Genomic DNA, 57,671 nt, shown 5'->3' on the forward strand with positions numbered 1-57,671 from the left:
ATTTTCCCGAGCCACTCTCACCGACAATGGCCAGAACCTCACCAGGGTAAACCTCAAAACTAACATCTTTACAGCCAATGCGTGCACCGTAGTACTTGGTTGTTTGTGAGGCACGAAGCAAAGGTAAATCACGATTATTATCAAGTGGTTCCATTTTATGCCTCACTTAATTCGTTCGAGTGAACAGGGTCTGCGGCCATGTGGCCTTTGTGCCCTTGGGCGCGCCGTCCCTCGCAATAGTCACTATCGGAGCACACAAACATGCGGCTGCCTTTATCGTCGAGGATAACCTCATCAAGGTAGACATTTTCAGCAGCGCATAGAGCACAGGGTTCGCTGAATTCTTGAGGTGTGAAGGGGTGGTCTTCAAAGTCCAGTGAAACCACATCTGTATACGGGGGAATGGCATAGATTCTTTTTTCACGACCTGCGCCAAATAACTGCAATGCGGGCATTTGATGCATTTTCGGATTATCGAATTTAGGAATAGGCGAGGGGTCCATGACATAGCGGGAATTCACCATGACTGGATATGCATAAGTTGTTGAAATATGGCCGAAATGCGCGATGTCTTCGTATAGTTTCACGTGCATAAGCCCATACTCTTCCAGCGCATGCATTTTCCTTGTTTCGGTTTCGCGCGGCTCCAGAAAGCGCAGTGGCTCGGGGATTGGAACTTGATAAATAAGCACCTGATCCCCGTTTAAGGGGGCTTCGGGAATGCGGTGCCGCGTTTGAATCAAGGTTGCTTCTTTGGTGCTGGTTGTGGTGCTAACCCCTGTTGTTTGCTTGAAAAAATCGCGAAGAGCGACCGCATTGGTGGTGTCATCAGACCCTTGATCGATCACTTTTAAAATATCTTTATCCCCGATAACGGCAGCAGTGAGCTGGACGCCGCCTGTGCCCCAACCGTAAGGCATTGGCATTTCGCGAGATGCAAAGGGAACCTGATAACCCGGAATAGCAATGCCTTTTAATATGGCGCGGCGGATCATTCTTTTGGTTTGCTCATCTAAATAAGCGAAGTTGTAATGCTCATTGAATGACTGGGTGTTTTTTGGGCTTGTGCTCATGACGCCGCCTCCTGAGCTGCATCTTCTGCCGGTGTGTTCTGGTCGAACCAGTTTTCCCGCAGTTGACGAATGAGGTCTAATTCTGCTTGAAAATCAACGTAGTGTGGTAATTTTAGGTGCTCAACAAAACCGGTTGCCTGTACATTGTCAGAGTGAGAGAGTACGAACTCTTCATCTTGTGCCGGTGCACTGGCATCTTCGCCCAGCTCTTGCCAGCGTAAGGAGCGATCGACCAGCGCCATGGCCATGGCTTTGCGTTCTGCCTGCCCGGGGACAAGTCCATAACCACGGGTGAATTGTGGTGGGGCTTTGCTTGAGCCAGCAAACTGGTTGATCATTTGGCATTCTGTAAGGGTTATCTCGCCAAGCGGCACATCAAAGCCTAATTCTTCAACGTAGAGTTCGACTTCCACTTCTCCCAGCCGGATTTCACCGGCAAACGGGTGTGTTCGGCCATAACCGCGCTGTGTGGAGTAGCCAAGTGCCAGCAAGAAGCCCTCATCACCGCGTGCCAGATTTTGCAGTCGTAAATCGCGATTTGCCGGAAATTCCAGTGGCTCCCGGGTCAAGTCACCGACCTTGTGGTGTTCGTCGATGGTGGCGTCAGGCTCCATCAGGCCGTCATTTGCCAGCATTTCTGTGACACGCGGGGTGCTTTCCGGCTTGTCCTCATCATCTTCAATCTGGGCTGTTTGGATGTCTGGTTGTGATGGTTCTTCATTTGCCGCGAGTGTGAAGTCCAACAAGCGTTGGGTGTAATCGAATGTTGGGCCAAGCATTTGCCCGCCGGGCAGGTCTTTATAAATGGCGGAAATTCGCCGCCGCAGCTTCATTTTTGCTGTATCTAAGGGTTTGCTATAACCAAAGCGTGGTAGCGTGGTGCGGTAAGCACGCAGCAAAAAGATGGCTTCAATTAAATCGCCGCGCGACTGCTTAATTGCCAGTGCTGCTAAACTACTATCGTAGAGCGAGCCTTCCGCCATAACGCGTGAGATCGACAAATAGAGTTGTTCGGCTATTTGCTCGAGTGTTAAGGCGGGGAGAGCGGTATCGCCGCGGCGGTCTTTGGCGAGGAGTTTATGGGCGTTGGCAATTGCCTTTTCGCCCCCTTTTACGGCAACATACATTTATTATTGCTCCTCGATAATGACTTTTGTTGATCTTGGCAGGGCAGCAATTTGCTCATCTGCTGCAAACAAAACATCTATGCCTAAGGGATAGAACTGGTGGTTTTCTTGGATTTGTCGCCAGAAAAAAGCTGGCACACAGGAAGGCGCGAAGCTTTGCGAAGTTTGAATGCCGGGCCCTTGCAGCTGAACCGATTGGGCATGGTTCAAACTTTTTTGGCAAAGAACCACAGTTGTCGAGCGGTCGGGATACTCGCCTGTTCCAATCGCAAAGCCTTCCAGCGTTGCCAGTTTTTCAGGTTCGCTAATAAAAGCAAAGGCCGCTTCATGGCGGTGTTGCGTTATTGGCGCGTTGCAATGGAAACGGATGTAAGAAGCGACCTCTGGGCTGTTTGCAAGCTTATCATCAAGCCATATGGGCGTATCATAATCGCACAGACATAAGATTATAGCTGTTGCAGCTTTGTTGAGGGGAGCTGGAGGAGATAGCTTGATGTCCGCTAGGCTTTGCAATGTGCCTGGCTTTGCCTGCGCATTCATTAAAGCACGAAAAACGGCTTGTGCTTCTAAAACAGGGTTTTCAAATCCAGCCTTGGGGGCGGTTTTCAAAAGGGTGCTAACTGTCATTTATTCGCCCCGAACCATGGTGAAGAAATCAACTTTGGTGGCTTTTGTCTCGGCTTGTTTTTGCGCATCGTGCTGTTGTTGTTGCGTGCGCAAGGGGGCCATGATTTTTTCTTCAATCTCCTGCTGGTGGCTTTCCTGTTGCCAGTGCGCATCCAGTAAGGCGCAGAGCAAAGCTTTTTCTTTGTCTCTTCCTAAGCACTGGCCAAACCCTGTGGTGCCATCTGACAATGCAACCACACAGCGGGTCAGCGTTGCTTCACACAAATTGAACGGTGCGCCGGTGCCTCCAATTTGCCCGCGTACCATGACCAAACCAATTTCGGGGGGGCGAACGATACGGTGTTCCTGCACAGTAAATGAAGCCGCCTCAACAGCAGCTTGCAACGCTGCCTTTGATGCTTTGGCACAAGTTGCCATGGCGGCGCGTCTGTTTTGCATATCAGGTGATAATGCTCTGTTCGAGTTCATAGGGTTTAAGCCTCACAGGTGCCATTTTTGAAAACGGGGAGAGGTGAAAGCACGGTTGAGCGCAATTGGACGGGGTGGATAGGAACGGGCATAAACAGGAATTGAGCGGGCATAAGTGATGCTTTTCAACTTTTTGAATACCAAGGGTGGTGTAAATTTGTATAGTTGTCTATACAACTATTGGGCAGAAGATGAATTAATTGGTTTTCATGACAGGCAAATGACGGAAACAGCAGAAATTAAACTACGTAGGATTGAGCGGCGCTCTGGTTTGGCCATGTGGCGGCAAATTGCAGATGAAATTCGCAATCAACTGACAATGATGAACTGTTCTGTTGGAACGCAGCTTCCGACAGAGTCTGTTTTATCTGAGGGGTTTCAGGTGAACAGGCATACGGTAAGAAGGGCTATCGGCTCATTGGTTGAGGATGGTTTTTTGCGTGCTGACCAGGGACGGGGGACTTATCTTGCCCGAAAGCCTTTGGTTTATCCGATTGGCACGCGCACCAGATATAGCGATAACTTGAGCAAGCAAGATATTGAACCTTCAGGCAAACTCTTGGGAATAGAGGTGGAGCCTGCGGATATGCGACTGTGCGAGGCCTTTTCGTGCCCAACAGAAACACCAATGTACCGTGTTGAGACGCTGAACTATGGTGATGATGTACCGCTAATTTATGCGCAGCTTTGGTTCATAAAGTCTCATTTCCCCGAGCTACCCCGGATAATGAGCGAGGATACTTCTGTAACACACTTGCTTAAGCACTATGGTATTGAAGACTATACCCGGAAAAAGACCCTTGTTTCGGCAATGATAGCAACACCGGAATTGGCCGAGCATTTACAGTTACAAGAAGGTGCGCCAATTTTGGTTATGGAAAGCTTGAATATAGATGGAGCAGGTAATGCGGTACAGTTGGGCCTAAGCTATGTCGCATCAGAAAGAATGCACTTAACCCTTGAAAATTAAATGGTGTTAAATTCAGGTGTTACTACTGAAATGACGTGATCATTGATTTAAAAATACTAGAGCGTATTCCCGAAAAGTGGATACCGGTTTTCGGATACGAATACGCGTCAAAATAATAGGTTAAAGCAGTTTGACTGCTTCTATAAATCGCAAACTGCTTTAATTATCACTTTTTGAAGGGTTTGCCTGTACGCTTGCGGTGTTTTAGAAAGGAAACGCCGTGGACTATGCAGAGGCAGCAAAAGCATTTGGTTCGTTATTTGCCATTATGAACCCATTTGTAAACCTGCCAATTTTTATGAGTCTCACCTCGGATTTAACCCAGAGCCAGCAGCGTTTCTTAGCGGCCAAAATCGCCCTTTATTCTGCTGGTCTTGCCACGGTAATTCTATTTAGTGGTCGGGAATTGCTTGTCTTTTTCGGAATCACCGTAGAGGATTTTCGCATTGCCGGTGGGCTGGTGCTTGGCAATATTGCCTGGTCCATGCTGAATGGGCGGGAAGTGGCTTCACACATGGGCTCGGTGAAAGAGCAAAGCAGCTTGGCGGAGCTAACCCGCCTTGCATTCTACCCGATGACCTTCCCAATAATTGTGGGACCTGGTACATTAGCGACACTAATAATTTACACTGGATTTATTGATAGTGCGGCCAATGCACTGGGGCTTTTGTTTATTATCTATTTGATATTGGCCATTGTTTTTATTGTATTCTATTTTTCGAGCCATTTTTCGAAGGTTTTCTCCTCAAGCATGCGTGTCATTATAACCCGCCTGATGGGCATGGTATTGCTGGCGATTGCCGTGGATATGCTCACAACCGGTCTTACGGCCATGTTTCCAAACTTGGTGAACTAAGCCTCTGGCATAGCGGACTTTTCCCAAAATCTGGGCGTTGTGTCCAATGCTTGCCAGCGTGTTTGGGCGTCACACCAGGCTTGCTCGCAGCGCGCCTGATGCCAACCGGCAATAAAGCCAATGACCAGTGACAGCTTGGCGGTATCACTGGTTCTTGAAAGCTGGAGGGCCAGTAAGCGTTCTGCCATGGCAACATCGTTTAAATAACCGAAAATATCCTGAAGCTTTTTGAGTTGACCGCGAAAGGTCTGGGTACTTTGCTTGGGATATAGGCTTTGAAAAAATTCAAGGGAGTAGCGTAATTTTTTGAGGGCTTTTCGTAAATCGTGGCGTTGCTCTTCGGTGAGGCTTTGTAGTTCCTGCGCTTTTTTGCTCACGTTAGACCATGTTTTGCGTAGTGCGGCCGCGGCGAGTTTACTATTGCTTTTTGTGAGCTTTTTCAGTTGCTTATGGGTGAAATGATCAGATGTCTCCTGATGTGATACAAAACGTGTGCAAACCGGCTCAAGAACATAGCAAAAACGTGCCAAGTCGAGCAAAAAGTGGTTCACTTCGGTTGATTTGAGTAATGAGCGAACCTCGCGCCTTGTTTCTTCGCGGGCTTGCTCGATTGCGGTGAGCAGTGGTGCTGCTGTCAAATCCTCTGGAAGAGAAGGTTGGGCAGGGACGATAATATCTGCAATAAGCACATCTAAATCACGCAGATTACCAAGCGCTGTGGCAATGAGCTGGGCATCACGGTCAAAGCGTTGGCGTATCTCTTCAGGAAAATATGACTTGCCAGCCTGCAACAGCGAACGTAAGCGGCGTAAGCCGACCCGCATTTGATGCGGACCCGACGGGTCTTCGTGGGAAAGAACGGCCATGCGGTTGCTGCTGATTTGAGAGAGGCAGTTTTGCAGCATTTCTTGTAGGCTTATATAAGCGCGGTCTGTTTCATTTAGCTTTACCCCTATTGTTGTTTGGGGAGGATAACCTTGCTCGGGGGCGTTGCCCTGTGTCAACTGGTAACCAATGGCGGCTTTGTTAAGCGTTGAGAACATGAAAGGGTGCTGGCCAAGCAGTTCTTTTGCAATGTGATAGAGCGCTTCGGGCGGGCCTTTTTTCAGCTCCAGCTCCATTTCTACAATTGGTGTTTGTGCTGTATCGGTGCAGGCATGACCTTGATCGAGTGCGACTTCGACGGTGATTTCTTCCCCCGCCGTGGTGAGTAACCATTTACGGCGTGTGATGCGGGTTTCAAAAATAGGCCTCAGGGGCCCTTGATCGCCACCATCAACTTTTTCCAGAAAACTACGCAGTTCAATATCACTAATTAATGTGAAGTCGGGCAGGTTTTCGGTCAGCGCATGCTCTATCTCGGTTGTGTTGGAAAGGCCGGCACGCACCCCGCCTCCCTGTTTGATAGTTTGTAAAAAATCACCGTCTTTATCTCTCGTTCGCAATGTCATGGAAGCTTTGCGGAGCTGGTGATCTTGGCTATCATAATAGCGGGAGCATAATTGTTGTGTTGCCTGCTTGGTAACTTGAAAACCTTCGGGGGCTGGCGCACTATAAATTGCGTCGAGCGTTGCAGAGCTGAGAGAAAACTTCAATTCAATTTCTTGCATTGCACCATCTCTTGTTTTTGTTATGGCTTGATTGATGCATCGCGGTTTTGATAGGGGGCCTTTACAGCTGTAATTGCAACTGTGAGAACGGATTGTTAAAGGCGGCTCCTGCAAAACTCAAATTTCTGTGCGCTGCATCAATTAAACAGGCATATTCCAAAAGTAACGAATAATTGAATCTGTGTCTGTTTGAGGGGTAACCTGCGCTACATTACCTATAAATTCTTGGTTATATTGACGCTACGAACTGGCCACTGTCAACTTCTGCAATTTATGTGGGTTGATGGGTTAGGCCACTACTGGATCTTGATGGAAGAGGTAGGCATCAAAAGCCGGGTCTTCGCTATCGGAGAGAGTAAGCAGGCGCTTGCGAACGTTATCTAAATGCTGCCACATGGCTTGGCGCGCGGCTGCCGGGTCACGGCGCTGTAAAGCGTTGAGGATATTTTCATGATCTTGTAGCCATGCTTGGCGGTAGGTATCGTCGAAGATACGTTCGTGCAGCTTATTCCACATGTGGGAATTTTTACGCAAATTCCAAAGGGTTTGTACCATATCGGCCAAAACGGTGTTTTGGGTGGCTTTGGCAATGAGGATATGGAATTGCTCATCGGCATCGTAGTTATCGATACCGGCGGCCAGATCTTGTTTTTCCTGGTCAAGTGCAGTTCGCAGCCGGACAACGTCAGCCTTGGTTATGGTGGTGGCAGCAAAGCCGGCAACATTGCTCTCGAGCAATTGGCGGGCCTGTAAAAGCTCAAATGGGCCGATATCGGCTGTGGGATTGTTTGTTTGCTCATTGCTGGGCAGGGCAATCACATAACTGCCCGAACCCTTGCGCACATCCACAAGGCCTTCGATTTCCAGCATAATCATTGCTTCACGCACCAATGAGCGCGAAACTTCCATTTCTTCGGCTATTTGCCGTTCGGGGCGCATGCGGGTGCCAAGCTCATATTTACCCGAGGCGATTTCCTGGCGTAATAAGGCCGCGACATCCTGATAACGCCGCCGTTGCTCTGAATTCGACAAGGTTTCCTCCCACCTGTTCTCTAAGTGCAGCTTGTAGACCCTGAATTTTGCCGCTGGAGAAGTTTAATTATTTCAACTTTAGACCATTTATAGCAAAAAGTTAAAACCTCACGTGGGTAAATACACGATAAAAGTGTCTCAGGTATTTGTGCTTGTTACATTATTGGCCGTACTAGCTTGTTAACTTGGTGGGGTATTGTGCTGTGATTGGCGTTATCTCGCGGGGCTGTATCTCCGATACCGATTGCTTATCGGAGATACACTTTAATTAGGAGGTTGCTGTGTTGATTTAAAGCAGTTTGCGCTTTTATAGAAGCACTCAAACTGCTTTGAACTATTTTTTGACGCGTATTCTTACCCGAAAACCGGTGAGCACTTTTCGGGAATACGCTCTAGGTCTTCGGTTTCCAACGACGCAAGAGAGCAGCATTGGAGACAACCGAAACCGAACTCATGGCCATCGCAGCACCGGCGAACATAGGGGTGAGCAAACCAATTGCGGCCAGCGGTATGCCAATGATATTATAAATAAAGGCCCAGAACAGGTTCTGTTTGATTTTGCCGAGTGTGGCGGCAGAAACCTGAAGCGAAGCGGGCACCATGAGTGGGTCCGAACGCATGAGCGTGATACCAGCTGTTTCCATCGCCACATCAGAGCCTGAGCCCATGGCAATACCCAAATCAGCCTCAGCCAGAGCCGGGGCATCGTTGATACCATCGCCCACCATGGCAACCACATGACCGGATTGACGCAATTGCTTGACAATTTGCGATTTTCTTTCCGGTTGCACTTGAGAAAACACTTCATCAATACCAACAATTTCGGCAATTTTACGCGCTGTGAGCTCGGCATCGCCGGTAATCATTGCTGTCTTGATGCCCCGCTTTTTCAAAAGGGCCACGGCTTTTTTCGCTTCTGCCCGTGGTTGGTCGGCATAACCCAAAACACCAATGGCTGTATTGCCGAGTGCAACTGTAACGGCAGTTTGGCCTTCGCTTTCAAAGGACTTGACCAGTCCTTGCGCCATAAGGCTATCGACACCTAAATCTTGCATAAGAGCCTGATTGCCAATGGAGATGGCTTCGCCTTGTAATGTGGCGCTGACGCCTTTGCCGGGAATGGCTTTCAGGGCGTCCGGCTGGACAAGGGCAATATTTTTCTCTTTGGCAGCTTTTACTGTGGCATAGGCAAGCGGGTGCTCGCTGTTTTGCTGTACGCTGGCAACCATTTGAAGCAGTTGGTTGCTGTCCTTGTCGAAAGACTGGATGCTGACCAGCTCTGGTTTTCCTTGGGTTAGGGTACCGGTTTTGTCAAACACAACCGTATTGACTTTGTGGGCCCGCTCGAGAGCCTCAATATCTTTAATCAATATACCCGCACGCGCTGCTGTACCGGTGCCCGCTACCAGAGCCGTGGGGGTTGCCAAGCCAAGCGCACAAGGGCAGGCAATAACCAGAACCGCAACAGCTGCCGAAATTGTTTGATCGAGCGAGTAACCAAGAGCCAGCCAAGCCAGCAGGGTGGCAACTGCGATAAGCAAGATGACAGGTACGAATACCGCTGATACCTTATCAACCAGTCGCTGAACGGGTGCTTTGGAGGCTTGCGCGGTTTCAACAAGCTTGATTATACGTGCCAGACGGGTTTCTTCGCCAAGTGCTGTGACTTCCATGTACAGGCTTGATGATGTGTTGATTGTGCCTGCCGCCAACGCGTCGCCAACAACTTTAAGCTGGGGAATGCTTTCGCCGGTGAGCATGGATTCATCTACATCGCCTTCACCCTTGGCCAGCATGCCATCGGCAGGCACGCGCTCGCCGGGTTTAATGAGCAACAGGTCAGTTAATCTGAGCTCACTTACACGAACAGTGGTGACTTGGTCACCATCAACACGGTGGGCCTCATCTGGACGCAGGGCCACCAGGGCCCGCACTGCAGCCGTTGTTGAACGGCGGGCTTTGAATTCAAGGTATTTACCGAATAAAATCAGCGTCAAAATGACGGAGGATGCTTCAAAGTAAAGGTGTTGCGGGGTACCTGGAGGCGCTGCAAACATGACATAAAGGCTAAAACCAAATGCAGCGGATGTACCAAGTGCAACCAGAGTATCCATATTGGTACCCCAGTGGCGAAGCGCACTAAGCGCACCGCGATAAAAGCGTTGACCGACGAAAATTTGTACCGGCGTTGCCAATGCCAATTGCCAGATTGCCGGTAATTCCCAATGGATCCCGAAGGGTTTTAAAAACATTGGCGCGACAAGTGGTAGAGAAAACACTACAGAAAATACCAAGAGCTGGGCTGTTCTCTTTAGGGCTGCTTCCTCGGCAAGATCTTTTTGGTGTTGCTGTTCGGCTGCGCTTTGCTGACCCGAATTTTTAACTGTGGCCTCAAAACCAGATTCTTCAATCAGCTTGACCAGCTCTTGGGTGGAGGTTGAGGCGGCTTTTTTCAACTCGGCAGTTTCGAGTGCAAAATTCACTGATGCTTCATAGACACCAGGTGCGCTGGCGAGCTTTTTTTCCAGTTTAGCAGCACAACCGGCACAAGACATGCCGGTAATTGCCAGCGAAACGCTTGCCGTATCTGCCGGGAGCTTGAGTGTCGCTTCATAGCCTAAATCTGCAGCCAGATCGATTACCTGTTGTGGTGTTGCGCCCGGTAACGGGTGAACGGTTGCATTTTCAAGGGCAAAATTGACCGTTGCGGTGGCAACAAATTCTGCTGCATTTAAGTTTTTTTCAAGTTTCGCGGCACAACCGGCGCACGACATGCCAGTGACGGCGAAACTAAGTGATTTGGGGGAAATATTTGTCTGAACTGTCATGATACCACTCTAAAACCGGCAAGCTTGCCGCATTTCTACTGGATTTCGTGCTCAAGGTACATATTTCGTGCCTTTAAATTAGGAGTTTCTAAATTGCCTGTGCATGAACTGGGGAGACTGCGTAGGTGTGGCCCTAATGCAAAGACAGGAAAATTCATGTTTTGCAACTTAGCATTTCGTTATGGCATATAGCGAGTAAATGGCTAATTTATGTCGAACTCATAGGAGTGTTGAGCGTGATTAAAGTGTTCGGAATTAGTAATTGTGACAGTGTGCGTAAAACACGAAAGTTTTTAGAAGCGGCGGGCGCTGACTTTGAATTTCACGATTACAAGAAGGAAGGCGTGCCCGTGGAGATGCTGACAGCAGCTATTGATACTCTAGGGCTTGATATTGTGCTCAATAAACGCGGTACCACATACCGGAAGTTGAGTGACGAGGAAAAACAACAGGCAGCCACTGTTGAAGGGGCGTTGGCACTGATGGTGGGCAGTGCCTCGCTCATTAAGCGGCCTTTGGTTGTAACAGATACACGCATGATTGCCGGTCATGATACAGATGCATTGGCGCAGTTGGTTAAAGCTTAAGCCGAACTGTTTTGATCCGCTAGTATTTATGATGCGTGGGGAGTTGCAATTTATCTAGCTTTTGCATGTCAAAGCGATGCACCTCTTGCAACAGCTTGATGAATTGTTGCGAGGCATGGCGAAGTGATACTTGCCCCTTTTGGGCGGTGGCCAAGCTGGCGTTGCCGGTAACACCTTGCTTGTTCAAGTCTTCACTCATCCAGCCATATTGATGGCGTCCGTGGGCCCGCAGATATTCATCCTCTTGAATATGGCGTAGCTGGGTTGAGGTGAAGTCTTGTAAATGCTCGGTTCTTACAAGGTCGGGGCGGAGTGCCAGCATAATTGAGGTTTCGATATCACCACCATGAATGCCATAGGTGAACTCATGCTCACTGTAGGTGCCTGCGGGATGACCATAGCGCAGCCAACTGGTTTCAACGGCCAGCATATTATAACGCATGCGCAGCTCGCGGGTGATGATATCCATAAGCGGGGCATTGCCACCGTGTGCGTTGACGATAACCAGTTTTTGCAGGCCGGCACGATGCACCGAGGCACCAATTTCTATCCAGGCGTTGATGGCGGTTTGCCATGTGAGCGAGAGCGTGCCCGGGAATGAGAGGTGCTCATCTGACTTGCCCACACACTGGACAGGCAAGAAGGTGACCGGCAAATCCTTTGGTAAAAGCTCGATCGTTTTTGATATTTGCCCTTCGGCGATAATGCTGTCCGTTGCCAGCGGCAAGTGGGGGCCGTGTTGTTCTATCGCCGCGATAGGAAGGACAGCAATCCACTCGCTTGGCGGATACTGGTACGCGTCGGTTTCCCCTTGAAAATCTGTGGTCGCCATGTCCCGCCAATAAGGAAGGGGGAGCGTTGGCCTATTGCTATTCGTTTCCTGCATATTCAATGGCATCCAATTTAAAGGGGTTCATCGGCCTATAAAGACACAATGTTTCATTTTGTTCAAATCTAACGGGTGAGCGCGGTGATTGTGGTTATAACACGCAAGCTATGCTAAAGCCTTTGCGCGTTTACTACTTATTTTTCTAGCGTGCGCTTTGCTGGATTGAAACTGACTGGATTATTGTGATGGCAATATTACAATTGCAACAGCTTGGAAAAACTTTTGACGGACAAGCGCCCGTGTTGCGTGGCATCGACTTGGAAGTGGAAAAAGGGGCATTTGTGAGTGTGCTCGGCCCTTCTGGCTGCGGAAAATCGACCCTATTGCGCGTGATTAGCGGGCTTGAAGGGCAAAGTGAAGGTAAGGTTGTGGTGGATGGCTGCGAGCAGAGCGGCGAAGTGCGCGGGCGCGGCCATGACACAGATATCGGCTATGTTTTTCAAGAGCCGACCTTACTGCCCTGGGAAAGTGTCTTTGGCAACGTATTTTGGCCACTTAAAGTACGCGGTATGCGCAAAAGACAAGCCCGGCCACAAGTGGAAGCAGTACTGGAAATGGTGGGTTTGCTGGACAGTGCGAAAAAGCGCCCCTCTGAGCTTTCCGGTGGTATGAAAATGCGGGTTTCCATTGCCCGCGCCTTGGTTACCCAGCCAGAGCTTTTGTTAATGGATGAACCATTTGCCGCCCTTGATGAAATTACCCGCAATAAACTGAATGCCGACTTGCTGGAGTTGAAGGAACAGCATGGCTGGACCGTTATTTTTGTGACGCACTCGGTTTATGAAAGTGCGTTTTTATCCGATCGCATTGTCGTTATGGCTGGGAACCCCGGGCGTATTATCGGCGAAGTGGCTGTGACACCTCAATGTCGGCGTGACGATAATTACCGCACCAGTCAACGTTACAATAGCTATTGCCGTGAAGCGCTGCAATTGGTGCAAAAGGCAAGCACACTAACAGGTGCCTAATTGTAGAACGGCATTGACTTAAATCGTGATTACCCCCTGAATTATTAGAGTTTCCTAAAGTTTAATTGAGGATCTTATTTTCTGGTAATTTATTGTTTTAATTAGAATATTTTTCGCTGCAAAGCTACCTGAAAGGGTGGCTGGTGTGGCCGGTTTCATTGAATTTTCATAGGCGGCGTAGCTTTGTCACGCGAACGATAAGAACGCATGGTAAAAACAGCTGTATTTACCGGTTCTCTTTTTTGTGGGCGGCGCTTTATGGGGTTTGATTTTAAAAAAAGCACAACTTTTCGTTTGGCGCAGGCTGCAAAAGCACAAAGAGCGCGGGCCGGCACGCACTTGGCGCGAATTGGGTTGCACCCTGGCCAGGAAGCCGTGCTGAAAATGCTGGATGACAGTGAAGGCCGTACCATGAGCCAATTGGCGCAAGCCCTTGGGGTGCAGCCGCCTACGGTAACGAAAATGGTCTCGCGTCTTGCAACGCAAGGGTTGGTATACCGGCAGGTGAGCGAGTTCGACGGGCGTTTGGCACGGGTGTTTTTAACCGATGAGGGCTTGCTGCGTATTCAGCAAGTGGACCGGGTGTGGAAACGGCTCGAGAAAGAAGCATTGGCCGGACTGGATGATAAAGACCGCAAAAAGCTCAAGAAATTACTGCGTCATCTTGAAAAAAATCTAGCTGTTAATGCCAGTGAAGATGATGAGGAAGAGAGCGATTTGGACGACAGCCAAAGCGGACTGGAAAAGGGCGAAGCCACTGTAATTCAAAACGGCAATAGTGTTGCTGAAACTGAAGACAAGGACGTTCTGGAGCCGCGAATTCCTGAAGTCATTGGCCAGGATAAAGAGTTGGCCAGTTAAATGCGGCTCACTTTGAAAAGGCTGTGAGCGGTTTGTTTATGCCAGAATAGACGCACTATGATATTGCACAGGCGTTTATGCCTTTTGCGCTATTACTCAAGCAGATTAAGCTCCTTACCGCTTTTACTTTCATAGCCTTTGATTGTTAACGGCTATTTCACAGCGCTAGCTTGTAGGTGCAAACTTTAATCGTGATCTTTTTTGTGATGCTCGCGGGTATGTTCTTTATGGTCGTGGTGCTTGGGGTGGTGATGTTTGCCATTTGAATGCGCATGGCCATCATGGTGCTGTTTGGTGTGCTTGTGCCCTTCAGGGTTGCCGCCATGCTGGGTGAATGGGTGGGTTTTTTCGCCGCGCGTGTAGTCTAGGTGATCTTTGTTATGTTTATGCTCGTGGTCGTCATCGTATCGGCGCTGCATTTTTTCATGGGTATGAACTGATGTGTGCTGCTTGTTGCCTGACATGATGGTTCCTTTGGTTATGTTTGTTTTTCCAGAGTTTGACGGCTCAACCTGAAAGAAACGACAAGAAAAACCCAATAAATTAGAGTAAATGCTAGCGGTGTCATGGCAGCTTCACGCCTTAGCGATAGGGCGTGGGGTGGAGGTCGCCATGTCATCAGTTCGGATTAATGGAATTTCAAAGAGTTTTGGCAGCTATCAGGCATTAAAAGCGCTCGATCTTGCTATTCAAGAAGGTGAGTTTTTATGCGTTCTTGGTCCTTCTGGCTGCGGTAAGACAACTTTGTTGCGGCTGATAGCCGGTCTAGAGATGCTGGATGCGGGTGAAATCTGGCTTGGCAACACGTTAGTTTCATCTGCCAGCCATCACAGCGCGCCGGAAGAGCGGCAAGTGGGGATGGTTTTTCAAAGTTATGCGCTGTGGCCGCATATGAGCGTGGCAGAGAATGCCGCCTTTCCGCTTAAAACACAAAAAATAACAGGTACCGAGCGAGAGCTGCGGATAGACAATGCATTAGAGGCAACACGCCTTGGCGCTTTTAAATCGCGTCGCCCGGCAGAATTATCGGGCGGGCAGCAACAAAGGGTGGCGTTAGCCCGGTGCCTAACCCAAGCGCCCAAGCTGGTGTTGATGGACGAGCCGCTTGCCAACCTTGATATGCACTTGCGTGAGGATATGCTGGCAGAGTTTAAAACCTTCCACCGCAAAAGCGGGGCAACAATTTTGTATATTACCCATGATCAAAGCGAAGCGATGTCGGTGGCAGACCGTATTGCCGTGATGCTTGAAGGGCGCTTGCAGCAACTGGCAAGGCCTGAAGAACTATACTCACGCCCTGTAAATGGTGATGTGGCGCGGTTTATAGGTTCAGGTGCTGTGATTAAAAGTGAAGTGAGCTCAAAGGGGCGAGCGAAGCTGGGGCTTGGTTCGGTAGCTTATAACAGCGAAAACCAGTTCGAGCTGGGGGCATCGCTGTCTTTGGTTGTGCGCCCCGAAGACGTTAAGTTTGGCTCATGCCCTGACGGGGCACAAGGGATCATTTGCCGGGTAAAACAACGGCGTTACTTGGGCGGTAAGTATCGGATGTTACTGGAATTGGAGCATAACCAAGGTGTTGTGGAACTCGTTAGCGAGAGTGTGAAACGCGTTGAGGTGGGCGAGATACTACCGGCATTTATTGAGCAAGTGTGGGCCTGCACATAGGTACCCGCACTTGCGTTCAGCCGGTTGATTACTTCAGCTGCCAGGGGAGCACTCCGGCAGGGAGCCAGCGGCTAAGCAGCTGGGCAAGCAGCATAATAACCAAAATCAACAGCACCGTTATGACGGCCAATGAGGATGAGAGGACGGTATAGCCGCCATCATCCAGATTATAAACCAGCGTACCGAGTGTTTCGTTGCCTGCCGACCATAATAGCGCAGATACGGTGAGCTCGTTTAGGGCCGTCATAAACACCAGTATACCGCCTGCTGCAGCGACTGGGCCTAGCAACGGTGTTGCAATTTGCGTAAGCCGCCGGGCAAGCCCCGCCCCTGCTAGCTGGGCTGCTTCATCTAGTTTGGGGTCTAATTGTTGGTAGCCAGCAATAACAGGCTTTAAGGCCAGAGCCAGGAAGCGCGCTAAATAGGCCACCAGAATTATGGTAAGTGTGCCGTATATGGATATGTTTACAAGCGGTATCGGCTTTAAAAACACCAGTATAATTGCAATGGAAAGCACAACACCGGGGAGGGCATAGGGCATTTCGGCAAGTGTTGCCAGCAAGCGGGCCAAGCGGCTTTTTTGCCAGATGAGAAAATAGCCCAAGGGTATGGCAATAATAGCGAGTGCTGTTGCTGTCATGAATGCCAATAGGCCTGAGTTTGTGAAGGCGCGCAAAGTTGCCGATTGGCGAAATATAACTTCAACAAAGTTATCTATAGTCGCGGTTTGCGCTGTAAGAGCGACACCATAAGCAGGCACCAAAGATGTGGCCAACAATGCAGTAAGTGGCAAGACCAAAATAAGAAAAATAACCAGCCACATGGCTATTTCTATAGGTAGACGAAGCTTCTTAAGTGGTATGTGAAGGGGCGCGCCGGGTTTTGACATGAGGCGCGATTCGATACGCTTGTTCACCCATATTTGTAATAGAACAACAGCAAGGCCAATAATACCGATGAGCACAGCCAGTATGGCGACATCGGAAATGATGGAAGGGCCGAACGAGGTTAAGCGCCGGTAGATAAGGGTTGGCAACACATAGTAACTTTCTGGAATACCTAGCATTGCCGGAATGCCAAAATTACCGAGAGCTGAGACAAAGGTTAAGCTCGCAGCCGCTGTAAGTGCTGGTGTGAGCAAGGGTAAAACAATACTAAAAGCAATGCGATGACCTTTTGCACCGCTCATGCGGGCAGCTTCGATAAGCTCGCGCGGTATTTGCCGAAAAGCGGCACGAAGGACAAGAAAAGCGAGCGGTGCGTGCTGGACACCCAGCAAAATTATTATAGCCTCAACGGAGTAAACAGGGTTGGGGCTACCTAGGGGTGGTGCGAGCGAGAGTGCTTTGAGAAGTGCAGATGAAGGACCGAAAACTTGTATCCATGAAAGCGCTGTTATTTGTGGTGGAATCATCATGGGAAGCATGAAGCAAAAAACCAAGAGCAGCTTAAAGCGAATGTTGGTTAGTGCGACAAGAAAAGCCAAGGATGTACCCAGAGCAAGGGCAAACAGCATACCAAAGAAGCTGGTTATGAGAGAGTTTGTCGTGGCCCGCCAAGTGGACGGCGAGTGCACAGCTTGTAAAAGCGGTTCGAAGCTCAGTTGACCTTGCGGGAAAATGGCCTCAAGCGTCAGGCGAAATAGAGGCCAAACGACGATAATGAGTATAAACAGGGCAAGCAATGCTTTTAGCAAAAAAGCAAGGTGTGTTGATGCATTGATCTTTTGCGATTTCGTAGCGCCGACCAGTCGCTGCCAGAGGCGTACCTCTGGCGCTTTTATGGTGGTCTCAGCCGAAGTGCTGAGCTGATTGCTGGACTGCAATGTTATTCCCCAAAGATTTCCAGGAATTTCTTTTTGTCAGCTTCGGCTGTTTCCAGAGCTTCGCCGGCGTCAAAATCAATGAGTTTGATTTCATTACGTGTTGGGAAGCCTTGTGGACCGGCGACTTTCGGGTGAGCTGGTAAATAACCTTGGTCCGCTGCCAATTGCTGGCCTTCTTTAGAAAGCAGGAAGTGGACAAATTTAGCAGCTGCATCTTTATTTTTGGCGGTTTCCAGCACAGCAACGGGCTCGGTTACTGCAGAAACTCCCTCGCTTGGGAAAACGAACTCAACAGGTGAGCCTTTGGCTTTTTCGCGAATTGGCAAGAAGTCGACGACAACTCCAACCATTTTTTCACCGCTGGCAACAGCTTTAAAAGTACCGCCATTGCCACCTTTAGGCTTTACGTTGTTCGCTGCAAGGTTTTCGTAGTAAGACCAGCCAAGTGTATTGTTTTGTGTCATTGCTTCCATATGAATGGTCGCTGCTCCCGAGGTGAGGGGCGATGGCATTGCAACCAATCCCTTGAGCTCAGGTTTTGTAAGGTCTTGCCAAGATGAAGGCTTAACCGGTGACTTGCTATTATAAACAATACCGGTGGTGATAAGCTTGGTTGAGAAATAGTGGAAGTCGTTATCAAACAAGCGCTTGTCATAGCCTTGAACCGGTGCTGTGGTTACCGGCGCCAAGCGCCCCTCGCGCTTCAAGCCTTCCATTGTGACCAAGTCTGCAATGAGCAAAACGTCTGGTTTGGGGGCGCCAGCTGCAAATTCTGCACGCAACTTTGCCATTATTTTTGTGGTGCCATCGCGCACCCAATCCACCTTGATATCTGGATTTGCCGCCATGAAAGCGTCTACAGTCTGTTGGGCATCTTTACTTGGCTGGGATGTATAAAGCACAAGTGTTTCTGTTGCGCTTGCCGAAGCGCAAGCCGCAAAAGACATTACTGCTGCAGTTAAAAGGTGGCGAAGTGACATATTCAGGCTCCAACAAATATGAAAAATGTCGATAATTTGTGATGGAATAGAACTAGTGTTTGTTTGTTACGCTATGACGACAATAAGGATAGCTTATTGTTTAATTGGTGACCTTAAGTTGATATTCTTTCATAACTTATTGTAATAGTTGAATTTTAAGTGTTTGTATTTATTTGAATTACATTGCTCTTACTAAGGGAAATGGTAGAGATGGTGTGGGGATAAGGAGAATAATAATGCCCGCACCTTCGCAACGTTTGGCCGGAATAGGCTACTACTCAGTTGCTTTCTTTTTCTTTTCATCATGCGATGCAATGATAAAGCTTAGCGCCAGTGCTGTACCTGTTTTTGAGGTCGCGTGGTTTCGGTATTTTGGGCAGTTTGTTGCTGTCCTATTGATATTCAGGGTCTGGAAAAACCCGGGATTATTGATGCCTAAACGATGGGGATTGCAAGTAATTCGCGCTGTTATACTTATGATTGGAACGGTATTGCTGTGTACTGCATTGCAATACTTACAGTTGGCACAGACTGTTTCAATAAGTTTTGCAGCTCCGTTTGTTATTGCTGCTGTTTCTGGCCCTTTACTCGGCGAATGGTGCGGACCGAGGCGCTGGGCAGCAATTATCCTGGGCTTTATTGGTGTTTTGATCGTGGTGCAGCCTTTTGACGGGGAAGTGCACTGGGCCATGCTGCTTACAATTGCCGCTATGTTTTGCTTTTCTGCTTATTTCTTGATGACAAGAGCTTTGGTGCAGAGCGATAGTAATGCCAGTATGTTGATGATGTCGTCTCTCGTGGGCAGTATTTTGTTGGCTCCCCCCGCATTTGCGGATTTCCAATGGCCGGACCAGACCTTTGAAGTATTCGGGTTGGTTTCTATGGGCTTTTTGGCACTAACTGCGCACTGGCTGCTAACGGAAAGCTATCGTTTTGCTTCGGCTTCGTTTTTGGCACCGTTCATGTACCAACAAATAATATGGATGATTATTTATGGGTACCTGATATTTGGTGATACGCCTAGCATTCATACCCTTATTGGAGCCACTCTGGTTATTTGCTCCGGTATTTATTTACTCTTGCGCGAACGTAAGCAATTGCAGCAACCATAGTCTTGGCCTGACTACAGCTAGGGCAAGATGCGACCTCTTAAGGTTTTGGTTCAAGAAAAATAAATGTCATAATGGCGCTCTGAGTTTATTGGATTGTGGCAGTTTTATGATATAGCGCAGTCTTGACTTGTTTTGTTAAGCTCTGCTTGGCCATGGTTGTGTGAGGTTGTTAAAAGTGCAGGAGAAAGGCAAAAGAATACGGCTCGGCGATATTGCCAAGAAACTGGGTGTTTCGACTGCCACTGTTTCGCTTGCCATGCGGGATTCTTCGCTGGTTGCTGAGGCAACGCGTCAACGCGTGCGGGCCTTTGCTGAGGAAGCGGGGTACATTTACAACCGCTCAGCGGCGAGTTTGCGCACTTCAACCTCCAATATGATTGGTGTGGCGGTTCATGATATTTTGAACCCTTACTTTGCCGAGGTGTATCGCGGTATCGAGGAAACGCTGGCTGCAGAAGGCAAAATGGTGTTGATGAGTAATCACCGTGATTTTGTTGGCCGTCAACAGCAATTTGTCGAGACTTTGCTGCAGTACCGCGCTGATGGCCTGATTCTTTGCCCCTCTGTTGGGACGACAGCAAAGGAAATTAACGCAATCCAAGAGCAAGGCGTACCGGTAACATTGGTTTGCCGCGATGTACCCGGGGCCATGGTGCCTGTTGTGCGTGGTGATGACTATACCGGTGCTTACATGATGACCCGACATTTGATTGAACTCGGGCATGCCCATATTGCTATGGTTGGCGGGCGGCGTTCTTCATCGGCGGGCAGGGACCGTAATCTTGGGTGGCGCACAGCATTGGAAGATGCGGGCCTGGACCCGGACCGGCAGCTGGATATACCGGAGCTTATGGACCGCAACGACGGGGTTTCTGTTGTCGCCGATATTTTGGAGTTCAAACCACGCCCTACGGCTGTGATGTGCTTTAACGACTTGGTCGCCCTTGGGGTGATGACAGGTGTGCGCCGCGCGGGGGTGGAACCGGGGCCGCAACTGGCGATAACCGGCTATGACAATACCGAGAGTGGGCGCAACCGGACCCCGGCCTTAACCACGGTGAGCAATGGTGCCAATTTAACAGGCGAGCTGGCTGCAAAGCTGATGCTGCGCAAATTAAATGGCGAAGATGTGCCTGCAAATATTACGCTTATTAAGCCGTTTTTGAAGTTGCGCCAGTCGGCACCTTCAATTGGTGTGCGGCTTTCGCCACAAGTGATGATTTAATTCTTAGTAGGAAACAGTTTATTAGCGATTGCCGGTTAACCATGCTGCACCTATGCGAAAGGGGTGAGCATGATTGGTACGCCTTTATCTGCCCAAGAGTGGATAGAATTTAAAACATTAGGGTTTTATTCGCTGGCAATTGTTTGCCTCGTACTGCTTGCTGGATAATTTTCTTGTTTCTCTAACCTCATCTACATGATTTATGATAGTAATCACTTAGGAATGATAAATTTGAGTGATTACTTATGGCTGGAAGATTTTTAGATAAATTATTTATACTGTGCTTTTGCTTATCTTGTAGCGTATCTACTTTAGCCATTGCTGCAACATCTGGCGGTGTTGAAGATTTGCAAGGCAATAGCGGCGACTTTAGCGCGCGCCAGTGGATTGATGCCCGAAAGAAGGGTGTGGGCAAAATTTCGGGACAATCGTTTGATGCGCTCAAAGCCGAAGCGCAAGCCGGTATTACCGAGGCACAGTTCAAGCTTGCCATGGCCTATGAAGACAATAGCGCCAGTTATTACGATCTTTCCAAAGCCTTTGAGAACTACAAAAAGGCGGCAGATGCTGGCCATCCTTATGCTATGGGCTCGTTAGCATGGTACTACGAGTACGGGATTGTGGTTGAAAAGGATGAGCTGCGGGCCGAGCGGCTATATCAAGATGCCATGGAATTTGGCGACACTTGGAGCGCGCGGCAAGTTGGGCGAATGTATCTGCAAGGGCGGGGCGTTCCTAAAAATATAGATTATGGGCTTTCACAGATAAAATGGGCGCAGGAGCAAGGCGATAGCTGGGCGACGCTGCAGCTTGCCGACCTCTATATAAACGGCTTGGAAGTGAAGCGGGATCTAAAGCTGGGGCAGAAATATGCGCAGGATGCTTTGCAAGGCGGTGTTTACCAAGCCTATGCCTATTTAGGTTTGAGCGAAGAAAACGGTGTTCAGGGTCAAGTAAATTTTGAAAAAGCGGTTGAGTATTATGAGCAGGGCTTTGTAAAAGGTGATGCGCTTTCTTCCTTTTATTTATCGACCATGCTTTTGGGTGGTTATGGCGTTGAAAAGGATGCCAAACGTGCTTTTGAGCTCGTTGATGAAGCACAGCAACAAGGCTTGATAGAAGCAAAGTATCGCTATGCCTATATGCTGGAAAATGGCTTGGGGTGCGATGCCAACTATATGCTCGCGGTTCAAGTATATACGAAACTGGTTGAAGACTATAGGCATAGTATGGCTATGGCGCGGCTGGGTTCGATGAAGCTTTTAGGCCATGACACGAGGAAGGATGAGGCAGCTGGAATTGAGTTGCTGAAAAAGGGCTACGAGAATGGCTATGATTATAGCGCCGTAAAATTAGCCCGCCACTATATGGGCAATGAGCAAAGCGGTAAGGCTTTGACAACCCTTGTGCCACTACTTGAAAAAGATGATGAAGATGCGCTGTACCTGCTGGCGGACAGTTACTGGTTTGGGCAAGGTCTACATCAAAGTGATGTGATTGCGCGGCAGTACTTTAAAGATTTGTCTGCCAAGGGGCATCTGGATGCTAAGGAAAAATATGCCATTGCACTGCTTTATGGTTATGGCGGTGAACAGGACGTTGAACAAGGCATCGCTTTACTGCACGACGTGAAAGCTGAAATTCCAGACGCATATACGCAATTAGGTGTTGCTGCCCTTGAAGGGCTTGGGGATGAATACAGAATTAGTGATGCGCTGAAGTACTTTAATACGGCGGCGGCTCAAGGGGAAACGTGGGCGCATTACGAGCTTGGCAAATTATATTTGTATGGCGAGCGGGTACCAAAAGACTATTGGCAAGCGCGCGAGCATTTTGCATTTGCAGGTGATGCAGGCCAAGGGGCTGCTATAGCCTTTGTGGGGTACATGGTCGAAAATGGCTATGGAGAAGACATGAACCCGTTAAAGTCTATCGGTTACTACGAGACTGCTGCAGAGCAGGGCAATACTTTCGCAATGATGAAACTGGTAGACTATGGGCTGGGACCTAAAGCTATGCTGCGCCAGAAAGAAAGCATAGATTGGCTTATCAAAGCCGTAGAAAGTGGCGATGCAACAGCTCCGCAACGATTATTGGATGCACTTGAAGAGCAAGAAGAGCTTTTTGATGAAGGGCAATGGCACAGGGCATACAAAGCACTGGAGCATAACGGCCAGCTAGAGGGTACATCAAAGTTCAACTTTAATAGTGCAACACTAAGCCTCTTGGAGGGTGATTCCAGTGCGCTTGCGGCGGAAGTTGAGGTAAATCTTGCAAAAATAATAGGAAGATTGACGTGGTTTGGAACCTCTAGTCATTTCCCGAAGCACACAGATGAACTAGTTTATACTTTTTTGCCTGTCAGTTTATTGAGTAATCCATCAGGTGAAAAAAGTAGATTTTATAAACTCAAGGATCTGGCGGATAACAATAGGAGAATTGAAATCCGACGGGCGGCCTCTTGGTATGTATCTCAGGACTTACTCAAAGCTGCTGAAAAAGGAAAGCATCTTGAGGGGACTAGTGAAATAGATCCCTATAAGTATATAGATAAAGCAGCGATTGGTGGACTGGCAAAAGCCCAATACGCTTATTCGGAGCGGTTGCTGTTTGGCGATGGTGTTGCCCAGAACTTCACAAGGGCAGCGCGTTGGCTTCGCGCTTGCCGCCATGAATACCCGCAGGCGGCGATTTGGTTGGCCCTGCTGCTGGATGGTGGTTATGTGGTGGCTGAAAAGAATGAAGACGTGAACGCCATGGTGATTGAAGCCTATTTACAATCGCCTAGCCTGTTTGAACAAAGCTATGAACGTTTCCAAGCTGAATTACCGGAACCAGAAGCCAAAGACGGCTTTTCCCCATGGGTTGGCAAGGAAATTCTGGGGCGGTTGAAACCATTTTTACCTGCCGAGCGTGACTAGTTGGCTTATGAAGCTTATATGTAACAAAACAGCGTGATTGCCTTTAGTGTGACCTGGCAATTACCAATAGGGACAAACAAGGTGAGCAGGTTTGAACGGCTGCGAGATTTCGCAAGCAGACACCTGCTTTATGCTAGGAGAATACAATGTCGGAAACGACTGATACCCGAATTCCGGTTACTGTGCTTACCGGCTATTTAGGGGCTGGCAAAACCACTCTTTTGAACCGGATATTGAGCGAAAACCATGGCACACGCTATGCGGTCATTGTGAACGAGTTTGGCGAAATTGGCATTGATAACGACCTGCTGGTTGAATCTGACGAAGAAGTTTACGAGATGAATAACGGGTGCATTTGCTGCACCGTGCGCGGCGATTTGATCCGCACCGTTGAAAACCTCATGAAGCGAAAAGGGGCTTTTGACGCGATTATTGTTGAAACCACCGGTATTGCCGATCCGGCCCCTGTGGCGCAAACATTTTTCATGGATGATGATGTGCGCAAAGCTGCAAGGCTGGATGCTGTTGTCGGCGTTGTCGATGCTCGCCATGTGCTACAGCGGCTGAAAGATACCGATGAAGCGCAGGACCAGATTGCATTCTCCGATGTGATTTTGCTCAATAAAACCGACCTTGTGGATGCAGCCGAGCTACAAAATGTTCGGGCAGTGCTACAAAAGTTGAACCCGTATGCGCAGGTGGTGGAAACCGAGCGCTGTGCGGTAAAGCTTGCGGATGTTTTGGATCGCGGTGCGTTTGATTTGGACCGTATACTCGATTTGGATCCCAAGTTCCTCAAGGATGCAGCATCCGCACAAGCGCATGAACACGCGCATGACCATGACCACAAACATGATGATGATTGCTGTAGCTCAGGGTGTTGTGGTGGCGACAACCACGAGCATAAACACGACCACGGCGAGCACCACGTATGCGGGGCAGGCTGCGACCATGACCACTCTCATGACGAAGACGACGGCTTGCATAGTGTGAAGTCGATTTCGCTTCGTGCCGGTGATTTGGACCCGCAAAAGTTTTTCCCATGGATTAACGAGGTCACCCAGCTGGAAGGGCCGAACATCTTGCGTATGAAAGGTATTTTGGCTTTCAAAGACGACCCGCAGCGCTATGTGGTGCAAGGGGTGCATATGATTGTTGAGGGCGATCACCAACGGGAATGGAAGGCGGCAGAAGCCCGTGAAAGCCGCTTGGTGTTTATTGGCCGTGACTTGAACCAGCAAGCGCTGAAAGAAGCGTTTATGGCTTGTGTTGTGTGAGGTGATTTGTGCCAGTAATTGCACCGCTTGATGCGGATAGTTTTGTGGTTGCCACGTGCTTTTTAGGGGATGTGGCCGCCTTTGCTCTGGGTGATGGCTCTGTCAAATTTTTAGGTGGCCATGTAGATCATTTGTCCGTTTATAAGGACGGGCTGTTATCAGCAGTTCCTGCCCAAGATGGACGCGCGCTCATTACAGGCGGTATGGATGGCAAAGTTTATCAAGTAACGGCTGAAGGTGAAGCAACCTTGCTTGCAGAGCGCTCCCGCAAGTGGATTGACCTTTTGGCAACCGGTCCGCAGGGGGCCGTGGCTTTTGCCAGTGGTCGTACGGCTTGGGTGCGCTTGCAAGATGGCAGTGAAAAAGAGTTCCAGTTACCACGCGCTGTGGGTGGCTTGGCTTTCGCGCCCAAGGGCATGCGCTTGGTGACTTCGCGCTATGACGGGGTAACGCTTTGGTGGGTCAATGCACAAGGCGACCCGCAGGAGCTGTTTTGGAAAGGTGCGCATGGAGATGTTTGCTACTCTCCCGATGGCAAGTACCTTGTAACCGCCATGCAAGAAAACGCCCTGCATGGTTGGCGTTTAAGCGATAGCCAGGATATGCGCATGAGCGGTTATCCGGCAAAAACCAAAAGCATGAGTTGGTCGGCTAAGGGCAAATATCTGGCAACCTCTGGTGCGCAGGCTGCTATTTTGTGGCCATTTTCCGGCAAGAGCGGCCCTATGGGGCAACAGCCGCTGGAGCTTGGCGTGCGCAGCGATTCTATGGTGTGCCATGTGTGCTGTCACCCGAAAGAGGATATGCTGGTGGTGGGCTATGAAGATGGTATGATCATGGCGGTGCGTTTTGAAGATAACGCCGAGGTGCTGTTGCGCCGTCCCGGCGGTGGACCGGTAAGCGCTATGGCATGGGATGCCAAGGGCATGCGGTTGGCATTTGGTACGCAAGAAGGGCAAGCGGGCTTGATTACTATCGGCGAATAACTTTTGCAATTGCAGTTACTGGCATCATATTGAAAACTATCGAGTGGTGGTGATTAATCTTTACCACTGCTTACTCAGATATTTCGGGGGCATTGGGTATTATGGGATTTTTTCGAATGATTACCTTGCTGGTGGCCCTTGTGGGGGGCACTTTAACCTCGCAACTGCCCGAGTTTGCCCAGCAATATCGCCAGCGTTTGGGCGGGGCCATTGATGCTTTGCATATGGTGCTGAGTGATTTTGATTATGATGCAAAACAGACCGGTCTGAACAGAGCGCAGGCACTGCAACGTATGGCACAAAGTGCGGACCCGTTTGTACAAGAGCGCGTGAAAAGCATACAGCGTGTACAGCACCGTTATGAAACATTGCTTGCACAGCGTAGTGCCATGGTAGATGCGGGAGCATTTCGGCGCGTGATGGTATTCTTGCAAAACCCTGATAGCGATTTGATTGAGGCAGCGTGGCAAGATTATGAACCGGCGGTGCCTACGAGCTATGAAGGGCTGGTTAGTGCTGGTATGGGCGTGCTGGCCAGTTTATTGGTGTTGTTTGGCCTACGCCAAGTCGTAGGTGCGCCAAAGCTGCTAGGGCGGGCAGCGAAGAAGCAAAGAGCTTCCCAATCATAAGGCTTAAATACAACAGAACCCGCGTATTTTCGGTAGTTATATGCAAGCTGCTTGGATGGTGAAGCGACCCGCGATATCGTCTCTGTGTGCACAAATAGATAATTTAGCTGGTTTGGAGACTAGGCATGGACACCATCACCCGTAACAGATGCTTTTTGAAGGTTGTTGAAGCGGGTGGGTTTTCGGCTGCAGCCCGAGATATGGGGCGCTCGAAAGCACTGGTTTCCAAATATGTTTCCGAGCTTGAAGATGAGTTGGGTGTACGATTGCTCAACCGCACAACGCGGCAAGTTTCATTGACCGAGGTGGGCGAGGCATACGCGCGCGAAGTTGGCGAGTTACTACAACGTTTTGAGGAACTACAAGTCTCTGTAGCGCAAGACCACCATGATGTCCGCGGCAGGCTGAAAGTGAGTGCACCACGTTCCATGGCTGAATCCCCCTTGATCGAAGCGATGATTGATTTTGTTAAGATCAACCCATTGGTGCAACTGGATTTGCAGCTTGATGACAGGCTGGTTGATATTGTTGAAGAAGGTTTTGATGTGGCGTTTCGGGTAACAGATTTAGCCGATTCCAGCCTGATTGCCCGCAAAATACAAAGTGTTCGCAACATTGTTTGTGCTTCACCGGACTATCTGGCGCACTATGGCGTTCCAATGCAGCCGCAAGACTTGAACGGTATGCCCTGCATTATTGATAGGAACTCGGTATTTAAAGCGAACTGGCATTTTATGGTCGATGGTCAACGGACCTCGATTGGGGTCAACGGCCCCATTGCTGTGAATAGTGCTGAGACTGCAAAGCGGGCGGCTCTGCAAGGGGTGGGGCTCATACACTTACCGGCACTATTTTTGCACAAAGAGCTTGAAGATGGCCGTTTGCAAATGGTGCTGGAAGACTACATGGTGCCGGGACCTGGGATTTATGCCATTTACCCGCACCGTCGCCACCTTTCGGCCAAAGTACGTGCATTGGTCGACCATGTTGTCGCCTATTATAAAGAGTTGATAAAGCGGGGTAATTGCCCGCGTTTGTTGCTCGAATAAATAACTGGCAACTTGTACCGCAAGAAATTCAGCAGTTTTTCTTGCGGTGTTACTCAAGCCTGTTATGCAGCATGATCCATTTGCTTGGCTGCATTCTCTAGCCGCTCTTGTGCCAGCTGGTTTGCAACTTCATTTGTTGGCAGATTTTGCTTTGCTGCGATTGTAAATATTTCGCTCAATGTATGGCCAATACTATGCAAGCGAGCCTCAATCTCTTGTTTTGCGGTTTGTTTGGTGGCGGTGGCAATGGCAATGACACCACCAGCATTGATGGCGTAATCGGGAGCATAAACAATGCCTTTTTGATGAAGGGCCTGCCCATATTCATCGCTTGCCAGTTGGTTATTGGCCGACCCGGCAACTATTTTTGCTTGAATTTGCCCTATACTACTGGAGTTGATAACTGCCCCCAGAGCGCAAGGGGCATAAACATCTGCTAGAGCACTATGGGCTTGTTCGGGCGGGATGACTTTTGCGCCAAATTCCTGATGAGCTTTTTGTGTGGCTATGGCATTAATATCGGAAACCATCAGCTTGGCACCTGCAACATGAAGAAGGCGGGCCAATTGATAGCCCACAAGCCCCAGCCCCTGAATACTAATGGTGCGATTCAAGAGGGTTGGATTGCCATAGCAGTGATTGAGCGCAGCTTTGATGCCTTCAAAAACACCCGTTGCTGTATATGGGGAGGGATCGCCAATTCCGGCTGCCGTTGTGCCACGTGCATGGTTGGTTTTTTTGGCAATTTCATCCATGTCAGCTAAGCTCATCCCGACATCTTCTGCGGTGATGTAAGTACCAGATAAACGCCCAATATGTGCGCCAAATGCCTGTAACATCTGCGGCGTTTTGGGTTGGTCTTTTTGCGCAAGTATAACGGCCTTGCCCCCACCGAATGGTATGTTAGCCAGCGCATTTTTATAGGTCATCCCTTTTGACAGGCGAAGCGCGTCCGTTAGTGCTGCTCCGCTGGTGTCATAGTGCCAATACCGACAACCTCCGAGTGCAGGGCCAAGCGTGGTATTGTGAATAGCGATAATGGCTTTTAGGCCCGTTTTTCTGCAATGAATAAAGAGAAGGTTTTCGTGCTGCCCAGTATCATGCGCAAACTCTTCATGCTCAAAAGGGCTAATCAAGAATTGTGAAGATGTGACCATACTATTGTTTGCGCTCATTATTCCCTCCAGAATGAACCCTACGAGAAATGATAGGGTGATCCTGAGGTAAAATAAGGTTAATTACTGAAGTATTGACTATTAATTCGCTTATTTATTTTCATAGTTCATTATAATGGGAAATATTATTTCTTTTCTGAGTTTGTTCTTTTTGTCTTGATGTTGCCGTGTTCCTTTGGCAATGCAAGGGCTCGGGTAACACTTGTGGGCTATTATGACTGCTAGATTTCGTAGTTTTTCTATATTCGTTTTTTGTTGGCTGGTAGCCTTGGTGCTACCTATGCAGGTGATGGCGCATCCGCATGTTTTTGTGAAAGCCAAAGTTGCGCTGGTCTTTGACGACGAAGGGTATCTAACCGCGCTGAAGCATACCTGGGTATTTGATGACATGTACAGTGTTTATGCGCTGCAAGGTGTCGATGCCAATGGTAATGGCGAATACGATGGCGATGAGTTGGAGGTGCTTAAAGAGCTGGCAACTGCCAGTATCGAAGGCCTGGAAGAGTTTGGGTATTTCACGTTTGGCGATGATAGTAAGGTTGAGCTGGATTTTAAGCCCCCGCATTCACCGCGTATGTTCCTTAGAAAAGTGGGCTATAAAGACTATTGGCTTTTAAGCGATGATGATTTGAAGGCCATCGAAGAAGAGCGCGCGGCAGGGCGCGATGTGGAGCAAGATGCTACCATTAACTTGCTGGAATTACACTTTACATTGCCGTTAAAAGAGCGGGTTAAGGCAGATAAGCCACTCACTATAGATGTGTATGACCCTACCTATTACATTGATTATAAGTGGGATCAGAACAACGCTGTCAGCTTGGTCAATGCGCCTTTTAACTGTAAAACAGAGGTGATTAACCCGCCGGAGCTGGATTGGCAGACGGCAGCCAAGTTGGGTAGCGTTGGCGCAGATGTGCGCGAATTACCCGATGATTTGAAAAGCGTGGCAGACACTCTTGTAAACCAGGCAATAGTGAGCTGCGGTGCGAAAGCGCAGGCATTACGTGCTGAACAGCTTGCTATGAGTCCAATTGAAAAGGCGAAAAATAGCAAGGAAGCGGTGAATGCGTTTGCAAAAGATAGCAGCGTGCAACTTAGCGATATTAAACCGCAGCAACTGGAGAGTGCTAAAGATAAGCTGAAACAAGAGCTCGAAGGCCGCGCGGTAGCCTCTACACCCTCTATTAGCCCTGAAACGACATCTTCCATTAAGGATGCAACAACCAAGAGTGCTGATGATTTAGAAAAAGCGACACCAGAGCCGAAGAACGCTGAGCTCGAGAAGGATTTGCGATCAAACGTAGATGGCAGTTATTACGCTCGGTTGATGGGTAGTATTGCTATGATGCAGAACGAGTTTTTTAATAAGCTTCGCAGTGCATTACGTAGTTTCCAACATAACGAGAATGCCATTTGGTGGTTAATGCTCGTGAGCTTTGCCTATGGCATTTTCCATGCAGCAGGCCCAGGACACGGTAAAGCGATTATTTCCTCTTATGTTTTGGCAGATGAGCAAACTTTAAAAAAAGGGATACTGTTGTCATTTGCTTCGGCATTGGCGCAGGCTGTTACAGCGATTGTCTTGGTGGGCGGTATAGCCGGTGCTTTGCACTTCACAAGTATTGCACTTGATCGCACTTCAATGATGTTCGAAAAGGGCTCTTATATTCTGGTGCTTTTACTGGGTCTATGGCTTGTTTGGGAACGTGTCTTCCGTCCCATGTATGTTAAGCGTAAGGTGGCTGCTTGCAATCATTCGCATCATGACCATCATGATCACCACCACCATACGCATCACGATCACGGCCATGCTCACCATGAACACACAGATCACGGCCACGAGAGCCACAAGCATGAGCATACACATGCTCATGAAGTCTGTAGCAGTTGCGGGCACAATCATTCTGTAGATCCTGCCATGCTGCGTAATACGAAAATGAGCATAACCGGCGCTTGGTCGATTATTGTTGCGGTTGGCTTACGTCCTTGTACCGGTGCACTTATTGTGCTGGCTTTTGCTATGTCCCAGGGTTTGTTGTGGGCGGGGGTCGCCTCGACACTCGTAATGGGAATTGGTACGGGAATAACTGTTTCGATTTTGGCAAGCATGGCCGTACTAGCTCGTGATGTCGCGCTCAAAATTTGGGGCGACAGCAATGGCGCAATCGCGTTTATTCATCGCGGCTTCGAGATTGGTGGAGCGCTTTTGGTGCTTGTTGTCGGCTTGACAATGTTCTTGGCCGGTTTTCACATTTACTAGGCGCGATTTATCCTTGCCACGAACCGTGACTGACAATCACAGCATTGTGGCAAGGAAGCAAACCCCATAAAGCTTCCCTATAATTTGCCATAGAGAAGAAGAATGCACGTTCTGGTATACTAGATTTTACGTGTATTCTGGGTAGATTATTCCATGATTCTTATATGAAAAATCAGCGTTTCTAGAGGGAATCTCCCTTTTAAAAGGCTCGAACTCATCAAGTTATGCACAGTGGGAGAACAGCATTTTCACGCAATGGTTGCAGCGCAAGCGGTGCTATTTAACGGTTAGATTAGTTCGTTTCACTCTTTAGTTGGGCAACAATCTTTTCTTTTTTAATTGTAAATTCTATTATTAAAACCTGAGATATATATCTGTGCAATTTGAATTGTGTAAATTGCAAGGATTAGCTTTATAGGTAGTTTTATATACCAACTGCCTAGGCCTTGATGATAAAAACTAGCTAATTCGGTGTTTATTCAGCAGTTTTATTGCTTGATTGCACTTCTCTCTGATATTTTATGGGGCACAAAAAATTTGGATTATGTTTGAGATGAATGCTCACGTGAAAGTACTTAACTGCTGTAGAGTTAGATAGGCGTGTTTGCCCTTTGCTTTTAAAAGCTGAAATATATCTTATGCGTACTTGCCGGTACTCTTACCCACTGAAATTAATAGGAAAATTATGCTCAAGCCTCACACTATTATCACTTTGTAGCATTGCACTTCAGAGTCTCTTGTAACCGTGAAAATGATCGGGTTTAAAAGTCATGACAAGTTGTCGCAGTGACAAGTGGGCAGGGGGTGTTCATTTGCAAAACCCCGCAGAGGGTTCACACAAGTTTGATTTTTTGGGAGGAATTTAATGGATCGTCGTAGTTTTTTAAAAAAAGCAGGTTTGGCCGCAGGTGCGACAGCCGGCGCTACAACATTAGCCGCGCCAGCGATTGCCCAAGGCAAGCGGGAATTGAAAATGGTCACCACTTGGCCAAAGAACTTCCCAGGCCTTGGCACTGGTGCACAACGTGTGGCTGACCGCATTACACAGTCTTCCGACGGGAAGCTGACTGTAAAGCTTTTTGCCGCCGGCGAGCTGGTTCCTCCTTTTGAATCCTTTGATGCTGTATCTAGCGGTACTGCCGATATGTACCATGCTGCAGAATACTACTGGCAAGGTAAGCATAAAGCGTTCAACTTCTTTACCGCTGTACCAATGGGCCTAACAGCCAATGAGCTGAATGCCTGGATCAATATTGGTGAGGGGCAAAAGCTGTGGGACGAGTTAGCAGGCCAGTTTAACATTAAACCGCTGATGGCTGGTAACACCGGCTTGCAGATGGGTGGTTGGTTCAACAAAGAAATCAACAGCCTGGAAGACCTCAAGGGCTTGAAAATGCGCATGCCGGGACTTGGTGGCGAGGTATTACGCCGTCTTGGTGCAACAGCAGTTGCGTTGCCTGGTGGTGAAATTTTCCCGGCGCTACAATCTGGTGCGATTGATGCGACCGAGTGGGTTGGCCCATGGAACGATTTGGCATTTGGTTTCTATAAAGTAGCTAAATTCTACTACTCCCCGGGCTTCCACGAGCCAGGTTCAGGGCTTTCTGTTGGTTTGAATAAAGACCTTTGGGTAAGCCTGAGCGAAGCAGAGCAGGAAATTGTTAAATCAGCTTGTTATGCTGAAAACAACTACATGTACTCCGAGTTCAACTACAATAACGGTGCGGCGCTCAAGACATTGCTTGAGAAGCATAATGTGCAGTTGAAAGAATTCTCTAAGGACGTCTTCGATGCCATTGCCGGTGTTTCTGAAGAAGTTGTGCGTGAGGTTTCCGAAACTGACGAGCTGTCCAAGCGTATTTATGACAGCTATATTCAAGCCCGTAAGGACGTTGGCGAGTGGGGTAAAGTTTCGGAAGGCGCTTATCTTGCCAACCGTGAGCGTGTAATTGGTTAAACGCTAGTTTTATTTATCACTATGGTTCTCCTTTATTCGTAGGGGGAACCATTCCCTCCACTATCGTCTTTCCTGGTTCATGCAACAGCTCGCTTGTTTGCGCGCTCACGGCGTGAGGCCGTTGGAGAGGTGCAACTATAAGAGGCGAGTATGCGCGCCCTGATGAAACTCATTGGGACTATGAATGGCGGCATTGGCCGCGCGTGTGCCTGGCTAACTCTAGGCATTGTTCTTGTACAGTTTACTGTGGTGCTGATGCGTTATGTATTCGGCATTGGCTCTATTTGGATGCAAGAATCCATTACTTATATGCATGGCTTTTTGTTTATGCTGGCAGCAGCCTACACCTTGAGTGTGGATGGTCATGTACGTGTTGATATTTTTTACCGTGACGCCAGTGTGCGCACCAAAGCAATTGTTGACTTGCTGGGCTCTATTTTCCTTCTCATTCCTATGTGTTGTGTAATTGTAGCGGTTTCTTGGGACTATGTGGGCACTTCTTGGTCAATTCTGGAAGGCTCGGCCGAAACCTCAGGCATTCAAGGGCGCTACCTACTCAAGAGTGCGATTATTGCCTTTGCTGTGATGATGGGTTTGCAGGGTCTTGCCATTGTGTTGCGTTGTTTTTACGCCCTGAGCGGCGATAAGGAAGCGATTGCCAGCTTCCGGATTGAGCAGGAATAACTGCCATGGACGGTATTTTACATACACTTGACATTCTCATGTTCGCGGTTGCCTGCGTTTTCCTCATGGCAGGCTTTCCGGTTGCGTTTACCCTTGCCGGTGTTGCTCTTATTTTTGCAACTATTTCCGTGTTGTTTGGCGGTTCGGTAACATTGGGTGCCATTCCAAGCCGTATTTTCGGTACGATGAGCAACGAATCGCTTATTGCGGTGCCCCTGTTTATCTTTATGGGTGTGATGCTTGAGCGCTCAAAGGTTGCTGAAGAATTGCTGGAGACCATGGGCCGTTTGTTTGGTCGCATGCCGGGCGGGTTGGGCATATCCGTTTCGATTGTGGGCGCGTTGTTGGCCGCTTCAACCGGTATTGTGGGTGCAACTGTGGTGACTATGGGCCTGTTATCCCTACCTACCATGCTGCGCAATGGCTATAGCCCGCGTATCGCTTGTGGGGCCATTGCAGCCTCCGGTACGTTGGGGCAGATTATTCCCCCTTCCATTGTTCTTGTTTTCTTGGCCGATCAGCTTTCCAACGCCTATCAGACGGCGCAACGCGAGCTGGGCAACTGGTCTCCTGAGCCATTTTCTGTTGGTGATTTGTTTGCCGGTGCTTTATTGCCAGGGCTGGCACTGGTGGGGCTATATATCACCTATCAGTTGTTTGTTGCTTTTACCCAGCCGCATAAATCGCCACCGATGAAAATTAAGGAGGGCGAAGCAGCACCAACCGTGAGCAAGGTTCTACATGCGCTCGTTCCACCGGTTGGTCTGATTATTGCCGTCCTTGGCTCGATTTTGATGGGTATTGCAACACCAACTGAAGCCGCTTCTGTGGGGGCTGTCGGAGCGCTGTTGTTGGCAGGTTATCGCATGAATATGGATCGTCCGTGGCCTATTTACGGGGCCGTGCTTTCTTTGCTGGTATTGCTGCTCATGACCGCTAACATGGATCTGCGTGTTGCCCGCAACGAAATTTCAGCAACCGACCAAGCTGGTATTTATGTCGCCTTTGTGCTTTGCGCTATACTGGCATACGGCATGGTTATTGCCCTTCGCCGTGTCTTGAAAGGTGATGTGCTGGTTTCTGTGATGCGCTCCACCACTCAAATTACCTGTATGGTGTTTGTGATTTTGATCGGTGCCACCTTCTTCTCGCTAATCTTCCGCGATCTAGGTGGTGAAGAGCTGGTGCAGGAAGCATTAACCGGCCTGCCTGGCGGTGCATTGGGTGCAGTTATTGCGGTGATGCTGGTGATGTTTGTGCTCGGCTTCTTCCTCGATTTTCTCGAAATCGTATTCGTCGTGGTACCGCTTGTGGCGCCGGTGTTGTTGATGTTGGAAATGCCCAATGGCGAGCCGATGCATCCGGCATGGCTCGGTGTGATGATGGCAGTAAACTTGCAAACATCGTTCTTAACACCACCGTTCGGCTTTGCGTTGTTCTATTTGCGCGGGGTTGCACCACCAAGCGTCCGCACCATGGATATTTATATGGGTATCATACCGTTTGTATTGATCCAGGTACTGATGCTTGCAATTCTTTGGTACTTCCCGGCGCTGGCAACATGGTTGCCAAAAGTGATCTATGGCTAACTCCATATGAATTGACAGAGAATGAAAAGGGCAGCCAGTGTGCTGCCCTTTTTGTATTGAGTTACGAAGTGATTTTGTCGGAAAATGCCGAAAGCACTGGCTTTGAGATTGAGGCTATTGCCACTCTACTGTGGTCGTAAACATATAGCCGGAGCCGTAAACGGTGCGGATAAGTGGCGGACGGCCTTTTATAGAGAGTTTCTTGCGGACTCTGGAAATGCGCACATCAATAGAGCGGTCAAGGCTTTCATCACCGCCGCAATAGTCTAGCAGCTGATCGCGAGACAGCACGCGACCGGGTGAATCAAGAAGGGCGTTTAACAGGGCAGCCTCTCCGGTCGAAAGAAAGCTGGTTTCGCCATCTGGTGCAGATAACTGCTGTGAGCTGGGTATGAATGTCCACCCAGCGAAAGTGGCTGTGTGGTGGTTATCTGTAATGGTTTCATTTTTTGGTGGTTGGGTACGGCGTAATAACGAACGCAAGCGGGCGATGACCTCGCGCGGGTCAAATGGTTTACACAAATAATCGTCGGCACCAAGTTCTAGCCCCATGACACGATCAGAGGTATGGGCACGAGCGCTGACAACAAGAATGGGTACATTGGAGCGTTGACGAATACGCTCGATAAGTGCCATGCCGTCCACGTCCGGTAGCCCCAAATCCAACAGGATAAGCGATGGCTTTTTATGGTCCAGGTGGTCGAGAAGCTCTATACCACTGGCGAAAGCCGTGGGCCGGAAGCTGTAGTCTTTGAGTGTTTGGCACAAAATAGCGCGGATATGCGGGTCGTCTTCTACCAAAAAAACATGGTCTGCGGACTTTATGCTTTGTGGAGCATCGCTCTCATGAAATTGCGACTTTGGGCGAAATAAAGGAGCGGTTTTGGTCACTAAAGCATCTCCTGCAATAGTTTGGCAAGGCTATCAATAGAAAACGGCTTGAGCAATTGTGGTATTGTCGGGTCGTTCAATTTGCTGGCCTCCGGATTGTAGCCTGTCATGAGTGCTAGTCGGATATGCGGCGCCCTTTGTTTAAGCTCGTGGGCAAGATCAAGCCCGCTCATGCCCCCTGGCATAAGAACATCGGTAAGTACTGCAGCGATTTGATCGCTCGTAGCAATTAAACTCAAAGCGTCTTGCGCATCATTGGCAATTATGGCGCTATAACCCAGCTCGGTTACTTGCTCGGCCAGTACATGGGCAAGGTCAGCTTCATCTTCAACTATTACAATGAGTTGTCCATTCCCCATTGGTGGTAAGGCTTGAGCGCTTGCTTTATCCGTTTGGCCCTGTGGGGAAGATAACCGGCAAGGAAGATAAAGCGATGCCAGGGCACCCTTTTTTGTGCGGTTCGCCAAGGTAATGGCCCCACCGGATTGCTTGGCAAAACCGTAAACCATGGCTAGCCCCAAACCACTGCCTTTTCCATGATCCTTGGTGGTAAAGAAGGGGTCAAATGCTTGCGATTTCACCGTATTTGTGAAGCCACTGCCCGTATCCAATACTTGAAAGAGGGCATAATCACCGGCTGGTATCTCGTGCTTTTGAGCGCTTGCATGGCCCAGTTTGACATGCTCGAGTTTGATTTCAATCGTGCCGCCTTCGGGCATGGCATCTTTGGCATTAACAGCTAGGTTGATGAGTGCGTTTTCAAGTAGGGTTGGGTCCACATGGGCCTGTAATGCGGGGGGGGGAGCCGAGACAAAAAGAGCGATGGTCTGCGGCAAAAAACCGGCCAAAAGCTTAGCGGTTTCTTGCAGGACTGTATTGAGTGAAACGTTAGTGGCTTCAAACTGATTACCAGTGGCAAAGGAGAGTAGGCGCCGTGTTAGATTTGCACCGCGTTCGGCAGCCTCTAGCGTTGGGTTGATGTATTGTTCTGCCTGTAGTTGGCTAAGCGGTCCTTGCGCAAGTTTCCGGCGCAGGGTGAGGCCATTGCCAATTATAATCGAGAGTAGGTTGTTAAAGTCGTGGGCAAGCCCACCGCTGAGTTGGCCGACAGCATCCATTCTTTGTGCTTGTAATAGTCTGGCCTCGCTTTCTTTTTGGTCTGTCACATCAAACGAAAGCACAAAGCAACCTAAAGTTCGTCCATCTTTCGTTCTGTCTGGTACGAGGGTGGAACGCATGTGGATGTCTTGATTGTTTTTATCACTCTTGCAGTACTCATAAACCACCAACTCCCCAGCAAGCGCCCGCTGGGCGTGGGGTTTCATGATTTGGAAAAGGTCTGGGCCAACAACTTCCTCCAGTTTTTGGCCATATATGGAAGCGGGCGTGCGGGCAAACCACTTGGCGTAGGGTGCGCTGGCAAAGCGGTAGACTAGCCCGGGGGCGATATAGGCAATCATAACCGGAAGGTTATCGGTGACCAAGCGTAACCAGTCTTCACTTTGGCGTAGGGCATGGGTGCGCTCTTCTACCGTGCGTTCCAGCTTTAACTGGGTCTCTCGTTCTCGGGTAATGTCGGAATAAGTTGAAACGAAACCACCGTTAGGCAAGGGGCCACCGCGAATGGCGATGACCTGACCGTTAGGGCGTACGCGTTCGAATGCATGGGATTTAAACTTATAGGCTATGGCAACATGTTTGGCGATAATTTCGTCAATCTGACCTGGCCCATATTCACCGCGTGCAGCATTGACACGCAAAAATTCGGAGATATGGGTGCCACGTCTTCCTAGACTGGTTGGAAAATCGAGCATGTCAAATAGAGCGTTGTTCCAAGCAACAAGTTTCAGGTCTTTGTCGAAGACAGAAAACCCCTGATTTATGTGATTCAAAGCTGCCTGTAGGAGATCTAGCTCCGGGTTTTTGCCTTCTTGGGTCGGAATTTTCTTGGTCATTATCATACTATGGTCTGAGATATATCTGTTTAAGATATTGATTTTATTGTTCTTGATTAGTGAGTGAAACATTTCGTAGCAATCTTCTCATAATGGAGAAATGAAGGGCACCTATCACTTTTGCTAGGGTTCAATGAGCCTGCAGAGGGTTGGAGGGAGGCCAGCCTTTTGAGTGAAGGGGGGAGGCTTGAAAGTGCCAATGCCATTTGCGCTTTAATGTAGGAGAGCAGTGCAAATGTGCATTGGCCTTTTAAGGCTGATTATTGTTTGATTGTGGGAGGGACTGTGGCATGGCGCAAAAGCCGGTCAACTTTGGTGATACCTTTCCAAAAGTCTTATTAGCAAATGCGACGGTGTTTAAAGATAAGCCGGCAATGCGCGAAAAGGATTTGGGAATCTGGATTACCTGGAACTGGGGGGAAGTGCTGGAAGAGGTGCGGGCTCTTTCTATTGGATTACAGCACCTCAAATTTCGCAGCGGAGAAAAAGTTGCCATTGTGGGGGCAAACCGGCCGCAGTTGTACTGGTCTATCGCAGCAGTGCAGGCGCTGGGCGGTGTGCCTGTGCCGATTTATGCCGATTCGGTTGCCGAAGAAATGGTCTATGTGCTGGAGCATGCCGATGTGAGCGTTGCTGTGGTGGAGGACCAGGAGCAGGTTGACAAGGTTTTAGAGATTTCCGACCAGCTGCCCAAGTTGAAGCATATTTTATACGATGATCCGCGCGGTCTGCGTGATTATGACCACGGCCATTTACACGCAATTACCGATATCCAAGGCATTGGCCGTGCGCTTATTCAAGAAAACCCCATGTTAAGCACCAATTGGGAAGCCGGGTTTGCAGGCCAAAGCGGGGCCGATGTGGCGGTGATGCTTTATACATCCGGCACGACGGGACGTCCCAAAGGGGTGATGCTTACCTACGATAACCTTGTTGTATCGGCGCGAAATGCGAACGCGTTTGACGGGCTGGATTCAAGCGAGGATACCCTTGCTTACCTACCGATGGCATGGGTGGGCGACCATGTGTTTTCTTATGCGCAGGCCCTATGTGCTGGCTATTGTGTGAATTGCCCGGAAGGGGCGGAAACGGTGTTGGCCGACCGCAAGGAAATTGCGCCAACCTACCTTTTCGCACCACCACGGGTATTCGAAGGATTGCTAACCCACATTCAAGTGCGAATGGAAGATGCAGGCCCAACGAAGCGTGCACTGTTCCATTACTTTTTAAAGGTTGCCGAACGGGTGGGTGAACGTTTACTCAATGGCGAAAAGGTCAAGCTTTCCGAGCGGCTGTTATATGCATTGGGCGAGTTTTGTATTTACGGGCCGCTCAAGAACCAGATGGGCTTTTCGCGCCTGAAGGTGGGCTATACCGCTGGTGAAGCAATTGGCCCCGAGATCTTCAAATTTTACCGTTCGCTGGGCTTGAACCTTAAGCAGCTTTACGGGCAAACGGAATCCAGTGTTTTTATTACCTTGCAGCCGGATGGAGAGATTTACAGCGATACCGTTGGGGTGCCGTTTACCGGTGTTGAGATCAAAATAGCCGAAAATGGCGAAGTGATTTACCGTTCACCGGGCAGCTTTAAAGCCTATTATAAAAACGAGGAGGCCACGCGCGAGACCAAAGACGCCGAGGGTTGGGTACATACGGGTGATGCCGGTATGTTCCTTGAAAATGGCCACTTAAAAATCATTGATCGGGCGAAAGATGTGGGGCGGCTGACAAGCGGGGCGTTGTTTGCACCTAAGTACATCGAAAACAAGCTGAAGTTCTTTGCCAATATTAAAGAGGTGGTGGCGTTTGGTGACCAGCGCGGTTTTGCAACTGCGTTTATCAATATCGATTTGACCTCGGTTGGCAATTGGGCCGAGCGCAACAATATTGCCTATGCATCCTACCAAGAACTTGCCGCTCACCCCGATGTCTACGAGATGATCGGAGCGCATGTGGATCAGGTAAACCGAGATTTAGCCGAGGAAAGCCTGATGAGTGGGGCGCAGATCAAGCGGTTCCTGATTTTGCATAAGGAGTTGGATGCGGATGATGGTGAGCTGACCAGAACGCAAAAGGTCCGCCGTAAGTTCATTGCAGAGCGTTACGCACCGTTGATTGAGGCTTTGTACGATGGCTCTACCCGCAAGCATGTGGTGACTACTGTGACGTTTGAAGATGGCCGGAGCGGCTCTGTTGAAGGTAATGTGGAAATACGCGACGCCAATATTTATGCGGCTAAACCCTTGAGTGGGCAACTGGAGGATGCGGCATGAGTGTGATTGAAAAAGCGGCCGATATCACTGCCAGTTCAATTGGGTTGCAAAAAGCTGAAGAGCGGGAAACCCTGCTGGATTTGGCCAATGTTTCGCTCTCGTTTGGTGGGGTGAAAGCAATTAACAACATTTCCTTTGACATCAAGCGAGGTGAAGTTCGCGCCATTATTGGCCCCAATGGGGCCGGAAAAACGTCCATGCTGAATGTAATAAACGGGTTTTATCAACCGCAAGAAGGGGTGATTACTTTTCGTGGATCACAGCGCCGCTCAATGAAGCCGCACCTAGCGGTGAGCCATGGCATTGCCCGTACATTTCAGAATGTGGCGTTGTTTAAGGGAATGTCGACGCTGGACAACATTATGGCCGGGCGTACCACCCGTATGAAACGCAATATGTTTTGGCAAATACTGTATTACGGCCCGGCGCAACGGGAGGAAATTGCGCACCGTCGTAAGGTGGAGGAGATCATTGATTTTCTCGAAATTGCCCATATCCGCAGCACACCGGTGGGCAAGCTACCCTATGGCTTGCAAAAGCGGGTGGAGCTGGCGCGGGCTTTGGCTATGGAGCCGGACCTGCTGCTGCTTGATGAGCCAATGGCAGGCATGAACCTTGAAGAAAAAGAGGACATGAGCCGCTTTATCATTGATGTCAATGAACAATTGGGCACCACCATTGCCTTGATCGAGCATGATATTGGCGTGGTGATGGACCTTTCGGATCGGGTGGTTGTGCTGGATTACGGCCGTAAAATTGCCGATGGCTCGCCAGAGGAAGTTCAAAAGAACCAAGACGTTATCGATGCGTATCTGGGTGTGTCGCATTAACGGTATTTTGTTGCGTGCCGCTTTTGGTGTGCGCGGGGGGGAATAGTTTTGGAAACACTTTATCAAATATTTGCGGATCCGTTTGTGCAGATTGTGAGTGCACCGGATTTCTTTTTGCAAGTCCTGTGGGAAGGACTGGTTTCCGGTGTGTTGTATGCGTTGATTGCACTGGGGTTTGTGCTGATTTTCAAATCATCGCGTATTTTCAATTTTGCCCAAGGTATCATGGTGGTTTTTGCAGCTCTTACCTTGGTGGGACTGCATGAAAACGGCGTACCTGCATGGCTGGCTGTTCCATTAACGTTAGGCGTTATGTATTTGCTGGCATTGAGCGTAGAGCGGGTGGTCCTGCGCCCATTGGTGGGGCAGCCGGATATCATCCTATTCATGGCCTCTATTGGCGTGACCATGTTCCTGATCGGCTTTGGCGAATTTGTGTTTGGCGGCGAAAACAAAGCCATGATCACAGCAGAGCTTGGTATTCCAACAGGTAGTATTGAGTTTTTTCCTTTCGGTGGTTTTGTCTTGATCGAGCAAAAAGACCTTACCGCAGTGATTATGGCCGTTTTGTTGGTGCTGTGCCTGTTATTGTTCTTGAACAAAACCGCTATGGGGCGGGCAATCCGCGCTTTGGGGGATGACCACCAGGCGGCCCTTTCTGTGGGTATATCGCTTTCCAAAATCTGGGTGCTGGTGTGGTTTATCGCCGGTGTCATTGCCCTTGCTACCGGTATTGTCTGGGGTGCGCGTGCGGGGGTTTCTTTTGCGCTGGAGGTGATTGCCTATAAAGCATTACCGGTGCTGATGCTGGGCGGGCTGGAATCTGTTTCTGGTGCGATAATCGGTGGTATCGCCATTGGTTTATTAGAGAAAATCTTTGAAATCTATTGGGGGCAGCCGCTATTTGGCGGCAATACAGAAACCTGGTTTGCCTTCATTCTTGCCTTGATTGTGTTGCTGTTCCGTCCGCAAGGGTTGTTTGGCGAACGTATTATCGAGCGGGTTTAGGAGGGTTCTATGTTTTACCGTGTTTCGGGACAGTTTAAGACTTCCTATGAAAGTGATATGGCGTTGTTTCCTGTTAAACAGGATGCCATACTCCTGGCCTTCATATTAGCGCTGTTTTATGTGGCCTTTCCTATGATGGCCTCCGAGTTCACCTATAAAGCGTTGCTTGTGCCGGTGCTGATTTATGCCCTTGCTGCAATGGGGCTGAATATACTGACCGGTTATGCGGGGCAGCTCTCTTTAGGAACCGCTGGTTTTATGGGGGTCGGGGCGTACGCCTGCTATAAAATCACCAGCATTTTCCCTGAGGTTAATATTGTTGTTGCCTTGCTGCTCTCGGGGTGTTTTTCAGCAGCTGTTGGGGTTGCTTTTGGTTTGCCTTCCCTGCGGATCAAGGGGTTTTATCTGGCAATTGCCACATTGGCCGCGCAGTTCTTCCTTGTGTGGCTATTTGAAAAATGGGCATGGCTTTACAACTTCAATGCCTCTGGGGCGATTGAGGTGAAGGGACACGAGTTTTTCGGCCTTGTGATCACCGGACCCAATGCAGCCCCGATAACGCAATACTATTTTGTGTTGGTGTGCGTGACCGTCGTTTCTTTTGCCATGATTAATATCACTCGTGGGCGCTTTGGTCGGGTTTGGAAAGCAGTGCGCGATATGGATATCGCCGCAGAGCTGGTGGGCATTAACTTGATGCGGGCCAAACTCTCTGCCTTTGCGGTGAGCTCGTATGTTGTGGGCATTGCCGGTGCACTGCTGGTGTTTTTCTGGAAAGGGGCCGCAGAACCGAACCTCTTCGATATTCCACTTAGTTTCAAGGTGTTGTTTATCGCGATTATTGGCGGTCTTGGCTCAATTATTGGCAACTTTTTAGGGGCGTTGTTGATTGTGGCCCTGCCGGTGTTGTTGAACCTGCTGCCCGGTGTGTTGGGGCTGGAGATTAACTCGGCCACGCTTGAGCATATCAATGTGATGATTGTCGGGGCACTGATTGTTTTCTTTCTCATCGTGGAACCGCACGGGCTGGCACGCCTTTGGGCTTTGATCCGCGAGAAGCTGATTATATGGCCGTTTCCGCATTAATAGGCCGCGTGAAGCGGCAGGGGAGCTGGAAGCGATAAACTTAGGGCAATGCCCGATCGAGTGGAGGAGAAGTAAATGGCTATTAAAGGAATGAATTGTCTTGCTGCGGGGGTTGTTGCCCTGGGATTAGGTATTACGGCGGTACAGGCGGATGAACTTTACACGCCAAATATGACCTACAGAACCGGCCCGTTTGCTGCAACCGGTATTCCGATTATGAACGGGCAGCGAGATTACATTGAAATGCTCAATGCTCGTGATGGGGGCATTGGCGGTATCAAAATCAACTTTGATGAGTGTGAGACTTCTTACAACACGAATAAGGGGATGGAGTGTTACGAAAAGACCAAGGGCAATGCCATTGTGACCCAGCCGTGGTCGACCGGCATTACCTTGCAGGTTCTGCCACGAACCAATGTGGACCGAGTGCCGATTTTAGCAACAGGTTATGGTTTCTCGCCCATGTCGGATGGGGATACTTTTGCTTGGGCGTTTAACCCTCCAGTGTCCTATTGGGATGGCGCATCGATGATATTGCAATATATCTCGGATGGTGATCTGGACAATTTAAAGGGCAAAAAGATTGCACTGCTGCATCTGGATCATCCATTTGGCAAAGAGCCTATTCCGCTCATCGAAAAACTAGCTGACAAGCATGGTTTTGAGTTTCTTCCCATTCCTGTGGGCTTGAAGGAAATGCAAAACCAGTCGGCTCAATGGCTGCAAATCCGCCGTGAACGTCCGGATTTTGTGATTATGTGGGGCTGGGGTGCCATGAATGCGGGTGCACTTACCGAAGCTGTTAAAACCCGCTACCCAATGGATAAGCTTGTGGGTGTTTGGTGGTCAGGCTCTGATGATGATTTGCGCCCTCTTGGTGGTAAAGCGAAGGGGTATAAATCCATTAGCTGGAATGCACCCGGGAAATACTCTGTTATCGAGGATATCCGCAGTCATGTGGTTGCCAAAGGCAATTCGATGATTGGTTCTGAAGATGATTTGAACAAAGTCTTCTATCAACGCGGGGTGGTGATGTCCATGTTTATGGCCGAAGCAATTCGCACAGCGCAGCAGAAGTTCAAGATAGCGAAAATTACTCCTGAGCAAATGCGTTGGGGGATTGAGAACCTGAAGCTGGATGGCAAACGTTTGGAAGAACTTGGCATGCTGGGTATGGTCGCACCATTTTCCATGAGCTGCGATAACCATACCGGCCATGGCGGGGCCTGGATGCTGGAATGGAATGGCGAGCAGTTTGCTAAGGTGAGCGATTTGTTGATGCCGGACCGCTCCGAGATCGAGCCAATTGAAAAAGAAAAAGCCAAGGAATACGCCAAAAATAACGCACCTTGGCCAGGGCGTGATGGGCTTGCTTGTGAGTAAACTCGCCTAGCAAGTGGGTTCGGGTGCCTTAAGGCGTTCTTAAATAGCTTCCGAACCCAATGAAAGAAAGCACAAGTTTAAGCAATTATTTGGGTATTAAGTGAAAGCAAAGCAATGGTAAGCACAAGTCGGCTGCAAACAGAACCGAGTGAAAACAACAGTTTGGTAGAAAGCATCTTGAGCGTAAATAATATTGAGGTGATTTACGATCATGTAGTGCTCGTGCTGAAAGGTGTTTCTTTAACGGTGCCCAAAGGGGGCATTGTGGCACTATTGGGTGCAAATGGTGCGGGAAAAACCACCACGTTAAAAGCAATTTCCAACCTGCTGGCGGCCGAACGCGGTGATGTTACCAAAGGCACCATCGAGTTTAAAGGCAAGCAGGTGCAAGCACTTTCTGCCAATGAGCAGGTCAAGCGTGGCTGTATTCAGGTGATGGAAGGCCGGCACTGCTTCGGGCATTTAAGTATCGAGGATAACCTTCTTTCGGGGGCTTTCACACGCAAAGATGGCCAAGGGGCGATCAAGCGTGATCTGGAGATGGTTTATGATTACTTTCCGCGTTTACGTGAGCGCAGACGCTCACAAGCCGGTTATACATCTGGTGGCGAACAGCAGATGTGTGCAGTAGGGCGCGCACTTATGAGCCGACCTGAAATGATTTTACTCGATGAACCCTCCATGGGGCTGGCACCGCAATTGGTGGAAGAGATATTCGAGATCGTGAAAAAGCTCAATGAGCAACAGGGGGTATCTTTCCTGCTTGCCGAGCAAAACACCAATGTGGCGCTACGCTATGCCACATATGGCTACATTATGGAAGCAGGTCGCATTGTTATGGATGGGCCAGCCGAGGTTTTGCGCGAAAACGAAGATGTGAAAGAGTTTTATCTAGGTGTTGGTGGTGAAGGGCGAAAATCTTTCAAGGATGTAAAACATTATAAGAGGCGGAAACGCTGGCTAGCATAAATCAATAGTAAATATTCATGGGGGTGACTGGTTAAAACTGGCAGGTATTTGTCATTGAAACATAACGGGTTGCTTGTAGGTTAAGAATAGTTTTGCTTAATGTCTGCAGCACCGGAGGTTATGATGGGTTTTAAAGCACTTGCAGTATTGTTGGGCTGGTTTTTACTAGGGCAAGTCAGCGCGTTCGCTCAGGTTAAACTTGATGGTTACTTTATAGCTCATGACAAATGCGCAGCTGTTCAGTCCATCAAAAAGAAGACCAATCCTGGTAGTATTTTGCTAGAGCCGCAAAAAGCCTACTTGATTAAAGGCAAGAATAAGCCAGCAGCGAGCCATTATTTTATCGAGGTTCATGGGGCAAAACCAAAAATGCGTTGGGTGCCCGTAACTTGCGGCCAGCATGTGGTGCCAGCTGATGGCTCTGGGGCAACGGCCTTACCAGACAATAACACTGCAGCCACCCGGGGAGGAAACGGGAACCCGGTTGTTGTTGATGTTGACAAGGGGGAGGTGAAGGTACCCGCGCCAACAGAGGCAGGGCCAGAGTATGTGTTAGCTATCAGTTGGCAGCCAGGTTTTTGCGAAATCCGCCCCTCAAAGCCAGAATGCCAGAGCCAGAATGAGTTTCGTTTTGATGCAACCAACTTCACTTTGCATGGTTTGTGGCCACAGCCACGCTCCAATGTGTTTTGCGGCGTTTCTAAAAAACTGCAAAAGCTTGATAAGGATAGACTTTGGCAGAGCCTACCCAAGCTCACACTAGATGAAGCTACGCGTGAGGAATTAAGCGAAAAAATGCCGGGCGTTACATCGTTTTTACACCGCCATGAGTGGATTAAACACGGTACATGCTATGGCAGCTCTGAGGAAGAATATTATGCAGAGTCTCTAGATTTACTTGATCAGGTTAACCGTTCTGAAGTGCAAGCACTGTTCGAGAAACGCATTGGCGGTTTTGTAAGTACAAACGATATTCGAGAAGCGTTTGATAATGCATTTGGCACTGGCGCTGGGGCCCGGGTGGAAGTGGTTTGCAAAACAGATGATGGCCGGAAAATAATTAGCGAACTGCGATTGTTTATCAGTGGCTTCATTGAAGAGGGAACCCCGCTGGGAGATTTGCTCATACAGTCAAGAAACGTGAAAGAAGGTTGCTCTGGTGGCATTGTTGATGCTGTGGGGCAACAATAACAAGCGTTAAGTTCGCAGCTTTAACCCTGTGGTTTCTGGTTGCCTCTTTTCGCTGGTTCTAAGTGGTATTGGGGGAGAGAATGCAACCAGATTATTATGAGGCTCGTGAAGGCTTGAGCAATGAGGAGCGTGAAGCCGCGCTTTTTGCAAGACTTGGTAACAAACTCGAGGAAGTTTGCCGTGTTAGCCCTGCTTGGGCCGCGCATTTGCGTGACGTTGAAGCGCGTTGGCCCGCAAATCGTACAGCATTGGCTCAGTTGCCAATCTTACGTAAAAGCGAGTTGATGGCCCTTCAAGAAAACCATGGACCTTTTGGGGGGCTTTTGAACCCAAATCATAGCTTGTCACGGGTGTTTATGTCGCCGGGGCCTATTTGTGAACCGCAGGAAAAAAAGGTTGATCCGTTTAATAGTGCCCGGGCTTTATATGCGGCGGGTGTGCGTGCTGGCGATGTCGTATTTAATTGCTTTTCCTACCATATGACACCAGGTGGGTTTATCCTCGATAGTGGGGCACAAGCACTAGGTGCTGTCGTTTTCCCTGCTGGAACGGGAAATAGTGAAGCGCAATTGGCAGCTATTGAGCGCTATCAACCGCGCATCTATACCGGTACCCCTGATTACTTGAAGGTTTTACTCGAGAAGGGGCGGGCACTTGGTATTGATGTAAGCTGTTTTAAAAAAGCACTGGTATCTGGTGGCGCTTTATACCCTAGCTTGCGAGATTATTATTTAGATGCAGGTATTGAGATAAAACAATGCTACGCCACGGCTGATTTGGGTGTGATTGCCTATGAGACAACAGGCATTGAGGGTATGGTCGTTAATGAAGATATCCTGGTGGAGATTGTTCGCCCTGGTAGTGGGGAGCCATTGGAGAGCGGCGGTGTTGGTGAGCTTGTTGTTACACAGATGAACGGTGCTTACCCTTTGCTGCGTTTTGCGACCGGTGATCTTTCGGCTGTTTTGCATGGTCCATCACCGTGTGGGCGCACTAATATGCGCTTAAAAGGTTGGCTGGGCCGTGCTGACCAGCGCACAAAAGTCAAAGGGATGTTTGTTGATCCGGTGCAAATTGAACGCCTACGGAAAAGCTTTGAGGGTATTATTCAAGCGCGCCTGATTGTAACGCGAGTTGATGAAAGAGATCATATGCTACTTGAAGCAGAGACCGGCCCGAGGGTCGATTTTACGCTTGAAGAGCTGGCAGGAGCTTTGCACAAGCACACTGGGCTGCGCGGTGATGTGACTTTGGTGGCACAAGGCAGCTTACCAGATGATGGCAAAGTGATTGTAGACAAACGTGAGCTGGAAGCTGTGTGATCGACTGAATTTACGATCTACTCACTTTGCACAGCTGTTATTTGTTGGGAATCTCTGATTTCGGCTTAGTATTTTATATAATAAACGAAAGTGCCCCGATTTGTTTTCGGGGCCTATTGGCCTTATTGCTTGGTACGATTAGATTGTAGCTGTTCTAACAGCAATCGGAGAGACAATGCCAAAGACCAGCGATACTTTAAAAACCACAAAAGAGCACCAGATTGATAACTTATCGCTGATGTCTGTTCAGAATCTGCCAAATGGTGAGGGGGCTACACACCCTGATATCAAGACGGGGCGTGTTGGGGTTCTTTTGGTAAATCTGGGAACGCCCGATGCAACAGACTACAAGTCTATGCGGCGATATCTTGAAGAATTTCTAACCGATAAGCGGGTTATCGAATGGCCTAAGTGGCTATGGTACCCAATATTATACGGCATTGTTTTGAACCGGCGCCCCCAAAAGTCTGGCGCTGCTTATCGGGAAATCTGGAATGAGACACTTGATGAGAGCCCGCTGCGTACGATTACGCGCAGCCAATCACAGCAATTATCAAAAAAACTCGAAGATTTGGGAGATACGCTGATTATTGACTGGGCTATGCGCTATGGTAACCCTTCAATTGCAAGTAAACTAGAAGAATTACGGGCGCAAGGCTGTGAGCGCCTGCTCGTGTTTCCATTGTATCCGCAATATTCAGCGTCAACCACTGCCACAGTAAATGACGTGGTATTTAAAGAGCTGCTAAAACTGCGTTGGCAACCGGCATTGCGTACAGTGCCACCTTACCATGATGAACCTGCCTATATTGATGCACTTGCGGCTTCAATAAAAAACCATATAGCAGAATTGGACTTTGAACCTGAAGTGGTACTGGCTTCATTTCATGGTATACCGCAGAGTTATTTCAAAAAAGGTGACCCATACCACTGCCACTGTTTGAAAACGGGGCGATTGCTGCGTGAAAAGCTTGATTGGGATGAAACGAAGCTACGTATTACTTTCCAGTCACGCTTTGGCCCTGAGGAGTGGTTGCAGCCATATACGGATAAAACCATTGAACAGCTTGCTCAGCAAGGGATAAAGAAAATTGCGGTTCTGAACCCTGGTTTTGTGGCGGATTGCCTTGAAACACTTGAAGAAATTGCAGGTGAAGGGAAAGAGATCTTTATTGAAAATGGTGGTGAGGCTTTTGCCCATATCCCTTGTTTGAATGACAGCCCTAATGGTCTATCAGTGCTTGAGTCTGTCATTCGTAATGAATTGTCTGGTTGGGTTTAAGTTACCTTGTCGTTTAACTCTAGATTAGCGCAAACCGTAGAAAACTTTATTTAGTTGTTGCGTACATTCGTGTTAGGCTGTCCTAAGTTTGTTTCTTTACGTCAGTAAAGCGAAATCGAATAATTATATTGCATAGTTTATAAGTGGGTGAGGTAACATATGGACTTAATGGGTATAAACATAACGCTATTTATTCTGGTAGCTGTTATCATTTTTACCGTTTTTGCGGGTGCAAAAATGGTGCCGCAAGGCTTTAACTATACGGTGGAGCGCTTTGGTAAATATCGCACTACATTAAAGCCAGGTTTAAATATTATTATTCCATTCATTGATAGTATTGGCCGTAAGGTTAATATGATGGAGCAGGTCCTTGATGTTCCCACACAGGAAGTCATTACCAAGGACAATGCCACGGTTGCTGTTGACGGGGTGGCTTTTTTCCAAGTGATGGATGCGGCGCGTGCTTCCTATGAAGTGCTTGGACTTGAAAATGCAATCTTGAATCTTACCATGACGAATATTCGTAGTGTCATGGGCTCGATGGATTTGGATGAATTGCTTTCCAACCGCGATATGATCAATGCGAAGCTGCTTCACGTGGTCGATGCTGCCGCAGAGCCGTGGGGTGTAAAAATGACCCGCATTGAAATTAAGGATATTACTCCTCCGGCTGATTTGGTGGAATCAATGGCACGTCAGATGAAATCTGAACGTGAGAAGCGCGCTGCTATTCTTGAAGCAGAAGGCGACAAGCAAGCCGAAATCAACAAGGCAGAAGGTGTTAAGCAGTCGTTGATACTTGAAGCTGAAGGTCGCAAGGAAGCTGCTTTTAGGGATGCTGAAGCACGCGAGCGCTCTGCCGAGGCAGAAGCCAAGGCTACCGCGATGGTTTCCGAGGCGATTGCCAAAGGTGATATGTCGGCAATTAACTACTTCGTTGCCAATAAATATGTTGAGGCTTTTGGGGAACTCGCAAAATCAAATAACCAAAAAACACTTATTGTGCCAATGGAAGCGAGTAGCATGATTGGTTCGCTCGCAGGACTTGCCGAAATTACGAAGGAAGCATTTTCAGAAGAACGAAAACAAGCGCGTGGTTCTGGCCGTGTCCCTAGTGTTGGTAGAGGCGGGGATGACTAATGGAAAGCTTAGGCCTACCGATCACTATAGATGATAACTGGTTTTGGTTGGGAACAGGGCTGCTTCTCATGTTTTTAGAGCTTGCAGCACCTGGGGCATTCTTGCTGTGGTTCGGTGCTGCAGCATTTCTGCTTGGTCTAACCTTAAGCTTTATCCCGTTTGAGTTTGGTTGGCAGTGGCAACTGCTGCTTTTTGGTCTGCTTTCTATTCTCACACTATATGGGGGGCGTAAGTATTTTTCTCGCTCCTCAAAGGATGAGGGAGACCCGCATTTAAATGTTCGTGGCAGCCGCTATGTAGGAAGAAGCTTCATTTTGGATGAAGCAATCGTTATGGGACGTGGTAGCTTGCGTATTGATGATACGGTGTGGCGTATCGAAGGGCCTGATCTACCTGCTGGCAGTAAGGTTGTTGTTAGCGAAGTATCCTCGACGGTGCTGCAAGTTCAAGCTGCTAATGAAGAGGTGCCTTCCTAGCACGAAACATCCGAATACTGAGAGGGGCAGAGTGTGCTGCCCTTCTTTACTTACTTGTTATTGTCTTTCCTTTTATGCGTGCGTGTGCTTAGGCTTGTTAGGGGGTGCGCCCAGGGGGAAGGGGCGGTGCCTGTGACATCAGCAGTATTGAAATCCGTCGGTTTGAAGCCAGATAAGGATCGTTGGGGAAAATAGGATCGCTGTCCGACTTCCCAACCACAGCATAAAACTGATTATCCGGTACACCATACTCAGAAAGTATTTGCCGGGTGGCATTTGCTCTTGCCGCTGATAGCTCCCAGCCTGTTTCGGAAGGGGAAAGCGAGATTTGGCCAGAGGTGGTGTGACCTGTTATTTTTATAGGGTTTGGAAGGCGGGCTAATACAGGCGCGATGGCTGCAAAGAGGCGGCGGGTAATCTCATAGGGGTATTTTGACCCTTCAGGAAACATGGATCGTCCTTCTTGGTCAATTATTTGTATATTCAAGCCTTCTTTTGTTTCCTCAACGATAAGATTGCTGGAAATTTCGGCTAATTCCGGCATCTCTTGTAGGGCTTGGCGTAAAGAAACAGCTGCTGTTGCGAATTGGCGCGGCTTTTCAATTTTTGCTTTGACTGTATCGTAAGTATTTGCCTCAGGCCCCTGTTTGCGGCGTTCTTCATGGGCTTCGCTTGCAAAATCTGAATCGGTTTCCTGCTGTTCTTGCGTGAGGTCTTTCATATAATCGCGAAGGGGCAGACCGTCGATTTCCAAAACGCCAGCGCGTTTGGCAACTTGTTTAACGCCGAATGCATCCTTAATGGAGCCAGCGACAACCTGCAGCTTTTCTTTGTCTTGTACAGAAAAAGAGATGATGAGAACAAAGAAGCAGACAAGCAAAGACATTAGATCAGCAAATGTGACCATCCAAATCGGAGCGCCGGGATTGTCCTGGGGTTTTTTGCGTGCCATTTAACGAACCTCTGGCGATTTATGCCGCGCTTTCATTTGGAAGCTCCCGATTGTGATCCGGGATATAGGCTAAAAGCATTTCACGAATGAGGCTGGGGCTTTTGCCTTCGCGTATTTGCAGGGTTCCATCTATAATAAGCGTTTGATTTAACTCTTCTACATCAAGTTTGGCATCTAGCTTATCAACGATCGGAAGGCATATAATGTTGGCAACGAGCGCACCGTAGAGTGTTGTCAAAAGAGCAATAGCCATTGATGGGCCTATCGTGGCGGGGTCATCCATCGTAGCCAGCATATTCACAAGGCCGATCAATGTACCAATCATGCCAAAGGCTGGCGCGGCATCGCCCATGGATTTATAAAATCTTCGCCCTTCTGTTAGGCGCATTAAGTAAAGATCGCGTTCGCGTTCCATATTATCGCGGATCACAGCATAGTCATAACCATCGGCTATATACTGAATACCTTTAAGCAGATTGGGATCATCGGAGCTTATTTTCTCCAGTCCCAAAGGGCCTTCCCGTCTCGACACGTCAGCTAAATGTGCCAATTCATCTATCAAGTCTCTCGGGTCAACTTTGTTTTGGGTGAATGCGATACGAGAGCCCACTTTGATCGCATTGGAAATATCTTGTAGCGGAAATCGCACCATGGTTGCAGCGCAGCTACCACCAAAAACTATAAGAAACGAGGGGGTATCGAAAAACTGTATGAGTGAGCCGCCATAGATAATTGAAGCAATTACAGCGACAAATGCGGATATAATTCCGATTATGGTTGCCAGATCCATACAATTCTTGCCCAAATGTTATTAGTAGTTGATGGCTTTGATAGCACAATCATTAAATATAACTAATTAATAACATGGAAGTTCGCAACGGCATTTATGTTTGCCTAGCTAAAATACCCTCTCTATTTCCCCGGATAGCAACAGTTTTCAATCATTGAGCTGCACTTGTAGGATATGTTAAAATTTAATTGCTGAATATTTTATTTGCTTTTGAGGGTGCGACTTCGTTTGGAAATAATGCAACAAACGTGCAGCTTACCGCCGATTTGCGTATCTTTGAAAACCACCCAAGGATTTTAAAAGACACGCATATTAAGCCTATCATTTAGCAATGGGTCGATGCCAAGTGATCAAAGTGCACCAACACGCAGTAGATCGTGTAGATGTATTATACCAACGGGTCTATTATCTTCGACAATGAATAATGATGAGATGGCTTTGAACTGCAAGAGCTCTAAAGAGGAGGCAAGTAATGCATCCTTGCTAATAACAGTCGGATTTACGGTCATTATTTTGTCAACAGTAAGGTCAAGAAAGTTTGAGCTAATATGCCTTCTTAAATCACCATCAGTGACAATACCGGTGAGTTGGCCATCATCGTTAATAACACCGACAGTACCAAAGCCCTTTTGTGTCATCAAAATAATGGCCTCGCGCATTAGTTCCCCCTGTTTGATAAGGGGAATGGCGCTGCCTGTATGCATGATGTCAGCTACGGTGAGTAGGTTTGCACCCAATTTACCACCAGGGTGGAAGACTTTAAAATCTTGGGCAGAAAAATTACGTGCTTTAATAAGGGTTACAGCAAGTGCATCGCCAATTGCCATCTGAATAAGAGTGCTACTGGTTGGGGCGAGGCCATGTGGACAAGATTCTTCTACCTTAGGTAATATCAGCTTTACATCGGCAGCTTTACCAAGAGAGCTGTTTGCTTTTGAAGTAATGGCGATGAGTGGAATGCGAAAACGACGCGTAAAAGCTAAAAGGCTCGACAGTTCTTGGGTTTCTCCCGACCAGGAAATACCAATGATGACATCGTCACTGGTTATCATACCTAAATCACCATGACTGGCTTCGCTTGCGTGGACAAAGAAGGCAGGGGTGCCTGTTGAGGCCAGCGTTGCAGCTATTTTATTGCCGACATGTCCACTCTTGCCAATCCCAGATATAATCACGCGTCCTTGACAATCAGCTATTGTTTTAACCGCCTGGATAAATGGTTCAGCCAATTGGTTGTCCATTGCTGCCAGCAGCTCATTCATGGCTTTGTTTTCGGTTTCAAGACTGCTTTTAGCTGTTTCTATCCACTGTGCTGTAGCGGAATGGGACGCCCTGCTTATTGGCGCATGAGGAATTGACATTGACATTGACCTAGATTGGGGTAGGAGCCTAACCGTTTTTGCTTTTATTGCGATGCGTTTATGTGATGAATACGTCAAATGATAGGCAATCGTTCTAATCTGCCTCAGACTGTTACTTCTATTAGCATTAGTTTGCCACTATTTATAGGTGGAATATTGAAGGAGCAATAGACAAAGGGCTTAAGTGAACCGTGGTATGGGTGGCCTTCAAGTTATCCTGTTAATCATTGACACTTGATTTACAGGATTAAACAGAATTTACCGTCACAGCCTGAGAACCCGAAAAGTATGGCTATGATGAATTAAGGGTACCTCCTATTATCCTAAATCTGTGAAGTTGATGGTGAAGCGCCTTGATGCAATTACTCTTGGATGTAGATTGCGACATTCAAGAGTTTGTTTTTCCCGCAATTATGGAGAGGTTATTGTTTAAGCCCTGTCTAGTTTCAAGAAGCTTTGCTGCGCTTGTTTGTTTTATCATGCTCTTATGCGGCGAAGCGCAAGCTAACGAGCAGTTTGATCGTTGGGTCCGGCAGTTCCGCGTGGTTGCGATAAAATCCGGTATCAAACCTGTTGTTTTTGATAATTCATTTTCAGGGGTCACTTTTGATCCTACAGTGATACCTAAAGCTAGAAATCAACCTGAATTTGTTCGCCCAGTCTGGTCATATTTAGATAACGCAGTTTCTACCCGCCGTGTGGAGAATGGCCGCCAAATGGCGAAGCATTGGAAGAACTGGCTGGATGTAATTGAGGCGCAATACGGTGTGAGCCGTTACACAGTTTTAGCTATTTGGGGCATAGAGACTTCCTATGGGAAGGTGCTGGGAAATAAGAAAATTGTAAAGAGCACAATACGTTCGCTGGCAAGTCTTGCATTTGCCGATAAGAAGCGGCGCAAATATGCACGCAAGCAACTGATTGCCTCTTTGAAAATTATTCAAAATGGTGATGTGCGTGCAAAGGATATGACAGGCTCTTGGGCCGGAGCTATGGGGCACACACAATTTATTCCGACCACCTACCTAGCTTATGCTGTAGATATAACTGGTGATGGTAAGCGGGATGTTTGGCATAGCATTCCAGATGCTTTGGCTTCTACAGCAGCATACTTAAATCGGCATGGCTGGGAGACAGGGAAAACTTGGGGCTATGAAGTGAGGTTGCCCCGTGGCTTCAACTATGAACTTGGGTATCGCGAGCAATCGAAAACATTGCAAAAATGGCAGTCGTTGGGCATTCGCCGAGCAAGTGGAATAGCTTTTCCCAGACCGATGGATGAAGCACGCCTGTATGTGCCTGCAGGGTCTTCTGGACCGGCCTTTTTGTTGCTTAAGAATTTCCGCGTAATTAAACGTTACAATAACGCGAACGCATATGCGCTTGCTGTTGGCCATTTGAGTGACCGTATTCGTGGTGATGGTGATTTTATTCAACGCTGGTACCGCAAGGCGGCACCTTTAACCGCTAGTGAAAAAGTTTCGCTCCAGCTCCTATTGAAAAAAAGGGGGTATGCTGTCGGAAAGGCTGATGGGAAAATAGGGCCAAGGAGTCGGCGAGCAATTCGTGATTATCAAAGTCGCCAGGGCATGATCCCCGACGGTTATGCTTCCAAGCTGTTATTAAAGAGATTGCAATAGATTACTACTATAGTTTGCTATACGAGGTGAAACGGTTGCCAAGGGGAGTGGAATTATGAAGCGATTTGGTTCGTTATGTTTTTATTTCCTATTCTATGTGGCAATCGCTTGCTTTGCTAACTTGTGTGCCGTGGAAACAAGCGCACAAGCGCAGGTGCGCTCTTCTACCAACAAAAAAAAGGGCAGCTACTTTTCCTTCTTTGGTTTTTTCGACCAAGAGCCTGTGCAAAAAACAAAGAAGAAGAAATCGCGACGCAAAAACTACTACAAGTCCAAACGTAAGCGGCGTAGTCGGGCCGTTGCGCCAGTAATCAGTGAAAAAATACCTAAACTTGACGAGCTCCCTAAAGAGGAAAATGCCCGGGTATTGCTTGTTGTTGGGGATGATATTGCTGCTGGAATTGCACAGGGTCTACAGCATAATTATGCCGAAACTCCCTCAATAAGAATTGTTAGGCTGGTGTATCCGAATTCTGGGCTTGTGAAGCGCAAAGTTCCTGACTGGCCTGAGGATGTGCAATCATTATTGAAAAGCGAAGATGTGCGTTTGGTTGTTGTTGCGATTGGTACCCAGGACAATCAAAGCATGTCGGTTGGCAGTGTCGCCTTGCCATTCAAAAGTGATGATTGGCAAAAAGAGTATCGCTACCGAATTGCGTCGCTGGTTGCGGCAGTGCGTGAAGAGCAATTACCGTTGCTTTGGGTGGGTATGGCACCGCCCGAAGATGATTTTAGAAGACAAGACTACCAGAAACTTAATGAGCTATTTCGCGAGATGGTGGAGCCATCTGGTGGCGTATTCGTTGATATTTGGAAAGTGTTTCAAGATGATAATGGCTTGTATTTGGCATTTGGGCCTGATGTAAGCGGTAAACAGAAGCGCTTGCGCACAAAAGATGGTGTATTCTTCACATTTTCTGGATACAGGAAAATTGCCTATTATGTTGAACGCGAGATAGCGCGAATATTTGGTAGTTCGACCGCCTTTGTTTTTGAAGGTGTGAAGGATGATCCGAACTTTATCGTGCTCACGGGTCGTTTGACATCTCCAGAGCTTAAGCTCGTCGCCGGTAAAGCAATCAGCGATGATAATAATTCACCTGTTGCCGTTAATACGAACTGGCAGTTAAAAGATGTCAATGGCAGAGCTGATAGTATTAACTTTAGCGAATGATATTCACAATAATTAATTAGAATTTTAATAGATATATGTTTTTACTGGGTTAATTAAATAATCCGGCATATTATCGTTGCCATGTATATCAGCTATCAACTATTACTTATCAGTATGTGTTGTTGCCACAATCTTAAGTGGAACGATATCCCCATGGGCAAATAGATAATTCGGGGGGCTTTAATGGCACCTGCAGAGATGCAAAAATTTAATCTGTCGATCCTAGGCAAATTTGTATTCATTGTTGTGCTGGCCATGTCCATAATGGGTCTTGGTACGCTCTTTTCGTTTGTGACGATATACAATGCGCTCACATCTGCCCTAGCAGACGAGCAAACGCGTGCCGCCATATTAGCTAGTGTCGATGGTACTGTGCTCAGCGAACTAATTATTGAGCGTTTGATTTTTATAACGCTTGTGTGCACGCCTATCGGGATGTTGTTTTTAGCTGTTGCCTTTTTCATGGGGCGAAATACGAGGATTGCATTATCGGCCCTTCAAAAAGGATTGAATGCTTTGGCTGCCGGGAAGCTGGAGACCAATATTTCCGGTATCAGAAGACGTGATGAGATTGGGGATATTGCCAGAGCTATTAGCCAGTTCCGTGCGGTTTTGAAAGAAAAAGCCGAAGCAGAAGTTGCTGCGCAAATGCAAAAAGAAATCGACACAGCAGAAGCGCGGCAAAAAGCTTTGGCAGAAGTTGCCCATCAATTTGAAG

At 48.4% G+C, this 57,671-nt stretch carries 49 protein-coding genes (2 of these 49 cut by a window edge); 31 read left to right on the forward strand and 18 right to left on the reverse strand.

All coding sequences use genetic code 11. The features are described 5' to 3' along the window. The 5 genes in view from phnK to phnG are tightly spaced (at most 3 nt apart) and all read right to left on the reverse strand, a layout consistent with a single transcriptional unit that may run on beyond the window. Positions 1 to 154, reverse strand: partial view of a phosphonate C-P lyase system protein PhnK gene (gene phnK / locus AYK67_RS11795; RefSeq protein ID WP_068086858.1) — the start only. Its footprint begins 641 nt before the window's first position; 154 of the gene's 795 nt are visible here — the first part of the coding sequence; it begins with the start codon at positions 152 to 154; the stop codon falls past the left edge of the window. Position 155: 1 nt separating this feature from the next. Beyond that, on the reverse strand, positions 156 to 1,073 hold the full coding sequence (locus tag AYK67_RS11800) for an alpha-D-ribose 1-methylphosphonate 5-phosphate C-P-lyase PhnJ (protein ID WP_068086861.1): 918 nt from the start codon (positions 1,071 to 1,073) through the stop codon (positions 156 to 158). Next, a complete protein-coding gene (locus AYK67_RS11805) occupies positions 1,070 to 2,200 on the reverse strand; it encodes a carbon-phosphorus lyase complex subunit (protein WP_068086863.1) in 1,131 nt (376 codons plus the stop codon). The genes AYK67_RS11800 and AYK67_RS11805 overlap by 4 nt, the downstream gene beginning before the upstream one ends. Before the next feature lie 3 nt (positions 2,201 to 2,203). After that, positions 2,204 to 2,827, reverse strand: coding sequence for a phosphonate C-P lyase system protein PhnH (gene phnH, locus AYK67_RS11810; RefSeq protein ID WP_068086864.1), 624 nt, complete (start codon positions 2,825 to 2,827; stop codon positions 2,204 to 2,206). Further along, the gene (phnG, locus tag AYK67_RS11815; protein ID WP_068086865.1) at positions 2,828 to 3,295 is read right to left on the reverse strand and encodes a phosphonate C-P lyase system protein PhnG; all 468 of its coding nucleotides are present in this window, start codon (positions 3,293 to 3,295) and stop codon (positions 2,828 to 2,830) included. Positions 3,296 to 3,515: 220 nt separating this feature from the next. Here phnG and phnF point away from each other — a divergent pair, with 220 nt between their 5' ends. After that, positions 3,516 to 4,265, forward strand: coding sequence for a phosphonate metabolism transcriptional regulator PhnF (gene phnF / locus AYK67_RS11820; protein WP_068087273.1), 750 nt, complete (start codon positions 3,516 to 3,518; stop codon positions 4,263 to 4,265). Between the two features lie 220 nt (positions 4,266 to 4,485). Continuing rightward, entirely contained in the window at positions 4,486 to 5,121 is a 636-nt protein-coding gene (locus tag AYK67_RS11825) for a MarC family protein (RefSeq protein ID WP_068086866.1), read from the forward strand. Here AYK67_RS11825 and AYK67_RS11830 read toward each other — a convergent pair. From AYK67_RS11830 to AYK67_RS11840, 3 genes are all read right to left on the reverse strand, one after another. Further along, the gene (locus tag AYK67_RS11830; protein WP_068086867.1) at positions 5,118 to 6,731 is read right to left on the reverse strand and encodes a CYTH and CHAD domain-containing protein; all 1,614 of its coding nucleotides are present in this window, start codon (positions 6,729 to 6,731) and stop codon (positions 5,118 to 5,120) included. The genes AYK67_RS11825 and AYK67_RS11830 overlap by 4 nt on opposite strands. Positions 6,732 to 7,019: 288 nt before the next feature. Continuing rightward, complete coding sequence (locus AYK67_RS11835; RefSeq protein ID WP_068086870.1) at positions 7,020 to 7,763, reverse strand: FCD domain-containing protein; 744 nt, start codon at positions 7,761 to 7,763, stop codon at positions 7,020 to 7,022. 392 nt (positions 7,764 to 8,155) lie between these two features. Further along, on the reverse strand, positions 8,156 to 10,591 hold the full coding sequence (locus AYK67_RS11840) for a heavy metal translocating P-type ATPase (protein ID WP_068086874.1): 2,436 nt from the start codon (positions 10,589 to 10,591) through the stop codon (positions 8,156 to 8,158). A 236-nt stretch (positions 10,592 to 10,827) separates the two neighbouring features. Here AYK67_RS11840 and AYK67_RS11845 point away from each other — a divergent pair, with 236 nt between their 5' ends. Further along, positions 10,828 to 11,178 carry a Spx/MgsR family RNA polymerase-binding regulatory protein gene (locus AYK67_RS11845; RefSeq protein WP_068086875.1) on the forward strand — a complete coding sequence of 117 codons (351 nt, stop codon included), beginning with the start codon at positions 10,828 to 10,830 and terminating at the stop codon, positions 11,176 to 11,178. A gap of 19 nt (positions 11,179 to 11,197) precedes the next feature. Here AYK67_RS11845 and AYK67_RS11850 read toward each other — a convergent pair whose 3' ends face one another. Beyond that, positions 11,198 to 12,010 (reverse strand): creatininase family protein, encoded by an 813-nt coding sequence (locus AYK67_RS11850; RefSeq protein WP_068086876.1) that lies wholly within the window; start codon positions 12,008 to 12,010, stop codon positions 11,198 to 11,200. A 242-nt stretch (positions 12,011 to 12,252) separates the two neighbouring features. Here AYK67_RS11850 and AYK67_RS11855 point away from each other — a divergent pair, with 242 nt between their 5' ends. Continuing rightward, a complete protein-coding gene (locus AYK67_RS11855) occupies positions 12,253 to 13,035 on the forward strand; it encodes an ABC transporter ATP-binding protein (RefSeq protein WP_068086877.1) in 783 nt (260 codons plus the stop codon). 207 nt (positions 13,036 to 13,242) lie between these two features. Then, the gene (locus AYK67_RS11860; RefSeq protein ID WP_338012335.1) at positions 13,243 to 13,896 is read left to right on the forward strand and encodes a MarR family winged helix-turn-helix transcriptional regulator; all 654 of its coding nucleotides are present in this window, start codon (positions 13,243 to 13,245) and stop codon (positions 13,894 to 13,896) included. Positions 13,897 to 14,081: 185 nt separating this feature from the next. On the opposite strand, the gene AYK67_RS11865 is transcribed toward AYK67_RS11860, so the two are convergent. Beyond that, positions 14,082 to 14,360, reverse strand: coding sequence for a hypothetical protein (locus AYK67_RS11865; protein ID WP_068086880.1), 279 nt, complete (start codon positions 14,358 to 14,360; stop codon positions 14,082 to 14,084). A 148-nt stretch (positions 14,361 to 14,508) separates the two neighbouring features. Between AYK67_RS11865 and AYK67_RS11870 the strand changes: the two genes are divergently transcribed. Then, positions 14,509 to 15,561, forward strand: a complete 1,053-nt coding sequence (locus tag AYK67_RS11870; protein ID WP_068086884.1) for an ABC transporter ATP-binding protein — start codon at positions 14,509 to 14,511, stop codon at positions 15,559 to 15,561. 28 nt (positions 15,562 to 15,589) lie between these two features. Here the strand turns inward: AYK67_RS11870 and AYK67_RS11875 are convergent, their stop codons facing one another. Next, on the reverse strand, positions 15,590 to 17,245 hold the full coding sequence (locus AYK67_RS11875) for an ABC transporter permease (RefSeq protein WP_420800602.1): 1,656 nt from the start codon (positions 17,243 to 17,245) through the stop codon (positions 15,590 to 15,592). 143 nt (positions 17,246 to 17,388) lie between these two features. Beyond that, on the reverse strand, positions 17,389 to 18,366 hold the full coding sequence (locus AYK67_RS11880) for an ABC transporter substrate-binding protein (RefSeq protein ID WP_068086893.1): 978 nt from the start codon (positions 18,364 to 18,366) through the stop codon (positions 17,389 to 17,391). A gap of 236 nt (positions 18,367 to 18,602) precedes the next feature. Here AYK67_RS11880 and AYK67_RS11885 point away from each other — a divergent pair, with 236 nt between their 5' ends. From AYK67_RS11885 to AYK67_RS11915, 7 genes are all read left to right on the forward strand, one after another. Continuing rightward, the gene (locus AYK67_RS11885; protein WP_068086896.1) at positions 18,603 to 19,478 is read left to right on the forward strand and encodes a DMT family transporter; all 876 of its coding nucleotides are present in this window, start codon (positions 18,603 to 18,605) and stop codon (positions 19,476 to 19,478) included. 175 nt (positions 19,479 to 19,653) lie between these two features. After that, complete coding sequence (locus tag AYK67_RS11890; protein WP_068086900.1) at positions 19,654 to 20,703, forward strand: LacI family DNA-binding transcriptional regulator; 1,050 nt, start codon at positions 19,654 to 19,656, stop codon at positions 20,701 to 20,703. Positions 20,704 to 20,948: 245 nt separating this feature from the next. After that, the gene (locus AYK67_RS11895) at positions 20,949 to 23,624 is read left to right on the forward strand and encodes a tetratricopeptide repeat protein (protein ID WP_068086904.1); all 2,676 of its coding nucleotides are present in this window, start codon (positions 20,949 to 20,951) and stop codon (positions 23,622 to 23,624) included. 146 nt (positions 23,625 to 23,770) lie between these two features. Continuing rightward, positions 23,771 to 24,901, forward strand: a complete 1,131-nt coding sequence (locus AYK67_RS11900) for a CobW family GTP-binding protein (RefSeq protein WP_068086913.1) — start codon at positions 23,771 to 23,773, stop codon at positions 24,899 to 24,901. A gap of 8 nt (positions 24,902 to 24,909) precedes the next feature. Next, positions 24,910 to 25,887, forward strand: coding sequence for a WD40 repeat domain-containing protein (locus AYK67_RS11905; RefSeq protein ID WP_068086916.1), 978 nt, complete (start codon positions 24,910 to 24,912; stop codon positions 25,885 to 25,887). 101 nt (positions 25,888 to 25,988) lie between these two features. After that, positions 25,989 to 26,516 carry a DUF2937 family protein gene (locus AYK67_RS11910; RefSeq protein ID WP_082735783.1) on the forward strand — a complete coding sequence of 176 codons (528 nt, stop codon included), beginning with the start codon at positions 25,989 to 25,991 and terminating at the stop codon, positions 26,514 to 26,516. 125 nt (positions 26,517 to 26,641) lie between these two features. Continuing rightward, entirely contained in the window at positions 26,642 to 27,565 is a 924-nt protein-coding gene (locus AYK67_RS11915; RefSeq protein WP_068086925.1) for a LysR family transcriptional regulator, read from the forward strand. Positions 27,566 to 27,627: 62 nt separating this feature from the next. Here AYK67_RS11915 and AYK67_RS11920 read toward each other — a convergent pair whose 3' ends face one another. Then, the gene (locus AYK67_RS11920) at positions 27,628 to 28,740 is read right to left on the reverse strand and encodes a Leu/Phe/Val dehydrogenase (RefSeq protein WP_068086927.1); all 1,113 of its coding nucleotides are present in this window, start codon (positions 28,738 to 28,740) and stop codon (positions 27,628 to 27,630) included. A 214-nt stretch (positions 28,741 to 28,954) separates the two neighbouring features. Between AYK67_RS11920 and AYK67_RS11925 the strand changes: the two genes are divergently transcribed. The 4 genes from AYK67_RS11925 (at position 28,955) to AYK67_RS11940 (ending at position 35,230) form a co-directional block, all read left to right on the forward strand. Beyond that, the gene (locus tag AYK67_RS11925) at positions 28,955 to 31,000 is read left to right on the forward strand and encodes a HoxN/HupN/NixA family nickel/cobalt transporter (RefSeq protein WP_068086932.1); all 2,046 of its coding nucleotides are present in this window, start codon (positions 28,955 to 28,957) and stop codon (positions 30,998 to 31,000) included. Between the two features lie 865 nt (positions 31,001 to 31,865). Then, positions 31,866 to 32,957, forward strand: coding sequence for a TRAP transporter substrate-binding protein (locus tag AYK67_RS11930; RefSeq protein ID WP_068086933.1), 1,092 nt, complete (start codon positions 31,866 to 31,868; stop codon positions 32,955 to 32,957). A gap of 150 nt (positions 32,958 to 33,107) precedes the next feature. After that, positions 33,108 to 33,641 (forward strand): TRAP transporter small permease subunit, encoded by a 534-nt coding sequence (locus AYK67_RS11935; protein ID WP_068086934.1) that lies wholly within the window; start codon positions 33,108 to 33,110, stop codon positions 33,639 to 33,641. A 5-nt stretch (positions 33,642 to 33,646) separates the two neighbouring features. Next, positions 33,647 to 35,230: a TRAP transporter large permease gene (locus tag AYK67_RS11940; protein ID WP_068086935.1), complete on the forward strand. Its 1,584-nt coding sequence runs from the start codon at positions 33,647 to 33,649 to the stop codon at positions 35,228 to 35,230. 114 nt (positions 35,231 to 35,344) lie between these two features. On the opposite strand, the gene AYK67_RS11945 is transcribed toward AYK67_RS11940, so the two are convergent. Beyond that, entirely contained in the window at positions 35,345 to 36,121 is a 777-nt protein-coding gene (locus AYK67_RS11945) for a response regulator transcription factor (RefSeq protein WP_208976285.1), read from the reverse strand. Further along, positions 36,121 to 38,076, reverse strand: a complete 1,956-nt coding sequence (locus tag AYK67_RS11950) for a PAS-domain containing protein (protein WP_208976286.1) — start codon at positions 38,074 to 38,076, stop codon at positions 36,121 to 36,123. Before AYK67_RS11950 ends, AYK67_RS11945 begins: the two co-directional genes overlap by 1 nt. 290 nt (positions 38,077 to 38,366) lie before the next feature. Between AYK67_RS11950 and AYK67_RS11955 the strand changes: the two genes are divergently transcribed. The 11 genes from AYK67_RS11955 to AYK67_RS12005 all read left to right on the forward strand — a co-directional run bounded on the left by AYK67_RS11955 (position 38,367) and on the right by AYK67_RS12005 (position 51,036). Beyond that, positions 38,367 to 40,349, forward strand: coding sequence for an AMP-binding protein (locus AYK67_RS11955; RefSeq protein WP_068086940.1), 1,983 nt, complete (start codon positions 38,367 to 38,369; stop codon positions 40,347 to 40,349). Then, complete coding sequence (locus AYK67_RS11960; RefSeq protein ID WP_068086942.1) at positions 40,346 to 41,179, forward strand: ABC transporter ATP-binding protein; 834 nt, start codon at positions 40,346 to 40,348, stop codon at positions 41,177 to 41,179. The genes AYK67_RS11955 and AYK67_RS11960 overlap by 4 nt, the downstream gene beginning before the upstream one ends. A 48-nt stretch (positions 41,180 to 41,227) precedes the next feature. Then, a complete protein-coding gene (locus tag AYK67_RS11965; RefSeq protein ID WP_068086945.1) occupies positions 41,228 to 42,187 on the forward strand; it encodes a branched-chain amino acid ABC transporter permease in 960 nt (319 codons plus the stop codon). Between the two features lie 9 nt (positions 42,188 to 42,196). Beyond that, positions 42,197 to 43,273, forward strand: a complete 1,077-nt coding sequence (locus tag AYK67_RS11970; RefSeq protein ID WP_068086954.1) for a branched-chain amino acid ABC transporter permease — start codon at positions 42,197 to 42,199, stop codon at positions 43,271 to 43,273. A gap of 75 nt (positions 43,274 to 43,348) precedes the next feature. Further along, positions 43,349 to 44,656, forward strand: a complete 1,308-nt coding sequence (locus AYK67_RS11975) for an ABC transporter substrate-binding protein (RefSeq protein WP_068086956.1) — start codon at positions 43,349 to 43,351, stop codon at positions 44,654 to 44,656. A 114-nt stretch (positions 44,657 to 44,770) separates the two neighbouring features. Continuing rightward, a complete protein-coding gene (locus AYK67_RS11980; protein ID WP_068086958.1) occupies positions 44,771 to 45,625 on the forward strand; it encodes an ABC transporter ATP-binding protein in 855 nt (284 codons plus the stop codon). A gap of 99 nt (positions 45,626 to 45,724) precedes the next feature. Continuing rightward, complete coding sequence (locus tag AYK67_RS11985; protein ID WP_206597537.1) at positions 45,725 to 46,816, forward strand: ribonuclease T2 family protein; 1,092 nt, start codon at positions 45,725 to 45,727, stop codon at positions 46,814 to 46,816. A gap of 80 nt (positions 46,817 to 46,896) precedes the next feature. Further along, on the forward strand, positions 46,897 to 48,138 hold the full coding sequence (locus AYK67_RS11990) for a phenylacetate--CoA ligase family protein (protein ID WP_068086961.1): 1,242 nt from the start codon (positions 46,897 to 46,899) through the stop codon (positions 48,136 to 48,138). Between the two features lie 238 nt (positions 48,139 to 48,376). Beyond that, the gene (hemH, locus tag AYK67_RS11995; protein WP_068087289.1) at positions 48,377 to 49,420 is read left to right on the forward strand and encodes a ferrochelatase; all 1,044 of its coding nucleotides are present in this window, start codon (positions 48,377 to 48,379) and stop codon (positions 49,418 to 49,420) included. 159 nt (positions 49,421 to 49,579) lie between these two features. Continuing rightward, complete coding sequence (locus tag AYK67_RS12000; protein WP_068086964.1) at positions 49,580 to 50,560, forward strand: SPFH domain-containing protein; 981 nt, start codon at positions 49,580 to 49,582, stop codon at positions 50,558 to 50,560. Beyond that, positions 50,560 to 51,036 carry an NfeD family protein gene (locus tag AYK67_RS12005; protein WP_068086967.1) on the forward strand — a complete coding sequence of 159 codons (477 nt, stop codon included), beginning with the start codon at positions 50,560 to 50,562 and terminating at the stop codon, positions 51,034 to 51,036. Before AYK67_RS12000 ends, AYK67_RS12005 begins: the two co-directional genes overlap by 1 nt. Before the next feature lie 97 nt (positions 51,037 to 51,133). Here AYK67_RS12005 and AYK67_RS12010 read toward each other — a convergent pair whose 3' ends face one another. The 3 genes from AYK67_RS12010 to AYK67_RS12020 form a co-directional block, all read right to left on the reverse strand. Then, positions 51,134 to 51,988: an OmpA/MotB family protein gene (locus AYK67_RS12010; protein WP_068086969.1), complete on the reverse strand. Its 855-nt coding sequence runs from the start codon at positions 51,986 to 51,988 to the stop codon at positions 51,134 to 51,136. A 19-nt stretch (positions 51,989 to 52,007) separates the two neighbouring features. Then, positions 52,008 to 52,778, reverse strand: a complete 771-nt coding sequence (locus tag AYK67_RS12015; protein WP_068086970.1) for a motility protein A — start codon at positions 52,776 to 52,778, stop codon at positions 52,008 to 52,010. Between the two features lie 350 nt (positions 52,779 to 53,128). Next, positions 53,129 to 54,139, reverse strand: coding sequence for a KpsF/GutQ family sugar-phosphate isomerase (locus AYK67_RS12020; protein ID WP_068087294.1), 1,011 nt, complete (start codon positions 54,137 to 54,139; stop codon positions 53,129 to 53,131). Between the two features lie 356 nt (positions 54,140 to 54,495). Here AYK67_RS12020 and AYK67_RS12025 point away from each other — a divergent pair, with 356 nt between their 5' ends. The 3 genes from AYK67_RS12025 to AYK67_RS12035 all read left to right on the forward strand — a co-directional run. Beyond that, entirely contained in the window at positions 54,496 to 55,779 is a 1,284-nt protein-coding gene (locus AYK67_RS12025; protein ID WP_244266918.1) for a lytic murein transglycosylase, read from the forward strand. Between the two features lie 55 nt (positions 55,780 to 55,834). Further along, positions 55,835 to 56,953 (forward strand): SGNH/GDSL hydrolase family protein, encoded by a 1,119-nt coding sequence (locus AYK67_RS12030; protein ID WP_068086973.1) that lies wholly within the window; start codon positions 55,835 to 55,837, stop codon positions 56,951 to 56,953. Between the two features lie 183 nt (positions 56,954 to 57,136). Continuing rightward, on the forward strand, positions 57,137 to 57,671 hold the beginning of the coding sequence (locus tag AYK67_RS12035) for a methyl-accepting chemotaxis protein (protein WP_156453141.1). 806 nt of this gene lie beyond the right edge of the window; only the first 535 of its 1,341 coding nucleotides appear in the window; it begins with the start codon at positions 57,137 to 57,139; its stop codon lies beyond the right edge, outside the window.

The organism is Polycladidibacter stylochi (genome assembly GCF_001562055.1).
GTDB classification, from domain to species: domain Bacteria; phylum Pseudomonadota; class Alphaproteobacteria; order Rhizobiales; family Stappiaceae; genus Pseudovibrio; species Pseudovibrio stylochi.

Bases quoted from the DNA above. Each gene is read 5' to 3' on its own strand.
- AYK67_RS11800 (WP_068086861.1), bottom strand. From the start codon at position 1,073: ATGAGCACAAGCCCAAAAAACACCCAGTCATTCAATGAGCATTACAAC.
- AYK67_RS11805 (WP_068086863.1), bottom strand. From the start codon at position 2,200: ATGTATGTTGCCGTAAAAGGGGGCGAAAAGGCAATTGCCAACGCCCAT.
- phnH (WP_068086864.1), bottom strand. From the start codon at position 2,827: ATGACAGTTAGCACCCTTTTGAAAACCGCCCCCAAGGCTGGATTTGAA.
- phnG (WP_068086865.1), bottom strand. From the start codon at position 3,295: ATGAACTCGAACAGAGCATTATCACCTGATATGCAAAACAGACGCGCC.
- phnF (WP_068087273.1), top strand. From the start codon at position 3,516: ATGACGGAAACAGCAGAAATTAAACTACGTAGGATTGAGCGGCGCTCT.
- AYK67_RS11830 (WP_068086867.1), bottom strand. From the start codon at position 6,731: ATGCAAGAAATTGAATTGAAGTTTTCTCTCAGCTCTGCAACGCTCGAC.
- AYK67_RS11840 (WP_068086874.1), bottom strand. From the start codon at position 10,591: ATGACAGTTCAGACAAATATTTCCCCCAAATCACTTAGTTTCGCCGTC.
- AYK67_RS11850 (WP_068086876.1), bottom strand. From the start codon at position 12,010: ATGGCGACCACAGATTTTCAAGGGGAAACCGACGCGTACCAGTATCCG.
- AYK67_RS11855 (WP_068086877.1), top strand. From the start codon at position 12,253: ATGGCAATATTACAATTGCAACAGCTTGGAAAAACTTTTGACGGACAA.
- AYK67_RS11860 (WP_338012335.1), top strand. From the start codon at position 13,243: ATGGTAAAAACAGCTGTATTTACCGGTTCTCTTTTTTGTGGGCGGCGC.
- AYK67_RS11865 (WP_068086880.1), bottom strand. From the start codon at position 14,360: ATGTCAGGCAACAAGCAGCACACATCAGTTCATACCCATGAAAAAATG.
- AYK67_RS11870 (WP_068086884.1), top strand. From the start codon at position 14,509: ATGTCATCAGTTCGGATTAATGGAATTTCAAAGAGTTTTGGCAGCTAT.
- AYK67_RS11880 (WP_068086893.1), bottom strand. From the start codon at position 18,366: ATGTCACTTCGCCACCTTTTAACTGCAGCAGTAATGTCTTTTGCGGCT.
- AYK67_RS11885 (WP_068086896.1), top strand. From the start codon at position 18,603: ATGCCCGCACCTTCGCAACGTTTGGCCGGAATAGGCTACTACTCAGTT.
- AYK67_RS11895 (WP_068086904.1), top strand. From the start codon at position 20,949: ATGGCTGGAAGATTTTTAGATAAATTATTTATACTGTGCTTTTGCTTA.
- AYK67_RS11900 (WP_068086913.1), top strand. From the start codon at position 23,771: ATGTCGGAAACGACTGATACCCGAATTCCGGTTACTGTGCTTACCGGC.
- AYK67_RS11910 (WP_082735783.1), top strand. From the start codon at position 25,989: ATGGGATTTTTTCGAATGATTACCTTGCTGGTGGCCCTTGTGGGGGGC.
- AYK67_RS11915 (WP_068086925.1), top strand. From the start codon at position 26,642: ATGGACACCATCACCCGTAACAGATGCTTTTTGAAGGTTGTTGAAGCG.
- AYK67_RS11920 (WP_068086927.1), bottom strand. From the start codon at position 28,740: ATGAGCGCAAACAATAGTATGGTCACATCTTCACAATTCTTGATTAGC.
- AYK67_RS11925 (WP_068086932.1), top strand. From the start codon at position 28,955: ATGACTGCTAGATTTCGTAGTTTTTCTATATTCGTTTTTTGTTGGCTG.
- AYK67_RS11930 (WP_068086933.1), top strand. From the start codon at position 31,866: ATGGATCGTCGTAGTTTTTTAAAAAAAGCAGGTTTGGCCGCAGGTGCG.
- AYK67_RS11935 (WP_068086934.1), top strand. From the start codon at position 33,108: ATGCGCGCCCTGATGAAACTCATTGGGACTATGAATGGCGGCATTGGC.
- AYK67_RS11940 (WP_068086935.1), top strand. From the start codon at position 33,647: ATGGACGGTATTTTACATACACTTGACATTCTCATGTTCGCGGTTGCC.
- AYK67_RS11950 (WP_208976286.1), bottom strand. From the start codon at position 38,076: ATGACCAAGAAAATTCCGACCCAAGAAGGCAAAAACCCGGAGCTAGAT.
- AYK67_RS11955 (WP_068086940.1), top strand. From the start codon at position 38,367: ATGGCGCAAAAGCCGGTCAACTTTGGTGATACCTTTCCAAAAGTCTTA.
- AYK67_RS11960 (WP_068086942.1), top strand. From the start codon at position 40,346: ATGAGTGTGATTGAAAAAGCGGCCGATATCACTGCCAGTTCAATTGGG.
- AYK67_RS11970 (WP_068086954.1), top strand. From the start codon at position 42,197: ATGTTTTACCGTGTTTCGGGACAGTTTAAGACTTCCTATGAAAGTGAT.
- AYK67_RS11975 (WP_068086956.1), top strand. From the start codon at position 43,349: ATGGCTATTAAAGGAATGAATTGTCTTGCTGCGGGGGTTGTTGCCCTG.
- AYK67_RS11980 (WP_068086958.1), top strand. From the start codon at position 44,771: ATGGTAAGCACAAGTCGGCTGCAAACAGAACCGAGTGAAAACAACAGT.
- AYK67_RS11985 (WP_206597537.1), top strand. From the start codon at position 45,725: ATGTCTGCAGCACCGGAGGTTATGATGGGTTTTAAAGCACTTGCAGTA.
- AYK67_RS11990 (WP_068086961.1), top strand. From the start codon at position 46,897: ATGCAACCAGATTATTATGAGGCTCGTGAAGGCTTGAGCAATGAGGAG.
- hemH (WP_068087289.1), top strand. From the start codon at position 48,377: ATGTCTGTTCAGAATCTGCCAAATGGTGAGGGGGCTACACACCCTGAT.
- AYK67_RS12000 (WP_068086964.1), top strand. From the start codon at position 49,580: ATGGACTTAATGGGTATAAACATAACGCTATTTATTCTGGTAGCTGTT.
- AYK67_RS12005 (WP_068086967.1), top strand. From the start codon at position 50,560: ATGGAAAGCTTAGGCCTACCGATCACTATAGATGATAACTGGTTTTGG.
- AYK67_RS12010 (WP_068086969.1), bottom strand. From the start codon at position 51,988: ATGGCACGCAAAAAACCCCAGGACAATCCCGGCGCTCCGATTTGGATG.
- AYK67_RS12015 (WP_068086970.1), bottom strand. From the start codon at position 52,778: ATGGATCTGGCAACCATAATCGGAATTATATCCGCATTTGTCGCTGTA.
- AYK67_RS12020 (WP_068087294.1), bottom strand. From the start codon at position 54,139: ATGTCAATTCCTCATGCGCCAATAAGCAGGGCGTCCCATTCCGCTACA.
- AYK67_RS12025 (WP_244266918.1), top strand. From the start codon at position 54,496: ATGCAATTACTCTTGGATGTAGATTGCGACATTCAAGAGTTTGTTTTT.
- AYK67_RS12030 (WP_068086973.1), top strand. From the start codon at position 55,835: ATGAAGCGATTTGGTTCGTTATGTTTTTATTTCCTATTCTATGTGGCA.